This window comes from Pseudomonas sp. NCHU5216 (assembly GCF_052156495.1).
In the GTDB taxonomy this organism is placed as follows: domain Bacteria; phylum Pseudomonadota; class Gammaproteobacteria; order Pseudomonadales; family Pseudomonadaceae; genus Aquipseudomonas.
The window spans coordinates 1-55,029 of sequence record NZ_JBQLIX010000015.1 but is presented as its reverse complement, the minus strand read 5'-3'; the positions used below and the strand labels follow the sequence as shown (position 1 = coordinate 55,029).

Genomic DNA, 55,029 nt, shown 5'->3' with positions numbered 1-55,029 from the left:
CAAGAGCCTGCTGATCACCCTGATCGACATGCCGTTCTCGGTGTCGCCGGTGGTCGCCGGTCTGATCTACGTGCTGCTGTTCGGCTCGCAGAGTTTTCTCGCCCCGTATCTGGACTCGCAGAACCTGCAGATCGTCTACGCCGTGCCCGGCATCGTGTTGGCGACCATCTTCGTCACCTTTCCCTTCGTCGCCCGCGAGCTGATCCCGCTGATGGAGCAGCAGGGCAGCACCGAGGAAGAAGCGGCGCGTCTGCTCGGCGCCAATGGCTGGCAGATGTTCTGGCATGTCACGCTGCCTAACGTAAAATGGGCGCTGATTTACGGCGTGGTGCTGTGCACCGCCCGTGCGATGGGCGAATTCGGCGCAGTTTCGGTGGTTTCCGGGCATATCCGTGGTTACACCAACACCCTGCCGCTGCATATCGAGATTCTCTACAACGAGTACAACATCGTTGCTGCCTTCAGCGTCGCGATTCTGCTGCTCGTCATGGCCCTGGTGGTATTGCTGCTTCGCCAATGGAGCGAAGCGCGTCTGAACCGCCAGTTGCAAGCCGATCGAGAAGACTGACAGCCGTGAGGCCCGGCCCACGGAACCACCAGGAATAAGCCATGAGTATCGAAGTCAAAGGCGTCAACAAGCAGTTCGGCCAGTTCAAGGCGCTGAACGAGATCAACCTGAGCATCCAGAGCGGCGAGCTGGTCGCCCTGCTCGGCCCGTCCGGCTGCGGCAAGACCACCCTGCTGCGCATCATCGCCGGCCTGGAAACCCCGGACAGCGGCAGCATCGGCTTCCACGGCGAGGACGTGTCCGAGCATGACGTGCGTGATCGCAACGTTGGCTTCGTATTCCAGCACTACGCGCTGTTCCGCCACATGACGGTATTCGACAACGTCGCCTTTGGCCTGCGCATGAAGCCCAAGCGCGAACGCCCGAGCGAAACGCAGATCGCCGAAAAAGTGCATGAGCTGCTCAACCTGGTGCAGCTCGACTGGCTCGGCGACCGTTACCCGGAGCAGCTCTCCGGCGGCCAGCGCCAGCGTATCGCCCTGGCCCGCGCCCTGGCGGTGGAACCCAAGGTGCTGCTGCTCGACGAACCCTTCGGCGCCCTGGATGCCAAGGTGCGCAAGGAGCTGCGCCGCTGGTTGGCGCGCCTGCATGAAGAGGTGCACCTGACCAGCGTGTTCGTCACCCACGACCAGGAAGAGGCCATGGAAGTGGCCGACCGCATCGTGGTGATGAACAAAGGCGTAATCGAACAGATCGGCTCACCGGCGGAAGTCTACGAATACCCGGCAAGCGATTTTGTCTACCACTTCCTCGGCGACGCCAACCGCCTCTACGTCGGCGGCGACCACCATGTGCTGTTCCGCCCGCACGAGGTCGACCTGGCCAGCGAACCGAGTCCAGGGCACAAGGCCGGCGAAGTGCGCGACATCCGCCTGCTCGGCGCCATCACCCGCATCACGCTGAAGGTGGAAGGCCAGGAGGAACTGATCGAAGCCGAGGTGGCCAAGGATCACGTCAGCCTGGACAAGCTCGAGCGTGGCACCACGCTGTACTTCAAGCCCAAGGGCGGCAAACCGGTGAGTACCCAGGCCTGAGAGCGAATTCACGATCTGCTGCACGTCGGCGTTACTGCCCGCCTTGCTGGGCATAGCCGCCGGTCAGTGGCTGCGCAAGCGCATCAGCGCGGAGCGCTTCAAACGCTGGTCCTTCATCGGCCTGCTGCTGCTCGGCGCCAACCTGGCGCTGTGCGGGTTGTTCTGAAACCCAGCCACCGTTCTCAAGCGCCTGCCTATGGAAAACAGTTAAGCAGCGTCGAATTCCGACGAAATCACTCTTTCGGGTCATGCTCCGTAGCGCCTGGCGCAGTAATCTTGAGGCCGCGTTGTCAACGCATGCCCCATGCATACCTGCTCAAAACAATAACAAGGAGCACCCCGGATGCGCTGTAAAGCACTGTTGCGCCATGCTTTCCTCTGGTCGCTCGGCCTGATCACCAGTCTCGTCCCTTTTTCCTTCGCCGAAGCCATCAGCCCAGTACAACAGCTACAGGTTCAAGCCAGCCGCGCCACCAGCAGCCTGCTGCTGTTGCGTGGCGAAGGTTTCCAGAAGGTGCATCTGCAGCGCCTGGAAAAGGATCTCCATGCCCTCGCCGCTGTGATGCAGGCGCAGCCGGGCAACGCCGAACTGCAACAAGCCCATCAGGCTTTGGTCACTCAGCTACGCAACGGCGTGAGTTATGGCCCGGGTGAGGAGCAGGTGCCCTGGCGCTACCCGGAAGACCTGGGCCGCTCGCTACGCGACTTCCTCGTCACTGCCCGCACGCTGCCTGGGGCCGAAGCCGATGACAGCGAGCTGGCAGCCGAGGTCGAATACCTCGGCGTGCAGTACCTGGCGCGCGCCTACATGGGTAACTTCGAGATCGCTCTCGAACATCCGGAAACCTACCTGGGGCAGGACGAACGCCTGCTGCTGCCGGCCATCGATGCGCAACTGCAGCCGCTGGACGACAAGGCCGACCCGCAGATAGCCAAGCTCAAGATGCGCTGGGGCTATCTGCGCACCGCCCTCGCCGACATGAATAGCAAGAGCAACGCCCTGGTCAGCGTTTCCGGCCGGCCCTTCGCACCGATCACGGTGGATCGCCATACCCGCGCGCTGAGCACGCAGTGGATGGCGATGTACCCCTGAAGCCCCGGTTCAGGCCAGGGCCTTCTTCTCGCGGATGCAGGTGGGGCCGGCGATCTCTACCACGGCGTGTTCGACCTCCTTGCGCAGGCCGAGCAGGAAGGCGGCTTCGGCGACGACGAACAAGGGGCCGATGATCAGCCCCATCACATCGTCGACGAATGCCGGCTTGCGTCCTTCGTAATAATGGCCGACGAACTGGATGATCCAGCCGATGATGAACAGGCCGAGCCCCGCCAACAGCCAGACTGCCGTACTGGCCACCGCCAGCTTGGCGGCGCACCACAGGCAGAGCAGCAACAAGGCGCTCATGACCAGGCCGAAACGGCGATCCAGGCGCAGGTAGAACACGGCAGCCGCCAACGCCGCCAGGGTCGCCGGTGCCAGCCACAGGCCGGCCAGGGCGAAGCCGGGTCGCGACAGCAGCACGGCCACGGCCAGCACTATCATGGGAATGCCGATGAAGTGGCTGACGATATTGCGGCGGTCACGGTGATAGGCCGCATACTGGGCCAGATGTTCTACGAGGGTTTTCATTGTTATCGTCCTCAGCAGTGATACAGGCCTGGGCATAATCCCTCTGCCCGGCACCGCCCCTCTGTCAGCTAGCCGACAATGCCGTTACCGCAGGAGCCACGATGCCCGCCCCGCCCCCCCACCTCACCCGCCTGCTGCAGGGGCACTGGTTCGCCGCACTGCCCCAGTCGTTGCGCGACGAACTGCTGGCTATGGCCCAGGTGCAGCGCCTGGACGCCGGGCAACGACTGTTTCGTCGTGGCGACAGACCCAGCGGCCTGTATGCGGTGGTGGAGGGGGCGGTACGCATCGGCGCTGTCAGCGAGAACGGCAAGGAAGCGCTGCTGACCCTGATCGAGCCGCCCTACTGGTTCGGCGAGATCTCCCTGTTCGACGGCCTGCCGCGCACCCACGATGCTTTCGCCGAAAGCGCCAGCACTCTGCTGCTGCTGCCCCAGGCCGAACTGCTCGCCCTGCTCGAACGCCAGCCGCAACACTGGCGCGACTTCGCCCTGCTGATGAGCCACAAGTTGCGCCTGGCCTTCCTCGCCCTGGAAGACATGAGCCTGCTGCCGGCAGCGCCACGCCTGGCGCGACGCTTGCTGCTGATGGCCGAGAACTACGGCGAGGGTGAGCCGCGCCGGGTACTGCATCTGGCCCAGGAGCAGTTGGCCCTGATGCTGTCGCTGTCGCGCCAGACCACCAACCAGATACTCAAGGATCTGGAGGCGCAAGGCATCGTGCACCTGACCTACGGCGAGATCGAGATACTCGACCTGCAGCGCCTGCGCCAGGCCGCCTGCTGAACTGCTGGCGCCCTGCCACTGTCGAATTTCAATCTTTTTCCTGAGGATTCACCGCTTCGATGAGCGAAAGCCAGCACACGCCCTTGCCCGATGTCCTCGCCGGCCCGCTGTTGCGTCGCCTGGAGCCCGGACGTCTGGTGCTGTGGCTGGTGGCCAGTCGGGAGCTGCCGCTGCAACTGTGCCTGCAGCCCGAAGGCGAAGCAGACCGCATCCTGAAGCTCGACGCCCATTGCCAGTACCTGCCATTGGGCCGACACGCCGTATTGCACCTGATCGACCTGGCGCTGGAACAGGCGCTGCCGCAGGACGTGCGCATCGCCTATGACCTGCAGATCGTCGAGAACGGTAGCCAACGCGGTCTGATCGACTGGGCGCCGCATCTGCTGCATGAGGGGCGCGAACGAGCCGATTTCGTCCTGCGCTCGCGGATCGACCAGTTGCTCCATGGCTCCTGCCGCAAGCCTCATCACGCTGCCGACGACGGCCTGCTCTGCGCCGACCGTCTGCTGGCCGAACCACATGAAGCCACGCAGCGTCCAGCACTGCTCTTGATGAGCGGCGACCAGGTGTACGTGGATGATGTCGCCGGGCCGATGCTCTGCGCCATCCACCAGTTGATCGCCCGCCTCGGCCTGTTCGATGAGTGGCTCGAAGGCGCCGTGGTCGAGGACAGCCAGGCGCTCTACGCCACGCCAGTGGGCTACTACCAACGCGCCGACCTGCTGCCAGCCCTGAAGAGCAACCAGACCCTGCGTGATCGCTTCTTCGGCGGGGTGGAAAAGCCCATCTTCACCAGCAGCAACGCCGACAATCATCTGGTGACCTTCGCCGAGATGATCGCCATGTACCTGCTGGCCTGGTCGCCCGTGCCCTGGACACTGATCGAGGAAAACCAGCCGACGTTGAACGCCGAGCGCCAGCAGCGTTATGCCGACGAACGCCAGCGCATCGACGCCTTCCGCCAGAGCCTCGGCCAGGCCGCCCGCGTATTCGCCCACCTGCCGACGCTGATGATCTTCGACGATCACGATGTCACCGACGACTGGAACCTCTCGGCACGCTGGGAGCAGACCGCTTACGGTCACCCCTTCTCCAAGCGCATCATCGGCAACGCCCTGCTCGCCTACCTGCTGTGCCAGGGCTGGGGCAACCACCCGGACGCCTTCGAGCAATCCTTGCAGGCCTGTCGCAGACTGCTGACCGAGCGCCAGGACAACCACCTCGAGGCCAAGGCGCAGGACGCGCTGATCGACCAGTTGCTGCAATTCGAGCACTGGCATTACGTGCTGCCAACCACCCCGGCGCTGCTGGTGCTGGACACCCGCACCCGCCGCTGGCGCAGCGAAAGCCGGCTGTCACGGCCATCGGGGCTGATGGACTGGGAAGCACTGTGCGAATTCCAGCAGGCACTGCTCGACCACCCCAGTTGCATCATCGTCTCGCCGGCGCCGATGTTCGGGGTCAAATTGATCGAAGGCATCCAGAAGCTGTTCACCCTGGCCGGCCATCCATTGCTGGTGGATGCCGAGAACTGGATGGCCCACCGTGGTGCAGCCAGCGTGATGATGAACATCTTCCGCCATTCGCGCACGCCGGGTGACTTCGTGATTCTCTCCGGTGACGTGCACTATTCCTTCGTCTACCGCGTGAGCATCCGCCACAAGCGCGCCAGCCCGACCATCTGGCAGATCACCAGCAGCGGCATCAAGAACGAGTTTCCGCACAGGTTGCTGGACTGGTTCGACCGCCTCAACCGCTGGCTCTACGCCCCCTGGTCACCGCTGAACTGGCTGACCAAACGGCGGCGTATGCGCGTCGCCCCCTTGATCCCCGACCGCAGCCGCTCGGGGGAGCGCCTGTGGAACGGCGCCGGCCTGGGTCAGGTGTTCTTCGATGAACAGGGCCGGCCCATGCGCATCGTCCAGCTCAATGCCGATGGCTCGCCGCCCGTTACGTTCGTATCCGAACGCGAGACACCGCAGACCCAGCAGGTGAGCACCAGCCGTTAGCCACGGGGCGCGTAGGCGAAGACGTCAGCGCGCATCTGGTGGGCGTCCATGCCGGCCTCGACCAGTGCGTCGAGCGTGGCATAGACCATGGCCGGTGAGCCGCTGGCGTAGACGTGCAGCGCCTTGAGGTCGGGGAAGTCTTCGCGCACCGCCTCGTGCAGCAGGCCACAACGACCCTGCCAGCCACACTGGTCGCTGACCACCTGGTGCAGGTGCAGATTGTCCAATTGCTGCCACTCGGCCCAGTGCGGCAACTGGTAGAAATCCTCGGGCCGGCGCGCGCCCCAGTACAGGTGCACCGGATGGGCGAAGCCGGCGGCGCGGCAGTGCTCGATCAGGCTGTGCATCTGGCCCATGCCGGTGCCAGCGGCGATCAGCACCAGCGGGCCATCCGGCAGCTCGGCCAGGTGGGTGTCGCCATAAGGCATCTGCACCCGGGCCATGCCAGTGCTGCGCAGGTGCTCCAGCAAGGCGATGCTGCTGTCCTCGCGGGCGAGGATATGCAGTTCCAGCTCACGCCCGGCATGGGGCGCCGAGGCCAGGGAGAAGGCCGCCATCTCACCATCCGGGCGCAACAGCAGCAGGTATTGCCCGGCATGGTAACGCGGCGCCTTGCCGGCCGGGGCGCGCAGGCGCACACGGAACACGTCGCCGCCCACGTCCTGGCATTCGACCACCTGGCAACTCAGCTCACGCACTGGCAACTCGCCGGGTGCCAGCACGCCGTCCCAGTGCAGCACGCAGTCCTCCAGCGGCTCGGCCAGGCAGGTGAACAGCTCGCCATGATCCAGTTCCACACCGTTCTGCCGCACACGCCCCTCCACCAACAAGGCGGCGCAGATATGGCAGTTGCCGTTGCGACAGCTCTGCGGGCACTCGTAGCCCAGGCGCCGGGCGCCATCGAGGATGCGCTCGCTCGGCTGCAAGACGAGGGTGATGCCAGAGGGTTGCAGGGTAACTCTCAAACTCGCGCTCTCTCGTTGGTACGTTGCGTTGCTTTTGTAGGTGCGAGCAGGGCTCGCTCCTACGCGCAGACTCAGATTCCCAGGCTGGCCCATAGCTCGTCGACGCGCGCCACCACGGCCGGATCCTTCTCGATGGCACGGCCCCATTCGCGGGTGGTTTCGCCCGGCCACTTGTGCGTGGCGTCCAGGCCCATCTTCGAGCCCAGGCCGGAGACGGGCGAGGCGAAGTCGAGGTAGTCGATCGGCGTGTTGTCGATCATCACCGTATCGCGTTTGGGATCCATGCGTGTGGTAATCGCCCAGATCACGTCGTTCCAGTCCCGTGCGTTGATATCGTCGTCGGTGACGATAACGAACTTGGTGTACATGAACTGTCGCAGGAACGACCACACCCCGAGCATGACGCGCTTGGCGTGACCGGGGTACTGCTTCTTCATGGTCACCACCGCCATGCGGTAGGAACAGCCTTCCGGCGGCAGGTAGAAGTCGGTGATCTCGGGGAACTGCTTCTGCAGGATCGGCACGAACACTTCGTTCAGCGCCACACCGAGAATCGCCGGCTCATCTGGCGGCCGGCCAGTGTAGGTGCTGTGGTAGATGGGGTCGCGGCGACGGGTGATGCGCTCGACGGTGAACACCGGGAAGGTGTCCACTTCGTTGTAGTAGCCGGTATGGTCGCCGTAGGGGCCTTCCGGCGCGGTTTCGCCGGGATGGATCACCCCTTCGAGCACGATCTCGGCGCTGGCCGGTACCTGCAGCTCGCTGCCACGCGCCTTGATCAGCTCGGTGCGATGGCCACGCAAGAGGCCGGCGAAGGCGTACTCGGAGAGGGTATCGGGCACCGGGGTGACGGCGCCGAGGATGGTGGCCGGGTCGGCGCCCAGCGCGACGCACACAGGATAGGGCCTGTCCGGGTACTTCTGGCACCAGTCGCGGAAGTCCAGCGCACCGCCACGGTGGCTGAGCCAGCGCATGATCACCTTGTTGCGGCCGATCACCTGCTGGCGGTAGATACCGAGGTTCTGCCGCTCCTTGTTCGGCCCCTTGGTAATGGTCAGGCCCCAGGTGATCAGCGGCGCCACGTCGCCCGGCCAGCAGTGCTGGATCGGCAGCTTGCCCAGGTCGACGTCGTCGCCCTCCTCGACCACTTCATGGCAGGGCGCGTCCTTGACCACCTTGGGCGCCATGGAAATCACCTTCTTGAAGATCGGCAGCTTGCTCCAGGCATCCTTGAGGCCCTTGGGCGGCTCCGGCTCCTTGAGGAAGGCCAGCAGCTTGCCGATTTCACGCAGCTCGGAGACGTCCTCCGCGCCCATGCCCAGGGCCACGCGCTTGGGCGTGCCGAACAGGTTGCCGAGCACCGGCACGTCGAACCCCGTGGGCTTGTCGAACAGTAGCGCCGGGCCACCCTTGCGCAGGGTGCGGTCGCAGATTTCGGTCATTTCCAGAATGGGCGAAATCGGGGTCTGGATACGCTTGAGTTCGCCGCGCTTTTCCAGTTCACGGATGAAGTCGCGCAGGTCGCGATACTGCATGCAGGAGCCTCGTGTCGGACAGGCTTGAGTGACCGCAAAGTTTAGCGCCGAAGTGGGGCTTTCAGAAGGCTTGAAAGCCTTCAGATACGACAAGGCCGGGTTTCCCCGGCCTTGTGGCAGTGCAATCGGATCGTAGCGAGCGGAGGTCAGGCAAGGCGCAACGACCAACGGGAGTAACAGCCAAAGGCTGGCCCGAAGGGTGAGCGCCAGCGAATCAAACAGGCGAGAGAGCGGAGTGTACGACTGTACATGAGCATCTCGAGTCTGTTTTTAACGCAGCATCACCTTCGCGCAGTAGATCCTCTTATTTGCGCTTCATCGACAGGAAGAACTCGTCGTTGGTCTTGGTCGCTTTCAGCTTGTCGATGAGGAATTCGATGGCGGCGATTTCGTCCATCGGGTGCAGCAGCTTGCGCAGGATCCACATGCGCGACAGCTCTTCCTCGCCGGTCAGCAGCTCTTCGCGACGGGTGCCGGACTTGTTGATGTTGATGGCCGGGAACACACGCTTCTCGGAAACACGGCGATCGAGGATCAGCTCCATATTGCCGGTGCCCTTGAATTCCTCGTAGATCACTTCGTCCATCTTCGAGCCGGTTTCGATCAGCGCGGTGGCGAGGATGGTCAGGCTGCCGCCTTCCTCGATGTTGCGCGCAGCACCGAAGAAGCGCTTGGGCTTCTCCAGGGCATGGGCGTCGACACCACCGGTGAGCACCTTGCCGGAGCTGGGGATCACGGTGTTGTAGGCACGCGCCAGACGGGTGATGGAGTCGAGCAGGATGACCACGTCCTTCTTGTGCTCGACCAGGCGCTTGGCCTTCTCGATCACCATTTCGGCGACCTGCACGTGGCGGGTCGGCGGCTCGTCGAAGGTGGAGGCGACCACTTCGCCGCGCACGGTGCGCTGCATCTCGGTCACTTCTTCCGGGCGCTCGTCGATCAGCAGGACGATCAGATGGCACTCGGGGTTGTTGCGGGTGATGTTCGAGGCGATGTTCTGCAGCATGATGGTCTTGCCCGCTTTCGGCGGAGCGACGATCAGGCCGCGCTGGCCCTTGCCGATCGGCGAACAGAGGTCGATCACGCGGCCGGTGATGTCCTCGGTGGAGCCGTTACCGGCTTCCATGGTCAGGCGCTGATTAGGGAACAGCGGCGTGAGGTTCTCGAACAGGATCTTGTTCTTGGCGTTTTCCGGGCGGTCGAAGTTGATGCTGTCGACCTTGAGCAGGGCGAAGTAACGCTCGCCTTCCTTCGGCGGGCGGATCTTGCCGACGATGGTGTCACCGGTACGCAGGTTGAAACGGCGGATCTGGCTGGGCGAGACGTAGATGTCGTCCGGGCCGGCCAGGTAGGAGGAGTCGGCGGAGCGGAGGAAGCCGAAACCGTCCTGGAGAATCTCCAGCACACCGTCGCCGCCGATCTCTTCGCCGCCCTTGGCGTGCTTTTTCAGCAGGGCGAAGATGATGTCCTGCTTGCGCGAACGGGCCATGTTTTCCAGGCCCATCTGTTCGGCCATGTCCAGCAGTTCGGCAATCGGTTTTTGCTTGAGTTCGGTCAGATTCATAGGAATGACGTAATCATTTAAGAGAGGAAAGAAGCTGTTAGCTTGAGAGGCCGCGCCGCAGGAAGGCGACAGGATCGCGAACGAATTCGTATTGGAATGAATCTGCGACGGCATGCAGAGGGCTGCCGGGAGATGGCAGCGAGGCCGAATGTAACACCGTGAAAAAACAGCGTCTAGCCCGAAAAACGAAAAAGCCCCGAGAAATACGGGGCCTGCAAAAGGCTACGCAGGGTGGGTGGCGCTTTTCCATCCCCCCCTTGCCACGCCATGGTGGATCGATGAAGCGTGATCCACCCTAGCGCTTACGACTCAGATGTTGCTGTCGAGGAAGGCCGCCAGTTGCGACTTGGACAGGGCGCCGACCTTGGTGGCCTCGACGTTGCCGTTCTTGAACAGCATCAGGGTGGGGATGCCACGCACGCCGTACTTGGGCGGAGTTTCCTGGTTCTCGTCGATGTTCAGCTTGCAGATCTTCAGCTTGCCCTGGTAGTCCTTGGCGATCTCGTCGAGCACCGGCGCGATCATCTTGCACGGGCCACACCACTCGGCCCAGTAGTCGACCAGAACCGGACCTTCAGCCTGGATGACGTCCTGATCGAAGCTGGCATCGCTGACGTTGGTGATGAATTCACTCATTGGAAATCTCCGTATATTCGGAAGCAAAAAATTGCCGGGAGAAATTTTTGACGTCGCTTGCGACGGCCCGAAGGTTAGCTGCCAACGATGGCAGGTAACCAAAAGTGGCGACATCATAGCCCGGCTTGCCTGACACCGAAAGGCACTGGCGATTGAGCCGCCCAATAGTTTCAATCACCCAGCGTGATGAAAGCGATACCCGTGCGCAACGCCGCCGCACGAATGTGCTGCTGCATGGCCTTTTGCGCCGAGCCGGCGGCATGCCGCGCCAGGGCCTTGAGGATCTTGCGGTGCTCCTGCCAGGTTTCCATGGCCCGCTCCGGGCGGATGAACGGCAGCTTCTGGCTTTCCAGAAAGATGTCCGCGCTGGAGGTGACCAGGGCGAACATCGCCTGATTGCCACTGGCCGCCAGAATGCGCTGGTGGAACTCGAAATCCAGCCGCGTGGCCTGCTCGAAATCCTCGGCGCGCAGTTCGCGACGCATCTGCTCGACATTGTCTTCGAGCAGATCCAGCTCCTCGGCTGTCAGGGTGCCGGCGGCCAGGCCACAGGCGAAGCCCTCCAGAGCAAAGCGCAACTGGAAAGTATCGGCCGCCGACACCTGTGCGGCGAAGGGCCAGACGAAGCCCGCACCGGCCTCCACCTTGGGCGCCTGCTGGACGAACACACCCTTGCCGGCCTGCACGCTGATCAGCCCCAGGGCGCTGAGCGACGACAACGCCTCGCGCAAGGAGGCGCGACTCACACCCAGGCGCTCGGCCAGATCACGCTGCGACGGCAGCGCATCGCCAGGGCGATAGCCACCCTCCTCGATCAGGCGGCGGATCGCCTGCAGGGCATATTCGGGTACCGCGCGGGGAGCAGAAGCATGCATGGCTGTTCGGGCCGGTCAGTCCAGTGGTGCCGCCTTTGTAAGGCCTGAAGCCCATGCCAGGCAAGCGATGCGCCCTTATGGATCGGCGCAGGCATGTCGTGCACCAAGATGACCCAGAAAGGCATCTGACCGATCAATCAATTTTGCCAACTGTTCAGACCAGTAAGACCTTGTTTCTACGCATACGCATCGACAGAACCCTCATTTTCGTTGGACTTGGCACAGGCGATGCAATGCCTCCGCCAAACCGAAAAGCTGAATTTTCAGTTCATACCTGGGGAGATCGACATGCGCAAAATCCACCGCACCCTGCTGGGCACCCTGTTCGCCGCACTGGCCTTCGGCGCCAGCACCGTTCACGCCGATGCCCTCGAAGACATCGGCAAGGCCGGCGTATTGAAAGTCGCCGTACCGCAGGATTTTCCGCCTTTCGGCTCGGTCGGCCCGGATCTCAAGCCGCGCGGCCTGGATATCGACACCGCGCAACTGCTGGCCGACAAGCTGGCGGTAAAGCTGGAGCTGACGCCGGTCAACAGCACCAACCGCATCCCCTTCCTCACCACCGGCAAGGTGGATCTGGTGATCTCCAGCCTCGGCAAGAACCCCGAGCGTGAAGCGGTGATCGACTTCTCCGCGCCCTACGCCCCGTTCTACCTCGGCGTGTTCGGCCCGGAGGACGCCAGCATCGCTAGCCTCGATGACCTGGCCGGCAAGACCATCAGCGTCACCCGTGGCTCGATCGAGGACATCGAACTGAGCAAGGTCGCCCCGCAAGGCGCCACCATCAAGCGCTTCGAGGACAACAACTCGACCATCGCCGCCTACCTGTCCGGCCAGGTCGATCTGATCGCCAGCGGCAACGTGGTAATGGTGGCCATCTCCGAGAAGAACCCCAAGCGTATGCCGAGCCTGAAACTCAAGCTCAAGGATTCGCCGGTGTACGTCGGCGTGAACAAGGATCAGGCCGCCCTGCTGGCCAAGGTCAATGCCATCATCGCCGCCGCCAAGGCCGACGGCAGCCTCGACGCGATCAGCCAGAAGTGGTTGAAGCAACCGCTGCCGGCCGACCTCTGAGCCGCGCGGGGATCTGAGCCATGGCGTACCAGTTCGACTTCGCCGCCGTCCTGCAGCACAGCGACCTGCTGCTGCAGGGTGCGGCCTTCACCCTCGGCCTGACGGCGATCGGCACCCTGCTGGGGGTCGGTCTCGGCATCGTCGGGGCGATACTGCGCGCCTGGCGCATCCGCCCGTTCGACCGCATCTTCGGTGTCTACGTGGAGCTGATCCGCAACACGCCGTTCATCGTCCAGTTGTTCTTCATCTTCTTCGGCCTGCCCTCGCTCGGCGTGCGCCTGGGCGAGTGGGAGGCCGCCGCGCTGGCCATGGTGATCAACCTCGGCGCCTATTCCACGGAGATCATCCGTGCCGGCATCCAGGCCATCCCCCATGGCCAGCTCGAAGCGGCCTCGGCACTGGCCATGAACCGCTTCGAGATCTTCCGCCACGTGGTATTGCGCCCGGCGCTGGGCAAGGTATGGCCGGCGCTGTCGAGCCAGATCATCATCGTCATGCTCGGTTCGGCGGTGTGCTCGCAGATTTCCACCGAGGAGCTGTCGTTCGCCGCCAACTTCATCCAGTCGCGCAATTTCCGCGCTTTCGAGACCTACCTGATCACCACCGCGCTGTATCTGCTCATGGCCATCCTCATTCGTCAGTTGCTGGCCTGGGTCGGCCGTCGCTTCATCATGGGAGCCCGTTGATGGACTTCACCCTCTGGGACATCCTGCGCAACCTGCTCACCGGCCTGCAATGGACCTTGCTGCTGTCGCTGGTGGCCTTCGTCTGTGGCGGCATCGCCGGGCTGCTGGTGCTGCTGGCTCGCCTGTCGCCACTGTCGGCGCCACGCATTCTCGCCCGCGGCTATATCGAACTGTTCCAGGGCACGCCGCTTTTGATGCAACTGTTTCTGGTGTTCTTCGGCATCGCCCTGCTCGGCGTCGACGTGTCGCCCTGGCTGGCTGCGGCCACGGCGCTGACCCTGTTCACCAGCGCCTTTCTCGCCGAAATCTGGCGCGGCTGCGTCGAGTCGATCAGTCGCGGTCAGTGGGAGGCCGCCGAAAGCCTGGCCATGAGCCGCCTGGAAACCCTGCACCACGTCGTGCTGCCACAGGCATTGCGCATCGCCGTGGCGCCCACCGTCGGCTTCTCCGTGCAGGTGGTCAAGGGCACCGCAGTGACCTCGATCATCGGCTTCACCGAGCTGACCAAGACCGGCAGCATGCTGGCCAACGCCACCTTCGAGCCGTTCATGGTCTACGGCTTCGTCGCCCTCGGTTACTTCCTGCTCTGCTACCCGCTCTCGCTCGCTGCATACCGCCTGGAAAGGAGGCTGAATGTCACTGCTTAACGTCACCGCCCTGCACAAGCACTACGGCGACAACCACGTGCTCAAGGGCATCGACCTCAAGGTGGAGGAAGGCGAAGTGGTCGCCATCATCGGCCGCAGCGGCTCGGGCAAGAGCACCTTCCTGCGCACCCTCAACGGCCTGGAATCGATCGACGAAGGCGTGATCGAAGTGGACGGCGAATACATCGACGCTGCCCGCGCCGACCTGCGCAGCCTGCGGCAGAAGGTCGGCATGGTGTTCCAGCAGTTCAACCTGTTCCCGCACCTGACCGTTGGCGAGAACGTCATGCTGGCACCGCAGGTGGTGAAGAAGACGCCACGCAGCGAGGCCGAGAAGATCGCCCGGCAGATGCTCGACCGCGTCGGCCTGAGCGAAAAGTTCGACGCCTATCCCGAACGCCTGTCCGGCGGCCAGCAGCAGCGCGTGGCCATCGCCCGCGCCCTGGCCATGTCACCCAAGGTGCTGCTGTGCGACGAGATCACCTCGGCGCTCGACCCGGAGTTGGTCAACGAGGTACTGGCGGTGGTCAAGCAACTGGCCAGCGAGGGCATGACTCTGATCATGGTCACCCACGAGATGCGCTTCGCCCGCGAAGTCGGCGACAAGCTGGTGTTCATGCATCAGGGCAAGGTGCACGAGATCGGCGATCCCAAGGAACTGTTCGCCGCCCCGCAAACCGAAGAGCTGCGCAACTTCATAGGCTCGGTGAACCTGTGAACGCGCTGACGCCCCTACCGCTGCGCATCGAGGCCTTGACCCGCGAAGCCTTCGCCCCCTTCGGCGAGGTGATCGAAACGGCAGGCGCCAAGGCCTTTCCGATCAACGCCGGTACCACCACGCGCTACCACGACCTGGCGCAGGTGGAGCTGGCCGGCGAGGCGCCACGCCCCCTGGTGAACATCTTCGAGGGCAAGGCCTGGCACGCGCCCATCACCATCGCCATGCTCGAACGCCACCCGCTGGGCAGCCAGGCCTTCTACCCGGTGGATGGCAGCCGCATGCTGATCGTCGTCGCCCCGCCCGGCGAGCTGGACGAGTCGCAGATCCGCGCCTTCATCAGCGCACCGGATCAGGGCGTCAACTACGCCCGTGGCACCTGGCACCACCCGCTGCTGTGCCTGGAATACCCCGGCCGCTTCCTCGTGGTCGACCGTGGCGGCGCAGGAAACAACTGCGACGAGCAGGTGCTGAAGCAGCCCCTTCAAGCACTGAACCTCGGGTAATCACAGGTCTAGACCAGATTCCTGCGACATCCGAATGCGTTGGCTCATGCGCTCAGTCGTGGCAGGATGGCGCCGTTATCGAACGAGATGCCGTCATCATGCCCCAAGCCCCCGCCGAGAATTTCCCTCTGATCGCCGCCATCGACCTGGGCTCGAACAGTTTTCATATGGTGCTGGCCAAGGCCGACAACCATGAGATTCGTATCCTCGAACGCCTCGGCGACAAGGTACAACTGGCTGCCGGCCTGGACGATGAGCGTCAGCTCAGCGAGGAAGCCATGCAGCGCGGCCTGGACTGCCTGCGCCGTTTCGCCCAGTTCACCAACAGCCTGCCGGAAGGCGCGGTGCGCATCGTCGGCACCAACGCCCTGCGCGAAGCGCGCAACCGCGCCGAGTTCATCCGCCGCGCCGAGGAGATTCTCGGCCACCAGGTCGAGGTGATTTCCGGGCGTGAGGAAGCACGCCTGATCTACCTGGGCGTGTCCCACAGCATTGCCGATACTCCCGGCAAGCGCCTGGTGGCCGACATTGGCGGCGGCAGCACCGAGTTCATCATCGGCCAGCGCTTCGAGCCGCTGCTGCGCGAGAGCCTGCAGATGGGCTGCGTGAGCTTCACTCAGCGCTATTTCAAGGACGGCAAGATCACCCCGGCACGCTATGCCCAGGCCTACACCGCCGCCCGCCTGGAACTCATGGGCATCGAGCAGGGCCTGCGCCGTCTCGGCTGGGAAGATGCCGTGGGCGCCTCCGGCACCATCAAGGCCATCGGCCTGGCGATCAAGGCGGCCGGCCTGGGCAATGGCGAGGTCACGGTCGAGGGCCTGGCCTGGCTCAAGCGCAAGCTGTTCAAGCTGGGCGAGGTGGAGAAGATCGAGCTGGACGGCATCAAGCCGGATCGCCGCAGCATCTTCCCCGCCGGCCTGGCGATTCTCGAAGCCATCTTCGATGCCTGCGAAATCCAGCGCATGAGCCATTCCGAAGGCGCCCTGCGCGAAGGTGTGCTCTATGATCTGCTCGGCCGTCATCAGCACGAGGACGTGCGCGAGCGCACCCTGGCGGCCTTCATGGAGCGCTATCACGTCGACGTGGATCAGGCCGCACGGGTCGAGGCCAAGGCGCTCTCGGCACTGGACAAGGTAGCCGCCGACTGGAGCCTGAACGACGACTGGCACCGCGAGCTGCTGAGCTGGGGCGCCAAGGTGCACGAGGTAGGCCTGGACATTGCCCACTACCAGTACCACAAGCACGGCGCCTACCTGATCGAACACTCCGACCTGGCCGGTTTCTCCCGCCAGGATCAGCAGATGCTCGCGCTGCTGGTGCGCGGCCACCGGCGCAATATCCCCAAGGACAAGTTCGCCGAGTTCGGCGAGGAAGGCGTGAAGCTGATGCGCCTGTGCGTACTGCTGCGCTTCGCCATCCTGTTCCACCACATCCGGGGCACCCAGGACATGCCGCAGGTGCAGTTCAAGGCAACGGAAAATGGCCTGGAGATTCGCTTCCCCGAAGGCTGGCTGGCAGCCAACCCGCTGACCCAGGCGGACTTCGAGGCCGAGGCGGAGTGGCTCAAGCGCATCGACCTGACGCTGAGCGTGTGCTGATCACCTTCTGAGTCAGAATCAGTCCCCGTAGGGTGCGCCGCGCGCACCGGGACTCGGGCAGTAAGCGCAGGACGGAGGAAACCCGCCGCCCGCCGTTATCAGCAAGCGATGCCGCGCGGGTTGGTGAGCGATCGAGCATTGGCGCAGGAAGATGTGCGCCTTCAAAGAGCCACAGCACGCGGCCTTTCACACCCTCTCCCGCCCTTCGGGCACCCCGCTCCGCGCCCCGGCCTGATCGCCAGCGATCAGGCGCTCATCGGCGCAGGAAGCAGTGCTTTCAAAAAGGCGCGTCTTCGCCCCGCAAGCGGGAGAAGGGCTATGGCACCTCTATGCCCTCTCCCGGCCTACGGCCACCCTCTCCCGCAAGCGGGAGAGGGTCATCAGAAGGCTGCTCGCAGCCGCTTTTATCGTGTCACCAGCACTGGCGCGGTGAGCTTTTCCATCAGGCTGCCCTGGGCATTGCGCGAGTTCTGGTTGCCGGTGGGTTGCTGGCGCACGTAGCGGCCGTCGGACTGCAGCACCCAGGCCTGGGTGTTGTCGGTCAGGTAGGCCTCCAGCTCCTTCTTGACGCGAGTGATGAGCTTCTTGCCTTCCACCGGGAAGCAGGTCTCCACGCGCTTGTCGAGGTTACGCTCCATCCAGTCGGCACTGGACAGGTAGACCAGCTCGTCACCGCCATTGAGGAAGTAGTAGACCCGCGTGTGTTCGAGGAAGCGGCCGATGATCGAGCGCACCTGGATATTGTGCGACACCCCCGGCACCCCAGGACGCAGGCAGCACATGCCACGCACCACCAGTTCGATCTTCACCCCGGTCTGGCTGGCCTTGTACAGCGCGCGGATCACCTTGGGGTCGGTCAGCGAGTTGAACTTGGCGATGATGTGCGCCGGCTTGCCTTCGGCCGCAGCGGCGGTTTCCTTGGCGATCAGGTCGAGCAGGGTCTTCTTCAGGGTGAAGGGCGCGTGCAGCAGCTTCTTCATGCGCAGGGTCTTGCCCATGCCGATGAGCTGACTGAACAGCTTAGCCACGTCCTCGCCCAATGCCACGTCGGCGGTGAGCAGGCTGTAGTCGGTATACAGGCGGGCGTTGCCGGCGTGGTAGTTGCCGGTGCCGAGGTGGGCGTAGCGGCGAATCTCGCCGTTCTCGCGGCGCAGAATCAGCATCATCTTGGAGTGGGTCTTGAGCCCCACCACCCCGTAGATCACCACGGCACCGGCGGCCTGCAGGCGGCTGGCCAGAGCCAGGTTGGATTCCTCGTCGAAGCGCGCACGCAGCTCGATCACCGCGGTGACTTCCTTGCCGTTACGCGCCGCTTCCACCAGGGCGTCGACGATCTCCGAGTTGGCCCCGGAGCGGTACAGGGTCTGTTTGATCGCCAGGACGTGCGGATCCTTGGCGGCCTGGCGCAGCAGGTCGACCACCGGAGTGAAGGACTCGAAGGGGTGCAGCAGGAGGATGTCCTGCTTGCTGACCACGCTGAAGATGTTCTCGGCGTTCTGCAGCGGCTTGGGGATCACCGGGGTGAACGGCGTGTACTGCAGTTCAGGATGACTGTCGAGACCGGTGATGGAGAACAGGCGGGTCAGGTTGACCGGGCCGTTGACCTGGTACAGCTCGTTCTCGGTCAGGCCGAACTGCTTGAGCAGGTGGTCGCTCAGGTGTTTCGGACAGGTGTCGACCACCTCCAGACGCACCGCATCGCCATAGCGCCGCGAGAACAGTTCGCCACGCAGAGCGCGGGCCAGGTCTTCGACATCCTCGGCGTCCACCGACAGATCGGCGTTACGGGTCAGGCGGAACTGGTAGCAGCCCTTGACCTTCATGCCGGGGAACAGGTCGTCGGCATGGGCGTGGATCATCGACGACAGGAAGATGAAGTTGTCACCCGGGCCACCCACTTCCTCCGGCACGCGGATCACCCGCGGCAGCAAGCGCGGCGCCGGGATGATGGCCAGCCCCGAGTCACGGCCGAAGGCATCGACGCCTTCCAGCTCGACGATGAAGTTCAGGCTCTTGTTCACCAGCAGCGGGAAGGGGTGAGTCGGGTCGAGACCGATGGGGGTGATGATCGGCGCGATCTCGTCACGGAAGTAACGCCGTACCCAGGTCTTGAGCTTGGTCGTCCAGTAACGCCGGCGGATAAAGGTGATGCCCTGCTTGGCCAGCGCCGGGAACAGGGTGTCGTTGAGGATGGCGTACTGGCGCTCCACCTGCTCGTGGACGATCTCGCTGATGCGCGCCAGCGCCTGGTTCGGCTGCAGGCCGTCGGCGCCGGCCTGCTCGCGGGCGAAGTTGATCTGCTTCTTCAGGCCGGCGACGCGGATCTCGAAGAACTCGTCGAGGTTGCTGGAAAAGATCAGCAGGAACTTCAGGCGTTCCAGCAAGGGGTAGGACTCATCCAGCGCCTGCTCCAGCACGCGGATGTTGAACTGCAGTTGCGACAGCTCGCGGTGGATGTACAGGCTGCTGTCATCCAGGCCAGGCACGGGTGGCGGCGGCGGGGTTTCCACCACGGGTGGTTCGGCGACCACCTCCACGGGAGCCGGGTTGTTGCTGTCGAGTGCTTCGCTGTTGAGTCCTTCGGTATTCATCGGTTGGGTTCCGGTTCCTGAGGGCGTCATCGCCCCTGTTGTAACAGTTCTGCCGCACGCACGGCGAAATAGGTGAGGATGCCATCGGCACCGGCACGTTTGAAGGCGGTGAGCGACTCGAGGATCACCGCCTCGCTCAGCCAGCCGTTGCCGATGGCGGCCATGTGCATGGCGTATTCGCCACTGACCTGATAGGCGAAGGTGGGCACCTTGTAGGCCTCCTTCACGCGCCAGACGATGTCCAGGTAGGGCATGCCCGGTTTGACCATGACCATGTCGGCGCCTTCGGCGAGGTCGGCGGCCACTTCATGCAGCGCCTCGTCGCCATTGGCCGGGTCCATCTGATAGGTGTTCTTGCTGCCCTTGCCGAGATTGGCGGCCGAGCCGACGGCATCGCGGAACGGGCCGTAGTAGGCGCTGGCGTACTTGGCCGAGTAGGCCATGATGCGCACGTTGACGTGATCGGCCAGTTCCAGGGCCTCGCGGATGGCCTGGATGCGCCCGTCCATCATGTCCGATGGTGCCACTACCTGAGCACCGGCCTCGGCATGGGACAGCGCCTGCTTGACCAGGGCATCGACGGTGATGTCGTTCTGCACGTAGCCGTCTTCGTCGAGGATGCCGTCCTGACCGTGGGTGGTGAAGGGGTCGAGGGCCACATCGCTGATCACCCCCAATTCGGGGAATTTCGCCCGCAGCGCACGGATCGCGCGCTGGGCGATGCCGTCCGGGTTCCAGGCCTCACTGCCATCAAGGGATTTCTTCTCCAGCGGCGTGACCGGGAACAGCGCCAGCGCCGGAATGCCCAGCTCCACCCAGTGCTCGGCTTCCTTGAGCAGCAGGTCGATGGACAGGCGCTCCACGCCCGGCATCGACGGCACGCTCTCGCGGCGATTGTCGCCGTCGAGGACGAAGACCGGCAGGATCAGGTCGTCGACGCTCAGGCGGTTCTCGCGCACCAGGCGGCGGGAAAACTCATCGCGACGGTTGCGACGCAGGCGAGTGGCGGGGAACAGGCGGTTGGCGGGGGTAACACTCACGGCAGACTCCAGAGCCCGCAGCAGCGGGCCAGTGTGACAGGTTATAGACCCTGTTCACGATTTCGCGAGCTAGCACTAGGCAGGACGCAACGACCAACGCAAGGCACAGCCAGAGGCTGGCGCGAAGGACGAGCGTCAGCGAATCGGACGGCGGAGCCCTGACACAGGAGCATTCCAGCCTGTCCTTGACGCAGCAGGGCCGACGCGCAGCAGATCGTGAATAGGTTCTACGAGCATTATGACCATTTGATGACGATCGAATGACCGCATGCGACGGCGCGTCGCACGGGCAGTGGCCCATTGTTACACGTCACGCCACCTTCCGGGCTCTTCGCGGTCGGAGTAGTCTGCATCACCCCCTCCATGAGCGCAGCACATGCTACATGACCTGATACAGCAGTTCGGTTACCCGGCGCTGGTACTTGGCACCTTTCTCGAGGGCGAGGTCTCGTTGCTGCTGGCCGCTTACATGGCCGTGCGCGACCTGCTGGACATTCAATGGGTAGCGCTGTGCGCCTTCCTCGGCGCCTTCGCCAGCGATCAGCTCTGGTACTACCTGGGGCGTCGCCATGGCCGCGCCCTGCTGGCGCGCAAGCCTCGCTGGCAGCCGCTGGGCGACCGTGCCAGCGCGTTGATCCAGCGCTACCCGGATCTGTGGGTGCTGTCCTTTCGCTTTCTCTATGGCCTGCGCACGGTGATGCCGCTGACCATCGGCCTGTCCGGCTATTCCTGGCGCCGCTACCTGCTGCTCGACGCCATCGGCGCGGGCGCCTGGGCTGGCGGCATCAGCCTGCTGGCCTACAACCTGGGCAACGCCATGGGCGGCCTGCTCGAAGAGCTGCATCACTATCAGATTCTGCTGCTGGCGGCCGTGGCGCTGCTGCTCGCCCTGGCCTGGCTATACCGATGGCGTCAGCGCCGGCGCGGCTGAACGACGCGCCAGCCAGATACCAAACAGACTGGCCAGGCTGTAGACGGCCAGCCAGCCCCAGGCAGTGACATCCGGCGTCAGCATGGCCAGACGCTCGGCCAGCCACAAGGCTGGCAGGTTGAGCGCCAGGCGCAGCCATTCCAGACGCAGCGCCCAGCCACGGTTCTCCAACCAGACGCCCATGCTGTAAAGGCCCAGGGCAATCCAGGCACAGCCCAGCAGCGCGGCGCTCAGCGATAGCGCGTCACCTTGGCCCAGCAGCCAGACGCCGGCCAGCAGGTAGCAGGCGAACTGCAGCAGGGCGTAAACCTGCGCGCCAATGCCCAGCGGCACCTCGTACTTGCGGAACTGGCCGAGGTCGGGCTTGGCCTGCGGATAACGCGCCGCCACGTCGGCCGGTCGCCAGCCGGTGGGCATGAACCAGATGCGCAACCGATCCCACCAGGACTGGGCTCGCCGCGCGTCGTGCCAGAGCCCGGCATACACCTGCAGATTGGCCCACAGCGGGTTCCAGCTGGCCAATGGCACGGTCACCCCGAACACCACCGGATGCTCGTCCAGCTCCTCCTGGAAGGTGCCGAACAGACGATCCCAGACAATGAACACTCCGCCGTAATTGCGATCCATGTAGATAGGATTCTGCGCATGATGCACCCGGTGGTTCGAGGGCGTGATGAACAGCCACTCGAACCAGCCCAGCTTGGGGATATGGCGGGTATGCACCCAGAACTGATAGAGCAGGTTCAGCGCCGCCACCGAGACGAACACCAGCGGCGGCACACCAAGCACGGCCAGCGGCAGGTAGAACAGCCAACTGAAGAGAAAGCCGGTGCTGGTCTGGCGCAAAGCGGTGGAGAGGTTGTAGTCCTCGCTCTGGTGGTGCACCACATGGGCGGCCCAGAGCACGTTGCGCTCGTGACCCAGGCGATGGTTCCAGTAGTAGCAGAAGTCGTAGAGGACGAAGGCGACGAGCCACACCCACAGGCTGTTTTCGGCGAGCGGGAACAGCGCCAGGTGTTCCCAGGCGAAGGCGTAGGTGAGCAGGCCCACCACCTTGGTCAACAGCCCCGTGGCCTGGGACAGCACGCCGGCGCCGAGGCTGCTCAGGGCGTCGGCCAGGCGATAGGTACGCAGGCCGCGCAGGCGGTCGGCCAGCAGCTCCAGGGCGATGAGCAGAAAGAAGAAAGGCACTGCATAGAGGATGTAATTCATGACTGCGCCACGTTGTTGTACTTGTGCCGGGATTGGGCTGATATTCATCCTATGCGACCTGCCGTGCGGGTTCGCGTCACCAGGTGACAGTACAAGTGGCATTTGGCGACAGCGCACCCTTTGACTGACAACCAGCGCGCCTGCATCGGGCGCGCGATCTTCAGGAGTTCGACCATGAGCAAGAAAGTGGCAGTGATTCTGTCCGGCTGCGGCGTCTACGATGGCGCCGAGATCCACGAAAGCGTGATCACCCTGCTGCGCCTCGATCAGCGTGGCGCCCAGGTGCAATGCTTCGCCCCCAACGTGGCGCAGTTGCACGTGGTCGATCACTACAGCGGCGACGAGATGGACGAGACACGCAACGTGCTGGTGGAATCGGCGCGCATTGCCCGTGGCAACATCAAGGACGTCAAGGAACTGCATGTCGCCGACTTCGACGCGTTGATCCTGCCGGGCGGCTTCGGCGTGGCGAAGAACCTCTCCGACTTTGCCACCCATGGCGCCGGTTGCAGCGTGCAGCCCGACGTACTGGCCGCCTGCAAGGCCTTCGTCGACGCCGGCAAGGCGGTCGGCCTGATCTGCATTGCCCCGGCGCTGGCGGCGAAGATCTTCGGTGCCGGCGTGGTCTGCACCATCGGCAATGACCACGACACCGCAGCCGCCATGACCCAGATGGGTGCCGAGCACCATGAGTGTGCCGTGGACGAGATCGTCGAAGACACAGCGCGCAAGCTGGTCACCACCCCAGCCTATATGCTCGCCCAGTCCATCGCCGAGGCTGCGTCGGGCATCAACAAGCTGGTCGACCGCGTGCTGGAACTGGCCCACCACTGAATGGACCAGGCAGCGCATTGGTCGTAGCAGCGGGTTGATCCGCGCAAGGCTCTGGCTCGATGCCCGAGAAGATCGCGGATGAACTCGCTTCTCCCCCGCGACGAACCGCATACGCCGATCCGGCCATTGGCCAGGGCACTCCGGCAGTGCCTCTGGCCAAAGCTGCCGGGCTGCGGCAGCGTGCAAGGGAGCGTTCGCGGAGCCACGACCATGCCCCATGCCTTCACCCTCGATGCCGATCTGCAACAGGCGGTGATCGCCTTCTTCCAGCGCATTCCCTTCAACCGGTTGCTCGGCATCGAGATCGAGGGCCTGAGCGAAGAGCAGGTGTGCATGCGCCTGCCGATGAAACCGGAGCTGATCGGCAACTTCGTTCACGGCATCCTGCATGGCGGAGTGATCTCGTCGCTGCTGGATGTCTGCGGCGGCGCCATGGCCCTGATCGGCGCGTTCGCCAACCACCAGCACCTGCCGCCAGCGGAGCGCATGAGCAAGCTGTCCAAGCTGGGCACCATCGACCTGCGCATCGACTACCTGCGCCCCGGCCGTGGCCAGACCTTCATCGCCACCGCCATGCCGCTGCGTGCCGGCAACAAGGTGGCGGTGATCCGCATGGAGCTGCACAACGACGAAGGCGTGCTGGTTGCCGTGGGCACCGGCACCTATCTGTGTGGCTAGCGACTCCCGAATTTCATGCGAGAGCGTAGGGCGGACCGGGACGCCGGCCGCTCGTAGCGCCAGCGAACAGTCCGCCGGGCCATGACGAGTCCTGCACCACGACTCACGCCCAAAACTCCCGCCAACTGGCATCTGTAGGCGCCTACCTGCGTGGCTGAGATGGGTCTGTAGGAGCGAGCTCTGCTCGCGAAGCGCTTACCCCGCAAGATTCGCGAGCAGAGCTCGCCCCTACGGTTCGTCTTGCCCCAGGGGCAATCAGTGGCCTAGCGACTCAACCGCGTCAGGATCCGATCCAGGGCATTGGCGAAGGCCTGGCGATCCTTTTCCGCATACGGCGCCTGACCACCGCCGACCTGCCCCTGCTCACGCAGATCGGTGAACAGGTTGCGCACCGCCAGACGCTCGCCCATGTTGCGCTCGTCGAATTCGCGGCCGCGTGGATCCAGCGCCGCCACGCCCTTCTTCACCAGGCGGTCGGCCAACGGCACATCGCTGCAGATCACCAGCTCGCCAGGCATGGCATGTTCGACCAGATGATCGTCCGCCGCATCCGGGCCGCTCGGTACCACCACCAGTTTCACGCAGGCGAAGTTGGGCCGGGCGACGGCCTGACCAGCCACCAGCACCACCTCGAAACCCCGTTTGAGGGCGAACTTGACCACCTGATCCCGCGCCGCCCGAGGACAGGCGTCGGCATCTATCCATACGCGCATGGAGCACCTTCGACCAGAAAACCAGTGGCCAGTATGCCAGCTCAGGCGCTGTAGAACGGCTGGCAGCGCTCGCGCACGGCGCGCGACAGGTTGTCCTCGCTCAGCTCGATCAGATCCAGCTCGACTTCATCCGGCAGCAGCTCGGCCACCTGGGCAGCCAGACGCCGCTGACCCTGTACGTCAGCACCGGAAACCGCCAGCAGCAGCCGCGGCTGCGGGCCGATGGCCGGATCGCGCAAGGCGGCCAGGTAGGCTTGCCGAACCTTGAGCTGGGCACAGGCACTGGCCAGCGCCCGCTCCAGGGTGGGGTGACGCAGGGGAGCGACCGCCAGATCAGGGCTGTCGGCGTAGTGAGTGGAGGAAATCGTGGAGGACATGCGGGCACTCGGCAGAAGAATTGGAATCAGCCTAAGCGCTATCAGACAAGTTGTCGCGGAGCCGGTTCACGCTCTTTTGCGACGATAGTCCCAAAACCCAGCGCCTTGCCAGCGGGGCGAATTCACGAGCTGCGAATTCGCCCCAGCGGAACCTTCCCTCAGTCAGCCCTGGGCGATCAGACGACGCCGCTCGTTCAGGCGGCTACGCCCATAGAGCAGCGCGATACCCAACAGTGCCAGGCCCTGGGCCGAGAGGCTCCAGGCATCGGCATGAATGCCCAGCCAATCGAAGTCGAAGAACGGCACCGGCCGTGTACCCAGCACGCCAGCCTCCTGCAAGGCGGCCACGCCATGGCCGGCGAACACCACCGAGAGCACGCACAGCAGCACGGCATTGGCACCGAAGAAGGTGGCCAGCGGCAGCTTGCGCGAGCCGCGCAGGATCACCCAGGCCAGGCCGAGCAGCGCCACCAGTGCAGCGCCGGCACCGGCCAGCACTGCGCCGTGTCCGGCTGGGCCGGCCTGCAGCCAGAGGGTTTCGTAGAACAGGATGACCTCGAACAGCTCGCGGTACACCGAGAAGAACGCCAGCACGGCGAAGCCGAAGCGACCACCGCCGCCGACCAGGCTGCTCTTGATGTAGTCCTGCCAGGCAGCGGCATGACGACGATCGTGCATCCACACCCCGACCCACAGCAGCACCACGCTGGCGAACAGCGCGGTCACGCCTTCGAGCAATTCGCGCTGCGCGCCGCTGACATCGATGACGTAGGCCGCCACCGCCCAGGTAGCGACCCCGGCCAGCAACGCCAGGCCCCAACCGATGTGCACGCTGCGCACCGCCTGCTGCTGCCCGGTGTTGCGCAGGAAGGCGAGAATCGCTGCCAGCACCAGAATGGCTTCCAGCCCCTCACGCAGCAGGATCAGCAGGCTGGAGAAGAAGCTCAGCGAGGCGTTCATCGCACCGCCTTCGAGCAGGGCCGCCGACTTGTCCAGCTGCACCCGCGCCAGCTCCAGCGCCTGGGCGGCCTGAGCGACACTGGCACCGTCCTGGATGGCCTGGCGGTAGGCCATCAGCGCCTTCTCGGTGGTCTTGCGCTGTGCCGCATCGAGGTTGTCCAGCGCCCCTTCGACCAGCTCGAAGCCTTCCAGATAGGCGCCGACAGACAGGTCGTAGGCTTGCTCGACATGACCGTCACGGTAGGCCTGCAGGCTGCGTTCGAGGGTACTGCGCGTGTGTCCGATCAACTGCTGCGGGCCACGCTGCTGCACGGTCGGGTGGGCACGCTGAGCCCGGAAAGCCGCGACATCGCCACCGGCTGCGGCAATCTCCGCCGGCGTGCGCCCGGCCAGATCGGCCATGTCGAACGCTTTCTTGCCCTGCGCCGGGGCGGCGCTGAAACCGGCGATATAGGCGGCCAGGTCCCAACGTTGGCGATCATCCAACTGGTCGGCGAAGGACGGCATGTCGGTGCCTTCGATACCCAGGCCCAGGGTGTTGTAGAGGTCGTACAGGCTCAGCCGATCCATCCGCGCGGCATCGCGCAGGTTGGAGGGCGGCGGCTCCAGGCCGATACCAGCCGGGCCATCGCCGGCGCCGCTATCGCCATGGCACACCGAGCAATGCTGGGCATAGAGCGGCGCGCCGCGTTCGGGGTCGGGGGTGATGGCCGGCGTCTGCGCCACCTGATACAGCTCGGCCAGGCGCGCGCTGAGCTTGCGTGCCTGCTGGGCCACCTGCTCGCCCGGCTGATGCTGCTGCACCGCCTGCTGCAGCGCGGCGATGCCCTGTTCCAGCTCGCCGCGCTCGGCCTTGGCCGGCAATCCAGCCACCAGGCCTTGCAGCACGCCGAGAAACTCCAGTTGCTCGCGGTATTCGCCCGCGTCGAGCACCTGACCGTCGGCCACCGTGGCCGGGTAGTCGGCGCCGATATAACCGAGCAGGTGCAGGGCCTGGGCGGCTGCATCGGGCGACTCGGCCTGAACGGAGAAACTGCTGAATGCCAGGATGGAAAGCAACAGGCAGGGCAACAGGGAAAGATAACGACTCATCAATGCATTCCGAAACGCGAATGGATGGCATTAAATTGTTGCCGGCCTGCCCTGCGCAGACAAGAAAAATCTGAAATATTTGGTAACAGGCTGCCCGCTCGCTCCGAAAGGATCGAGCAAGCGCGGGTGCGTCAGACGGCGGCGCGCTTGACCGTTGCCAGCAGGCCGGCCGCTGCTGCGAAGAGGGCGGCGAAGCTGCGATTCATCATCCGTTGCTGACGCGGCGTGCGCAGCGCCCGCAGTACACGCGAGGCGAGGCCGGTATAGCCCGCCATGACGATCAGGTCGACGACGATCATGGTCACGCCCATCACCAGATACTGCGCCAGCAGCGGTGCATGGGGATCGAGGAACTGCGGCAGTACGGCGAGCATGAAGACGATGGCCTTGGGATTGCTGGCATTGACCAGGAAGCCACGCAGCACCAGTGTCAGCGGCCGGCCGATGGGGCGCTCGGTGGTACCGGCATCCAGCTCGCTGGGCAAGGCGGCCCATTGTTTGTAGGCGAGAAACAGCAGATAGACCACACCGAACCACTTGATCACGCTGAAGGCCAAAGCCGAGGTGGCGAGAATGGCGCCCACGCCAGCGGCGACGATGGCGATTTGCAGGGCCAGGCCCAGTTGCAGGCCCAGGGCATTCCAGTAGCCACGCCAGAAGCCATACTGCAGACCGGCAGACATCGAAGCCACGGCACCGGCGCCCGGCGACAGGCTGATGACCCAACAAGCGACGAAGAAGGCGAGCCAGGTTTCCATGGCCATGATGCAGTACCTCTGGGAGCTGAAGCGGTAGACGAGCGCTACAGCCTACTCCTGCCGCCGCACTCAGCGCCAGCGTCGTACCGACTTCTGGAAGAACAGGCTGTTGGGTACCTGCAACAAGGCCCCGGCGCCCTCTTCGCTGACGTCCTGCAGGGTGGTGTAGAAGAGGTTGATGGCGATGACTCGGCCCTTCACGCCGGGCTTGTCGGCACTCTCGATGACTTCCACGGTATCGCCCATGCGAAACGGCCCCATGGTAAAGATCAGCAGCGCGCAGAACATGTTCGACAGCACGCTCCAGATGGCGAAGAAGGCCACCGCGGCGACGGCGGTGAAGCCGGTCAGCGCCGTCCACAGTACCGTTGCCGACACCCCCAGGCGCTCCAGCACCATGAGCAGGGCGCTGCCCATGATCAGCCAGCGCACCAGACCACGCAGCGGCAGCAGCACCTCCTGCGGCAGCAGACTGTAGCGCTCGCCGAGGCGGCTGATGGCGCGGGTCAGGATGCGCTGCGCCAGCCAGGCCAAGAGGATGATCAACAGCACCTGGCCGGTACGAATCAGCGGCTCGCGCCAGGTGGCGAGCCAGTGCAGCAGATCCGCTTGCTCGATCATTCGGCTTCCTCCAACTGTTGCTGCAGCGCCTCCAGGGTTTCCAGCGCCAGCAGCCAGGCTTCCTCCAGTTCGGCTTCACGCGCCTTGAGCTGTGTCTGTTCGGCCAGGCGCTGGCGCAGTTCGTCCTTGCGCGCGGACTCGTACAGGCCACTATCGCCCAACTGGGTTTCCACGGCGGCGAGCTTTTCCTGCACCTTGCCCAGCTCCTGTTCGAGCTTGTCGGCCTGCTTCTTGTGCGGCGCCAGTTGCTGGCGCAGCGCGGCAGCAGCCTGGCGCTGGGCGCGCTTGTCGGTCTTCTCGGCACTTCCAACAGGAGCGCTGACCGGCTGCTGGCGGGCACGGAAGTCGATCAACCAGCGTGCGTAGTCATCCAGGTCGCCCTCGAACGGCTGGATGCGCCCATCGGCCACCAGCAGAAACTCGTCGGTGGTGCTCTTGAGCAGGTGACGGTCGTGGGAGACCACCAGCACCGCGCCGGCGAATTCCTGCAGCGCCAGGGTCAGGGCCAGGCGCATTTCCAGGTCGAGGTGGTTGGTCGGCTCGTCGAGCAGCAACAGGTTGGGCTTCTGCCAGGCGATCAACGCCAGGGCCAGGCGCGCCTTCTCGCCACCGGAGAAATTCAGTACCGGCTCGTCGCAGCGATCGCCACGGAAATCGAAACCGCCGATGAAATCGCGCAAGGTCTGCTCGCGCTCGCTCGGTGCCAGGCGCTGCAGGTGCAACAGCGGGCTGGCCTTGGGGTCGAGGGCATCGAGCTGATGCTGGGCGAAGTAGCCGATGGCCAGGTTCTCGCCACGAGCCAGTTCACCGCCCAGCACGGCGAGATCGCCGGCCAGGGTCTTGATCAGGGTCGATTTACCCGCACCGTTGGGGCCGAGCAGGCCGATGCGCGCGCCGGGCGCCAGGCTCAGCTTGACCTTCTCCAGCACAACCTTGTCGCCGTAGCCCAGGCGCGCCTCGGACAGATTGAGCAGCGGGCTGGAGACCTTGTCCGCCTCGCGGAAGACGAAATCGAAGGGCGAGTCGACATGGGCCGGAGCCAGCTCTTCCAGGCGCTCCAGCGCCTTGATCCGACTCTGCGCCTGGCGCGCCTTGGTCGCCTTGGCCTTGAAGCGGCGAATGAAGTCTTCCATGTGCGCGCGCTGCGCCTGCTGCTTCTCGTAAGCCTGCTGCTGCTGCGCCAGGCGTTCGGCGCGGGTGCGCTCGAAGGCCGAGTAACCGCCACGGTAGAGGGTCAGCTTCTGCTGTTCCAGGTGTGCCACGTGGTCGACCACGGCATCGAGGAAATCGCGGTCGTGGGAAATCAGCAGCAGGGTGCCGGGGTAACCCTTGAGCCACTCCTCGAGCCAGAGGATGGCGTCGAGGTCGAGGTGGTTGGTCGGCTCGTCGAGCAGCAGCAGCTCGGACGGGCACATCAGCGCCTGCGCCAGGTTCAGGCGCATGCGCCAGCCACCGGAGAAATCGCCGACGCGCCTGTCCATCTGCTCGCTGGTGAAACCCAGGCCGGCCAGCAGCTTACGCGCTCGCGAGTCGGCGCTGTAGCCCTGGGCGTTGTCCAGTTCGTTGTGCAGGCGGGCGATGGCGCTGCCGTCATGGGCGGCCTCGGCCTTGGCCAGTTCGGCCTGGATGGCGCGCAGGTGCACGTCGCCGTCGAGCACGTAGTCCACCGCCAGGCGTTCGAGGTTGTCCACCTCCTGGCGCATGTGGGCGATACGCCAGTCCGGCGGTAGCTGGCAGTCGCCGGCATCGGGGCCGAGCTCGCCGCGCAGCAGGGCGAACAGGCTGGATTTGCCGGCGCCATTGGCACCGATCAGGCCGACCTTCTGGCCGGCGTGCAGGGTCAGCTCGGCGCCTTCGAGCAGGCGTTGCGGACCACGCTGTAGAGTGAGGTTCTGGAGTCGGATCATAATGGCGGCGGAGTCTAGCAAATCGCCCTGGAGGCCGCGTGCAGGATCTGTGGAATTTCGCACTCGAACTCTACGCCAGACCCGGCGTGGAACAGGCCTGCCTGCAATTGCAGGAAACAGGCAGCGACGTCTGCCTGCTGCTTGCCGGCGCCTGGTTGCAGAAGCGCGGCGTGCGCTGCCTGGACGAGCGCCTGGCAGCATTGCGCGAGTTGGCCGGCCCCTTGCAGCGCGACGTGGTCGCCCCGCTGCGGCAACTACGTCACCAATGGCGAACCGCCGCCCGTGAGGATGCCGAGCTGGCCGCCCTGCGCGAACAGGTCAAGAGACTGGAATTGCAGGCCGAACGGGTGCTGCTCGAACGCTTGCAGGCGCTGGCAGAGAAATGGCCCGAAGAGGCAGGCGAAGACGATTGGCTCGCGCGCCTGACTGGGGAAAGCAGCGCCGCGCTGCAGATAGTACGCGGCGCTGCAGGCTCGCCTTAGGACGCGCTGGGGGTATTCGCAGCAGCGGCTCCGTTGTCAGCGGCAGGCGCCACGGGCGCGGCCGGTGCAGCGGCGGGCTTGGCGGCAGCAGGCTTGGCCGGGGCTTTCTTCACGGGCGCTTTCGCAGCGACCGGCTTCTTCGCCGTGGCTGGCTTGGCAGCGGTTGCCGGCTTGGCCGCCGCGGGTTTGGCAGCGGCCGGTTTGGCGGTTGCCGGTTTGGCAGCAGGCTTGCTGGCAGCCGGTTTGGCGGCTGGCTTGTTGGCGGCTGGCTTGGCTGCCGCGGTTTTGCTGGCGGCCGGTTTAGCCGGGGCCTTGGCTACCGCCGGCTTGCTCGCGGCTGGTTTAGCGGCTGGCTTGCTCGCTACCGGCTTGGCAGGTGCTTTGGCCGGGGCCGGTTTGGCGGCGGCCTTCGGCGCTGCTGGCCGGGCGGCAGGCTTGCGGGCAGCCGGGGTCTTGGCAGCAGCAGGCTTCTTCGCCGCAGCCGGTTTGGCTGCCGACGCGTCACGCGCTTCGAGCGCCTTGCCGGCAGCTTCCTTCACCTTGCCCACGCCCTGAGCCAGCTTCAGGCTTTCCTGGGCGTCACGCTTGAGCTCGGCGATATAGGCACGGGTCTCGCTCTGACGCACCTTGAGGGTGTCGAGCAGCTCTTCGAGCTCGGCAACTGCATCCTTGGCCTTGGCTTGCGCCTTGGCTTTGCCGGCCACGGCGGCATCCTGCAACTTGCCGCGTGCCTTGTGCAGTTTTTCCTGGGCCTTGCCGCGCTGCTTCTCGAGCTTGGCGAGGAGTTTCTCGGCATCGATCAGGGCTTTCGAGCAGGCATTTTCCAGGTGATCGAGCAAGCTACCGGACAGCTGATGAAGCAGGTGCAAAGGGGTGCTGATGGACTTCTTCTTGGCCGACATGACGCGCCTCCGAGCGGATGTAGAAGCGCCCATACTAGACTCAGGCGTTCGCCCCTGCCATAGGCCTTTTCTTCCCGACAGGGCATCGGGCTGCATCCGGCGCTGGCATAATCACCGCAACCGGATTGGAGACCCTGTCATGAGCCGCGCCCTAGCCGCCGCATTTTGCCTGTGCATCAGCCCACTCGCATTCGCCACGCCACAAGACGACCTGGCCTACAGCCTGGGTGCCCGCCTGGGTGAACGCCTGCGCGAGGAGGTGCCGGATCTGGCGCTGCCGCAGCTAATCGAAGGCCTGCGCCAGGCTTACGCGGGCCAGCCACTAAGGCTGGACGAAGCGCGCATAGAACGACTGCTGGCAGAACATGAAGCGCGCATGGCGCAAGACCCGCAGCGCCATGCCAAGGCCCAGCAGGACGAGCAGCGCTTCCTCGCCGAGGAGCGCGCCAAACCGGGTGTACGGGTATTGGAGGGGGGCGTGCTGGTCAGCGAAGTACGGCCCGGCAGCGGCGCCAAGCCGACGGCACGTAGCCGTGTGCAGGTGCGTTACAGCGGCCAGCTAGCCGACGGCAGCCTGTTCGACGAAAGCCAGACACCGCAGTGGTTCAGGCTCGACAGCCTGATCGCCGGCTGGCGCAGCGCCCTGCTGCAGATGCCGGTCGGCGCGCACTGGCGCCTGGTGGTGCCATCGGCTCAGGCCTATGGGGAAGAAGGCGCGGGGGATCTGATACCGCCCTATTCGCCGCTGGTTTTCGACCTGGAACTGCTCGGCGTGGCCAACTGAGCCACTCCGACGAGCCTCAGGCCAGTGCCGCGGCCTGTTGCTGATGCGAGGTATGCAGCACCTCGATCAGGCAGTCTTCCAGCTCGAAACGCTCGTGCAGCAGGGGCCCCAGACGCTGCAACTCGGTCAGCAGCTCGCCGGTACCCTCACCACCGCTGCCATCGCAGCGATCATTGAAAGCCAGCGCGACTTCGGTGATGGCTTCGATACGGGGGTAGATCTGCTTGGCCAGCTCCAGGCCGCGTCGATCATTGAAGGCCTTGGCCTCGCTGGTGAGCTGCTCGTAGACCTCGAAATGCCCCGCCGAGACATAGTCGACCAGCAATTCACAGAAGCCGTGCAGGCGCTCTGCGCTGACAGCCGAACTCGGCGGCGTGTCGACCAGGCCCTTGTAGGCCTTTACCAGTTCATGGCGCTCATGCAGCCAGCGGTCGATCAACTGGTGCACACCTCCCCAGCGCTCCTGGGCGTTGCGGCAACTTTCAAGCATGGTGAGCCTCACTTCCCTTATCGCGAATGCCTGTCGTACGCCCGTTCCCGAGACGCTTTGTCTGTCGGCAAATGGCATTGAGGGGAGCGACGCAACGAGGCGCCGCTCCTGCGGTACACGCGTGCCAGATTATGCCCGCAAAGTGACAGCCTTCAAGGCGCCCCGGGAGAAAAATTCATACGCCCGTTTGACTCAAGCCCGGGCTCAGCTACGGCGCAACGACTGAAACAGGGCAAACCCCAGCATGCCGATGAAACCCAGCAGGCTCCACTCCGGGATGCTCATGCCGAACAGTGTCCAGTTGACCTCGGCGCAGTCGGCCGTACCGCGGAAAACCTTGCTGACGATCTCCTGCAGGGGGAAGGCCTCGATCATGTACTCGAGCCCCGGCAGGCAAGCCTCCAGTTGCTCCGGTGGCACGCTCTGCAGCCAGATCTGCCGACCAGCCGTGGCGGCCCCGGCGAGGGCGAAGAACAGCGCCAGCAGCGCATACACGCGCTGCCCGAAACGCCCAGGGCCATGTAGCGCCGCCACCAGGCACACCAGGCCGAAGGCGATCACGCAGATGCGCTGGACGATGCATAGCGGGCAAGGCTCGAGCCCCACCACATGCTCCAGATACAGAGCCGCTGCCATGAGCAGTACGCAACCGAGAAACGCCAGGAAGAACAGAGGACGCGGACTGGCCAAGTGCATGGTGACTCCGAAGAGGAAAATCGAGCGCGTACGGTAGAGGAAAGCATGGGCGCCTTTCAAGGCGCCCATGCAGAGTAGACCACTGCTCGTCAGGCGATAGTAGCGTTCCGTCCGTTAGCCCGCCGCAGCTCGTGGCTGTGGCAGGTTGGGCAAGCCATGGTGAAGCAGGTCATGGCTTTCCAGCAGCAGTTGATTGCTGCGCTCCACGTCACCGAGCTGCGCCAGCAGGCGTGCCAGCTCGGCGCAAGTTTCCGGATGGCGCTGCAGACGCAGGCTGCTCTCGAAATAATCGCGCGCCTTGCCCCACAACTGGTTCTGCAGGCACAGCCGGCCGAGGGTCAGTTGCAGCGCGGCATCGTCCGGGTGCTGTTTCAGCCAGCCCTCGGCGTATTCCAGTTGGCGCGCCGGATCGCTGCCGCGCAACACCCCGTAGAAACGCGCCAGGCGGCTGTCGTAACTGCGTTTGAGCGCGCTACGCAGCACCTGCTCGGCCTCCTCCTGGGCACCGAGACGGCGCAGTTGCTCGACGTAGGTGGCGATCAGTTCCGGGTCATGACGCAGGCCAGCGGAGAGCTGGTTCCAGGCCTGGGTCAGCGGCTGCAGCGCGGTTTCGCCCTGCTCCAGCCCCTGCTCGCCAACCTGAGCCAGGCGCCCACGCCAGGTTTCGCGCTCCAGCTCGTCCAGTTCGGCGGCCGGCAGCGCCTTCTCCTTGCGCAGCTCCGGCAGCAGGCTCAGCAGCGCCGACCAGTCCTGGCGCTGCAGGTACAGGCGCTGTAACTGACGCAGCACCAGGTGGTGCCCCGGGTGTCGCTCGCGCATGGCCTGCAGGGTTTCCAGCGCGGCATCGCTGTCACCACGGTTGCGCTGCAGCTCGGCGTGGGTCAGGGCAATCGCCAGCTCGGCACGAGGCTGCTCGTGCAGGGCCTTTTCCAGCAGTGCGTCGCTCTGCTCGTGCTGGCCGAGCTTGCCGGCTGCCCGCGCCGCGCCGAGGTAATACATCAGCGGCTGGCTGGAGGCCTCGGCAGCGCGGCTCAGTTGCCGTTGCGCGCGCGCCCAGCGCCCTTCGGCCAGATCCAGCATGCCTTGCTCGGAGGCCAGGCGAGCGCGCCGCTCACGGTGCAGGCGCGACCAGGGATTGGCCAGGCGCGTGGAGTTGAGCAACAGGCGCAGCAGCGCCTTGGTCAGGTAGTAGAGCAGCACCACCACCAGCAGGAGGCCGAGGAAGGCCCACAGGCTGGACTGGTAGCGGAAGCCCTTGTAGGCGAACAGCACGTAGCCAGGGTCGGCCTCGATGGCCAGGCTGAGCAGATAGAGCGCCGCGCCAACGGCGAGCAGAACGAGCAGCCAGAGCAGGCGTTTCATTGCACCTCCCCGGCCGCTGCGGCCCCCTGCCGACGCTGGGCGTGCTTGCGTTGCAGATAGGCTTGCAGCGCATCGACCGATTCGCTCAGATCCGGCACCTTGACCTCGACGGGGGCGTCGGCCAGTTCGGTGAAGCGCTGAAGCAGGGCACGGCTGTCGGGATTGTCCAGGTTGAAGTGGGCGTCGAGGATCTCCTCGGCCTGCTTCAGCGCCTGCCGGTACACCCCGCTCTGCCCATGCAGCGCGGCCCATTGCGCCTGCTCCAGGGCCAGCGACAGGCTCAGGCGCACCTGCGCCAGGCTCTGCCCGGAGAGCAGCGGGCGCACGTTGCGGTCGGCGTCGAACTCGATGCGGAAGTAGTCGGAGAGTTTTTTCAGCCACTCGCTCCACCAGGCACTGCCATTGTCTTCGGCGGCCAGATCGGAGAGCACGTCGCCCTGCCCTTCCAGGGTCGGCGCCAGCGGATTGAGGGTGGCCGCCTGCTCACGCAGGGCAGCCAGTTGCAGGAACAGGCCGACCCGATCCGGGCGCTGCGTGGTACGCAGGGCTTCCAGGCTACGGCTGAGCTGTTCACGAGCGGCGAAGGCAGCCGGGTCGTTCTGATCCCGCAGGATGTCATCGGCGGTCTGCACCAGCGTCTCGGCACTGTCGACGTCCTGCAGGGCGCTCAGACGCAGGGTGGCCAGGCGCAGCAGGTGCTCGGCCTCGTCCAGGCGCCAGTCCTGACGACTGCCATCGAGCACGGACTCCAGGCGCTGACTGAGACGCTGCTGATCGCTCTGCAGGTTGGCCAGCAGGCGCCGACGCTCGTCCAACTCGCTGGCACTGGGCAGCTCGGCCAGGCGCGCGTCGAGGCGCTGGGCCACCTTGCCCACCTGTTGCTCGCTATCGTCGGCCATGCGTTGCAGCGCTTGCGCCTGCTGTTGCTCCAGCCCCTGCATCTGTTGCAGTTGCCAGAGGCTCCAACCACCGGCAGCCGCTCCGCCCAGACCGATCAGCAAGGCCAGGGCCGCGAGCCCCGTGCCACCACTGCGTGGCGCCTTCACCGGCGGTTTGCTGGACGTGTTCACGGCTGCGCTGGCCGAGGTTTCATCTTGTTGTTTCGGGGTGGCTGCTTCGCTCACGTATCCATCCTTCTAGAGGGTGGCAGCCGGAAACTGCTCCAAAGCTGCCTGCAAGGCCGCGGCACTGGCACCGCGACAGTCCACAACGATTTCTGCACCCGCACGGCGCGCTTGCTCTGCGACACGCGGGCTGGGTACGAACAAGGGTAGCCGAGCCAGCCTCGGCCAGTCGCCCCCGGCAAGCTGCTGGAGATGTTCGAGCCCCTGCCCACTGCTGACCATCAGGGCGTTCAGGCGTTCCGCCAGCACACAGCGCATCAGCTCACCTGCGGGGTATGAAGGCAGCGTGCGCCGGTAAAGTGGCAGATAGTCGACCGTGACGCCTTGGCCGCGCAAGCGCTCGGCGAGAAATTCTCGGCCACCTTCGCCACGCAGGATCAGCACCTGCGGTGCCTCGGCGGTGGCGATGGCCTGCTGCAAGGCCGGTAGTTCCAGCAGCGCTTCGCTGTCATCACCGCTGGCGGGGAAATGCACCTGCAGCCCCTGCTCGGCGAGCACGCCAGCGGTGGCCGCGCCAACGCTGAACCAGGCGGGCGTCGTCGGCGCTTGCGGCCAGTAGCGCGCGAGCCATTGCAGGCTCATGCGGGCCGCCGGCTTGCTGACCACGATCGCCGCACAATAGCGCTGCAGGCCGGCGAAGGTTGCGTGCTGCTCGGCGCTTTCGGGCAGCGCCTCGATGGCCAGCAGGGGCAGGCAATGGCTGGCGATGCCCTGCGCGGCCAGCGTCTGCGCCAGCGCCGCGCACTCCTCGGCGGGGCGGGTCAGCAGCAGGCGCCAGGCGCTCACGGGTGGCCGGCCTCGCCGTATACCGCCTTGAGAATGTCTTCTGCCCCCTGCGCCAGCAGCGCCTCGGCCACACGCACGCCAAGTGCCTCGGCATCGCCGCTGGCAGCACGCTCTTCGGCGCGCAGCAGCAAGCCACCGTCCGGTTGGCCAACCAGGCCACGCAGCCAGAGCTGGTCGTCTTCGAGCAGGGCATAGCAGGCGATGGGCACCTGGCAGCCGCCATTGAGGCGCTTGTTCAGCGCCCGCTCGGCGGTGACGCGCAGGGCGGTTTCGCGGTGGTGCAGCGGCGCCAGCAGGGCCTGCACGTCGCTGTCGGCGCTACGACACTCGATGCCCACGGCGCCCTGGCCACCGGCCGGCAGGCTGTCCTCGGCGCTGATCGAGGAGCGAATGCGCTCCTCGAAGCCCAGACGGATCAGCCCGGCAGCGGCGAGAATGATGGCGTCGTATTCGCCGGCATCGAGCTTGGCCAGACGGGTGTTGACGTTGCCGCGCAGGAAACGAATCTGCAGATCGGGCCGGCGCGCCAGCAGTTGCGCCTGACGACGCAGGCTGGAGGTGCCGACCACGCTGCCGGCCGGCAGCGCATCGAGGCTGTCATGGGTGTTGGAGACGAAGGCATCGCGCGGGTCTTCACGCTCGCAGATGCAGTAAAGACCCAGGCCTTCGGGGAAGTCCATGGGCACGTCCTTCATCGAATGCACGGCGATGTCGGCCTCGTTCTCCAGCAGCGCGGTTTCCAGCTCCTTGACGAACAGCCCCTTGCCGCCGATCTTCGCCAGCGGCGCGTCGAGCAGCTTGTCGCCGCGGCTGACCATGGGCACCAGACTGACCTTCAGACCGGGATGAGCCTGTTCCAGACGGGCTTTGACGTATTCGGCCTGCCAAAGGGCCAGGGCGCTCTTGCGGGTGGCGATGCGGATTTCGCGGGGCATGGGGCAATTCCAGAAAACGGATTGCCGCCATGATAGCAAGCTCCAATACCGATTGGCCGCTCCCTCCAAGCTCCAAGCGCCGCACCCAGCTTTTACTTGCCGCTTGCAGCTTGAGGCTTGAGGCTTGAGGCTTGAGGCTTGAGGCTTGTAGCTACCCTATAGGTTCTGCATCAGCTTGCGCACGCCGGCCACATGGCGCCGGCTCACCACCAGGGCGTCGCCGCCGAGGCCCTTGAGGTAGAGCTGAAAATGCCCCAGCGGAGTGCGTTGCAGGCGCTCGATGCGCTCGCGGGCCACCAGAGCGTTGCGGTGGATACGCACGAAACGCTCGCCGAATTCGTCTTCCAGCGACTTGAGCGGCTCGTCCAGCAGCACTTCGCCGCCCTCGTGACGCAGGGTCACGTATTTGTGATCGGCGATGAAGTAGACCACCTGATCCAGCGGGATCAGCTCGATGCCCTTGCGCGTGCGGGCGCTGATATGGCTTCGGGGGCCAACGCCACTTTCTGCTGCCGGGCGGGTCAGGGCCGCCAGTTGCACGCGGTTGGGACGCTCGGCCTTCTTCAACGCCTCGCGCAGGTTTTCGGCACGCACTGGCTTGACCAGGTAGCCGACCGCACTGACCTGGAAGGCTTCCAGGGCGAATTCATCGTGGGCGGTGCAGAAGATCACTGCCGGCGGCGCCTCGCGCTCGCAAAGCTTGGCGGCCACCTGCAGCCCGTCCAGCCCGGGCATGCGGATGTCCAGCAGCACGACATCCGGTTTCAGGCTGTCGATCAGGGTAAGGGCCTCCTCGCCATTGCTGGCGGCAGGCTCCAATACTCGGTAACCCTCGAGCTCGCCGACCATGCGGCTGAGGCGCTCGCGGGCAAGGGGTTCATCATCGACTATCAGGACATTCATATTGCTCTGGCTTCCTGCGTGAGTCTCGCACAAGGATAGCGTAGACAGCTGTAATGACGGCCGTCACGACGCTCCACGCTGAGACTGGCGCGCGGCCCGAAAAGTGCCGTCAAACGCGCGTCGATGTTGCTCAGCGCTTGGCGCGTACCCCGCGACGGGTGCTGCTCGCCACGCTCTTCATACGGATTGCTGACACACAAACTGAACACACCGTCCTGGTAATCCGCCTCGATGCGCACCAGGCCACCCGCTATGCGTGGCTGGATGCCGTAGATCAAGGCGTTTTCCAAAAGAGGTTGCAAGGTGAGCTGAGGAATCGGCAGATCCTCGGGCACATTATCGACCTCCCATTGCAACTGTAGCCGTTCGCCGAGCCTGTAGTGCTCGATCGATAGATAACGTTTGGCCAATTCGAGTTCCTCCCGCCAGGACACCAGCGTGCCCGGCCTGGCCAGACTGGCACGAAACAGATCGGACAGATCCAGTACCGCCTGCTCGGCCTTGACGGGGTCGACCGCCACCAGACTGGCGATGCTGTTGAGGCTGTTGAACAGGAAATGCGGGCGGATCCGCGCCTGCAACGACTCGATGCGCGCGCGCAACTCGGCCTGCTCCTGCTTGCGCCATTGGCTCTGCAGATAGAAGTAGCGTAGCAGCAGTGCCGACATGATCAGGCTGATCAATGCATGACGCAGGTAAAGTCGCGTTTCACCACTGCGCGGCAAGGGCCCGCCAAGGTCGTAGTAATCGGCGACGGCGGTGCAGCCCAAGGTCAGCAGTACCACCAGCAGGCAGCACAGCACGCCGGCCAGGGCCGGACGCAAGCGCGCCAGCAAGGGCCGCAGGCGGCACAGCAACGCCGCCGACAGCAGCACGATCCACTGCACGAACAGCGAGGTCAGCGCCAGGCGCACCCAATCGAAGTTCGGCACCATGGGTTCGGCCAGCACCAGCACCAGTACCAGCAGCTCGGCCAGCAGCACCATGCTCAGCAGCGCCTCGGGCTGGCACAGTTCGGGCACGAAGAAGTCATCCACTGGCGAAGGCTTGGGATGGTTGACGTGGGTTTGGCTAGACATGGCAGCAGTTTCCGTGGCGCTTCGCACGGCGGCAAGCCAGAGCGACCCGAGCAAGGCAAATAAAGCACCGAAATGCAGACCAGGCGACAAATTCATGCACTCGCCTGGCCTGCGCCACCTGCAACCGCATGGGCTTATCTGATCGGCAGCGGGTCATACCCCTGTTATCATCGCTGCACTTTTTCCGTCATGCAGGCCCCCATGGTCTGCCCGATCCAGAGCCCTAACCATGAGCAGCGAAAAAACCAACCAATCCTGGGGCGGCCGCTTCAGCGAGCCCGTCGACGCCTTCGTCGCCCGTTTCACCGCCTCGGTCGAATTCGACAAGCGCCTCTATCGCCACGACATCATGGGCTCCATCGCCCACGCCAGCATGCTGGCCAAGGTCGGCGTGCTGACGGAGGCCGAACGTGACGCCATCATCGACGGCCTCAAGCAGATTCAGGGCGAGATCGAAGCCGGCCAGTTCGACTGGCGCGTCGACCTGGAAGACGTGCACATGAACATCGAAGCGCGCCTGACCGACCGCATCGGCGTCACCGGCAAGAAGCTGCACACCGGCCGCTCGCGCAACGACCAGGTGGCCACCGACATCCGCCTGTGGCTGCGTGACGAGATCGACCTGATCCTGGCGGAAATCACCCGCCTGCAGCAGGGCCTGCTGGGCCTGGCCGAAGCCGAAGCGGACACCATCATGCCCGGCTTCACCCACCTGCAGACCGCCCAGCCGGTGACCTTCGGCCACCATCTGCTGGCCTGGTTCGAGATGCTCTCGCGCGATTACGAGCGCCTGGTCGACTGCCGCAAGCGCACCAACCGCATGCCATTGGGCAGCGCCGCGCTGGCCGGCACCACCTACCCGATCCAGCGTGAAATCACCGCCGAACTGCTGGGTTTCGACGCCGTGGGCGGCAACTCGCTGGACGGCGTGTCGGATCGCGACTTCGCCATCGAATTCTGCGCCGCCGCGTCGCTGGCGATGATGCACCTGTCGCGCTTCTCCGAAGAGCTGGTGCTGTGGACATCCGCGCAGTTCCAGTTCATCGACCTGCCGGATCGCTTTTGCACCGGCAGCTCGATCATGCCGCAGAAGAAGAACCCCGACGTGCCCGAGCTAGTGCGCGGCAAGACCGGTCGCGTGTTCGGCGCCCTGACCGGCCTGCTGACCCTGATGAAGGGCCAGCCACTGGCCTACAACAAGGACAACCAGGAAGACAAGGAGCCGCTGTTCGACGCCGCCGATACCCTGCGTGACAGCCTCCGCGCCTTCGCCGACATGGTGCCGGCGATCAAGCCCAAGCGCGAGATCATGCGCGAGGCAGCCCTGCGCGGTTTTTCCACTGCCACCGACCTGGCCGACTACCTGGTGCGCAAGGGCCTGCCCTTCCGCGACTGCCACGAAATCGTCGGCCATGCGGTGAAATACGGCGTGCAGAGCGGCAAGGATCTGGCCGAGATGAGCCTGGACGAACTGCGTCAGTTCAGCGATCAGATCGCTGACGATGTGTTCGCCGTACTGACCCTGGAAGGCTCGGTGGGTGCCCGCGACCATATCGGCGGTACCGCACCGAATCAGGTGCGCGCGGCCGTGGCGCGTGGTCGCGAGCTGCTGGCCAGTCGCTGAGCCAAGCCCTGGGAAAGGACGCCCATGTTCGAACTGCTGCTACGCGGCCTGGGGTTTCTGGCCGGGATGATCGCCGAGATCGTCCTGGCCTACCTCTTCTAAGGCATCGGCTGGCTGGCCTTGCGCCTGCTGACGCTGGGCCGCTACCCAGGCCTGCCACTGCGCGTGGATGACCCGATGGGCTCACGCACGGCCTGGGTCGCAGCGTTCGGTTTCTTTTGCCTCGTGGGCTCGCCACTGATCTGGCTGACCCTCAACCAAGGCTGATTTACAACGAGATATGCCATGCCCCTGACCATCCGCCCCGCTACCCCTGACGATGCCGAGCTGATCCTGCGCTTCATCACCGATCTGGCCATCTACGAGAAGGCCGAGCACGAGGTGAAGACCGACGCCGCCGGTATCCGCGACAGCCTGTTCGCCGAAGGCAGCACCGCCCACGGCCTGATCTGCGAGCGCGACGGCCAGGCCATCGGCTATGCGGTGTACTTCTTCAACTACTCCACCTGGCTGGGTAAGCACGGCCTGTATCTGGAAGACCTCTACGTCAGCCCCGAAGCACGCGGCCTGGGCGCCGGCAAGGCGCTGCTGCGCCACCTGGCGCAACTGGCCGTGGCCCGCGATTGTGGCCGTTTCGAGTGGTCGGTGCTGGACTGGAACACCCCGGCCATCGACTTCTACGAATCCTTCGGTGCCCGCCCGCAGAGCGAGTGGACCACCTATCGCCTGACCGGCCAGGCCCTGCTGGACTTCGCCGCCGGCACAGCATGAGGAACCACAGATGAGCGAGCACGACGACAACGACGAAGATTTCGCCCTGGCCACCCTGGTTCAGGCCATCGAGAACCAACTGGAAAGCGGCGAGCCAGCCGCTGCCAAGGCGGTGTACAACAAGCTGAGCCTGGTGGGCTACGAACGCGAGGAGATCCTCGAGCTCATGGCCCTGGTGCTGGCCCACGAGGTCGACGCCATGCTGCGTGAGGATCGCCCCTTCGACAGCACCTGGTACGAACAGGCCCTGCGTGCCCTACCCGAGCTGCCAGAGGAAAACTGAAGCGGGTTTGACCCATGGCAATGGGCGTAGCGGCCAATAGACTGCTAGGGTCATCTCTGTCTTTTGCCGTTCAAGGTGCCTGTGCAATGCTGCACCGACGCTTCCGATTCGTCGCAGGGCTGGCGCTGGCATTGGGTTTGCCGTTCGCCCACACGGCCGTGGCCGATAGCCTGCGCATCGGCGCCGAGGACGACTGGTACCCCTACACCGCCTGGCGCAACGACCGCATCGAGGGCATGTCGGCCGATATCGTGCGCGCGGCCTTCGCCGCCACCGATACCGCGCTGGAACTGACGCCCTATCCCTACTCACGCTGCATGGAGCTGGCCCGCAATGGCTTCCTGGTGGCGTGCTTCAACACCACGCCCGATACCTATATCCGCGACCACTTCCTGCTGCCCGAGCACATGCTGTTCAGCGACGACATACAGCTCTGGGGGCCTGCCGGCTCGGCACTGATCGACGACCTCGAAGCGCTCAAAGGCAAGCGTGTCGCGGTGACCATCGGCTATACCTATGGCGAGTACTTCGACAGTTACCCCGGCATCCGGCGTATTCCGGTAAGGCGCGACCTCAACGGCTTTCTCATGCTGCAGCACCGCCGCGTCGATTACGTCATCGCCTTTCGCGGCACGACCGAAGCGCTGCTGCGCGAACATCCGGAGCTGGCCGGGCAGTTCGTCCCCCTGGCCCGGGTATATCGCCCGGAACTCTATTTGAGCTTCTCCCGCCACCACCCGCAGGCGCCTGAGCTGCTGCGACGTTTCGATGAAGGCATGCTCCAGATCAGGCGTGACGGCACCTATCAGCGCATCCTCGAAACCTGGCAGACACGCACCGGGCAGAGCACGGTTCTAGGCTCTACACTGCAACAACGCCATAACGACAAGACGGAGTCACCATGAAGTCCTTCACTGCTGAGCTGATCGATGAGCTGGAAATCCTCGCCCTGTACAACCTGGACAACCATCAGGAGGGGCTCAAGGTACACAACAACGCCTCCTTCAAGGCGCAAGGCGCCATCACCCGGCTCTACGAAAAAGGCCTGGTGAGCCAGGCCGATGGCGGTTACCTCACCAGCCTGGGCATCGATGCCGCCGAACACGCACAAGCCGTATTGACCATACTCGCCAAGCGTCAGGCCACGCCCGCCTGAGCGAAAACGCCCGCCGGCTGCCCCGAGCGTCCGGCAACGGCGGGCAATCTGCGTCACGGAGACTGCCCTGGCGAGCACGCCGCTGATAGGCTTGCACCACCCGCCAGTAGAGTTCGAGCATGACGCGCAGCCAGGAAATCCGCCCCGATATCGACGACGGCATCGATCGCAAGGTGCTGGCGCAACTGCGCGCACGCTTTCTGCAGATCAATCAGGGCCGCCTGCAACGCGCCACCCAGGCCCTGTCGACACGCCAGCAACTGGTGCTCAAGCTGCTGCCGCTGCTGTTGCACGTCAACCATCCACTGCTACCGGGCTACGTCTCGGCCAGCACCCCGGCGGGGCTCAGCGGCTTCGAGCCGGACGATGCCAGCCTGGCCGAAGTGCAGCGCCTGACCCGCTCCTTCAGTTACAAACCGCGCCGTGGCCAGGGCGCCGCACCGCTGCATGGCCTGTTCCTGATGGGCAGCCTGGGTACCGTGGCACAGGCCGAGCAGAGCGACATGGATCTGTGGCTGTGCCATGCCGCGAATCTGGGCGAACAGGCGCTGAAGGAGCTGCGCAAGAAATGCGACCAACTGGAAAGCTGGGCCGCTGGCCAGGGCGCCGAGGTGCATGTCTTTCTCATCGAACCCCTGCGTTTTGCCCGCGGCATGCGCGACACCCAGCTCACCTCCGATGACTGCGGCACCACCCAGCACTACCTGCTGCTCGACGAGTTCTATCGCACCGCCATCTGGCTCGGCGGGCGCACGCCGATCTGGTGGCTGGTGCCGGTGTACGAGGAAAACCGCTACGAAGACTATTGCCGCACCCTGCTGAGCAAGCGCTTCGTACGCGAGGACGACGTGCTCGACCTCGGCCACCTGGCGCAGATTCCCCCACAGGAATTCCTCGGCGCCGGCATGTGGCAGCTCTACAAGGGCATCGAATCGCCGTACAAGTCCGCGCTCAAACTGCTGCTCACCGAGGTCTACGCCAGCGAGCACCCCAAGGTCGAGTGCCTGGCGCTGCGCTTCAAGCAGGCGGTGTTCGAGGGGCGTCTGGATCTGGACGAGCTCGACCCCTATATCGTCGTCTACCGGCGCCTGGAGGAATACCTCAGCGCCCGAGGCGATCAGGAACGCCTGGAGCTGATCCGCCGCTGCCTGTACCTCAAGGTGAACAAGAAGATCAGCCGCCCGCCGACCCGTGGCCGACCCAAGAGCTGGCAGCGCCTGCTGCTCGAACGCCTGACCGCCGAGTGGGGCTGGCAGGCGCGCCAGCTCAACCTGCTCGACAGCCGCAGCCAGTGGAAGGTTCGCCAGGTGGCTGCCGAGCGGCGCCTGCTGGTCAACGAGCTGACCTACAGCTATCGCTTCCTCACCCAGTTCGCCCGCAGTGCCCAGGTCGGCAGCAGCCTGAGCAACCGCGACCTCAACGTGCTCGGCCGACGCCTGTATGCGGCCTTCGAGCGCAAGGCCGGCAAGGTGGAGTTCATCAACCCCGGCATCGCCCCGGATCTGGCCGAGGACACCCTCACCCTGGTGCAGCGCCCCAGCAGCGAGACACCTGGCGACTACCAGTGGGAGCTGTTCAGCGGCAGCCTGGGCGCGCAGGAATGGCCGGACTTCGCCCCGATCAAGCGCGCCCGCGAGCTGATCGAACTGCTCGCCTGGTGCCACCGCAACGGCGTGATCGACGCCAGCACTCGGCTCTCGTTGCACCCCGGCAGCAGCGACCTGAGCGACTTCGAGCTGGCCAACCTGATCACCAGCCTGCAGCAGATGTTCGCCCTGCCCCTGCCCCAGGTGGAAGAAACGGCGCTGCTGCGCAGCAGCACACCGAGCCGGATTCTGCTGCTGGTGAACGTTGGCCTCGACCCGCTCAAGCAGCACAGCCAGATGAACCTGCACATGACCAGCGGGCGCACCGATGCCCTGGGTTACTCGGGTGTGCGCGAGAACCTGGTGCTGACCCTGGATCAAGTCAGCCTCAACAGTTGGAACGAGCTGCAGGTGGCGCGTTACGACGGCGAGGATGCCCTGCTCGATTGCCTCAGCGACCTGCTCAACGGCCTGCCGCCCGCAGGCCCATACCCCGAGGTGCAGGTACGCTGCTACTGCCGCAACCGCGCCCCGGCCATCGCCAGCCGGGTCGAGGAACTGTTGCGCGACCTGCTCGACAACTACACCACTGGCAAGGCCTCGCGCTACCTGCTGCAGGTGCGCCAGCATTATCACGTACTGCAACTGACCCCAGGCCAGGTCAGCCATACCGCCTTGGGCGACCTGCCGGCGCTACTCGAGCATCTGGGTGCCGAACAGGCGCTGTTCAGCCCACTGAGTCTCGACCGCTACGCCCTGGAAGGCAGTGACCTGGCGCTGATCCTGCCCCTGGGCAAGCCGCAGACCATTCAGGTGTTCTACCGCCTCAACGAGCAGAGCAGCGAGGCCGAGCTGACCGTGCTCGACGAGCACAACGCCCTGTGGCGTCGGCGCCTACCGTACCGCGACGAGCAAAGCCTGCTCACCCCGCTGCAACGCTTCCTGCAATCGCTGCTGTACCGGCGCAACGCGCAGCTACCACTGGACGATCTGAGCAGCGATATGCCGCTGGAAGTGCTCTACCACCAGTTGCTACCGGATGCGCCACTGCGCGCTCAGAGCGTGGAACGCCGGGTCGCGCCACAGGCGCCGATCAGCCACCCCTTCTATGACGTGCAAGCCATCGTCGAGCCGGGGGACGGACGCCAGCGTCACGTCACCCTGTACTGCAACCACCGCGAATTCTCCGAACTGGAATACGGCCGCGACCTCTACCGCGCCGTGGCCCAGCACATCCTCGCCCAGCGCGCCGGCGGCGAGCGCTACCCCTGCTACATCACTGACCTGGATCTGTCCGCCGTGCTCGCCGAGCAACAGGCGCAGACGGTGCACTACCTGCGCTACAAGAGCGAACTGGAGGATGCCCTGAACGCGGCGCTGCAGCAGGCCTAGCAGGCCGTTGGAAAACCACCTGCTAGCCGCGCATCGGCGCTTCGGGGTGCATCAGGGCGTAGAGGTAGCAACCACTCATGCTGTGGTTGTCGGCGACACCGCCATAGCTGGCGGTGAAGGTCACCGGCAGACCGAGATGCTGATACCACCAACGATCGCTGTCGGCGGGCGGCACCTCGGGCACCAGATCGCTGTCGTTGACCAGGCGGTAAGTGGGCACCGCCAGGGCATTGTAGTAGCTGGCGAAGGCCGGCGAGGCCAGGCGTGGGCTGGCGAAGTTGTAATGCTGCAACGGCAGGAAAGGCCAACGTCGGCGCAGATCCGGCACCGCCAGGCTGCTCAGGGCACTGCCCAGGCTGTGGGCGCAGGCCCAGAGCTGCGCCTGTGGCTGCAGATCCTCCAGCGCCAGCAGGGCCTGATCGCGCAGCGAGGTATAGAGCTTGAGGAAACCGTCGTGCACCAGGCCGGCGCTGCCCTGCCAGGGATAGTCGCGCTGATCCAGATCCAGGTCGTCGAGCCAGTCCTGCACCGACTCGGTACCACGGAACACCAGATAGCAGTCGCCCTGAGGGTCACGCGCGGCGAAGCCGAAGGGTTCCGACTCGTTGAGCAGATGCCACTCGCTGAGGATGCTCCAGATCGGCGCGGAAAACTGCCAACCGGGGCGCTGCGGCGGCTGCCAGTGAAAGTGCTCGGCCACGCGCGGGCGTTGCTGCTTCAGCCATTGCGCGTACTGGTCGTAGGCGTCGAGCACCAGCTCGGCACAAAGCAGGCCGCGCGGCTGCGAGTAGCTGGGTGGAAAGTACAGAGGGAGACTGGGCATGGCAGAGCTTCCTTGCTGATCATTGAAATCTCACTCTAGCAGACTGTCGAAAAACTACCTGCGTTGTCTGCCCGTCGTTAAAAACAGCCTCGCGTGCGAGCCCAGTCAAAATGCTCATTTACAGTCGAGCGCGACTCCGAGCGTTTTTCGGCTGTTTTTGCGGGGCCGCCATCGGTATAGGTCAGCCTGCCTCGCCTACGTTTTTCAACGGTCTGCTAGCCCAGCCTTGATGCCCCTGCACTCAACGGTCGTATTCGCCCGCCGCTTCCGGCTGATATTCCACTTCCAGCAGCGTCAGTTTGAGTTGCTTGCCGCTCGGCACCGGCCAGTCGATGTGCTGGCCAACGGACAAGCCGAGCAAGGCGCTGCCCACTGGCGCGAGAATGCTGACCTTGCCCTCGCCACCGGCATCCTGCGGGTAGACCAGGGTCAGGTGGTAGTCCTTGCCGCTGCTTTCCTCGCGGCAGTGCACCCGCGAGTTCATGGTCACCACGCCAGCAGGGATCTCGTCATGCCCGACCACCTGCGCGCGTGCCAGCTCTTTCTCCAGCGCCTCGGCGCCAGGGCCGAAATCCTCCAGGGAGTCCAGCAGGCGCTCCAGGCGCTGCAGGTCGAGACGAGTGATGGTGATGGCGGGTGCGCTGTTCATGATGCCGGGCAGACTCCTTATGTGTGGCTCAGAAAAGCAAAACCCCGCCCGAAGGCGGGGTTTTGCAACGTTTTGTCGACCCTAACACAGCCAGCCGAATAAACAAGACCAGCAGGTCAGCTCGGCGCTTTGCGCGCCCTCAGGCGCGCTTCGGCAGCCTCACAGATCTGCCGGCGGCGCTGCGCATCGGCAGCGCCCCAGTCGAGAATCTCCTGCATGCTGCGGCCACAACCCAGGCAGATGTCCTGCTCGTCCAGGCAGCACTTGCGCTGGCAGGGCGAGGCCGGTGCCGCGCTATCAGAGTTCATCGAACTCCAGTTCGACGCCTGCCTGCTCGGTCACGAAGCGTACGAGCATTTCCCCCAGCAGTTCGTCACTGCTGTCGCAGACCCAGCGCTGCTCGTCCTCGTCGTAGTCGTAGTGGAAGCCGCCAGAACGCGCCGCCACCCAGAGCTGGCGGATCGGCACCTGGCGGCTGAAGATCAGTTGCGTGCCGTTGTCGAAGCGCACGGTCAGCACGCCGCCGCTGTTCTCCAGGTCGACGTCCAGATCACTGTCGTCGAAGATGTCCTCCACCGCTTGCTGGGTGGCATCGACCAGATCGTGGAAGCGGGCTTCGCTCAGGCTCATCGGGGTGTCCTCACAAGGTGCAGCGACTGCAGAAAAATGGGTGAACGCTACCCGGCACTCAGCCGGGCAGGTGGCGACGGTACTCGCCCGGGCTCCTTCCCGTCCAGCGACGAAAGGCCCGCAACAGCGAAGCTGGCTCGCTGAAACCCACCCTCAAGGCGATGTCCTCCAGCGCCAGCGAGGTCTCGCGCAAGTAGTGCAGCGTCAGCAACTGGCGGGTCTCGTCGACGAACTGGTTGAACGACACCCCCGCTTCGCCCAGACGCCGCTGCAGGGTGCGTGGGCTCAGCGCCAGAGCCTCGGCGATGGCATGCAGTTCCGGGCGCTGCTCGGCGAGTTGTGCCAGCAGAATCCGTCGCGCCCGTTCCAGCAGGCTAGCACCCTGACGCAATTCGCCCAGCAGACGATCAGCGTAGGCGTCGAGCATGCCGCTGACCTGCGCGTCGGCCTGGCCCAGCGCCACGCTCAACAGGCGTTTGGGAAAGATCAGGGCGTTGTCGGGCTGCTCGAACAGCACCGGGCAGCGGAAGATGCGCTGGTGTTCGCGGGTATCGGCTGGTGCCGCATGCTGGAAGCGCACCTGCACCGGGGCGATGTCCAGGCCGCTGATCCAGCGCCCGAAGCTGACCCAGCCGGCCAGGGTCTCCTCGCTCAACTGCCGTTGCTGCTGCGCCAACAGCGGTTGCCAGCTATGGGCGACCAGGGCCTCGCCGCCTTCGCCAGTCGGCTCGTCGTCCAGCCCGACCTGCCCCAGGCTGCCCACCAGCGCGGCATAGCGCGCCTGACGGTGCAGGGCATCGGCCAGGGTCGCACAACTCATCAGCAGATGGCCGAGCACGCCGTAGTCACCCGGCCTCACGGCTTCACCCAGGTGCAGCCCCAGGCAATCGTCGCCGGTCAGGCGCACACCCTCCTCCAGCAGACGCAGGTAGGCACTGGCGGCCATGCGCGGCGGGTGCTGGCCGAGCAGTTCGCGGGGCAAGCGGGCGCGGGCGAGCAGCATCACCGGCTCCACGCCCTGGCGCTGCAGGTAGGCGATCAGGCCTTGCAGATAGGCGGCCGAAACCGAGCCGGCCAGTAGCACAGGGTGTTCCATCAGCTCTCCTCGATCACTGTCTGCATGCCGTGCCGCTTCGGCCAGCCCGCGCCGGACGGGCGCTGGGCGCATAGGCAAGGTGGCGGGGGGTCGGTATACTCCAGCGCAATTCACGCTTTTTTCAAGGACTGTCCCATGAAGCGACTGACCCTCGCGCTCCTCGCCGTTGTCTGCCTGGTGGCCGGCTGCGGCCAGAAAGGCCCGCTGTACATGCCGGGCGACGAAAAAGCCGGCAACAGCCGAGACCGTTTCGAACTCTGACAGGAGCTGCCCCATGGAAGCCTTCAACTACCGCGACGGTGAGCTGTTCGCGGAAGGCGTTGCCTTGTCTGCGCTGGCCCAGCGCTTCGGCACGCCCACCTATGTCTATTCCCGCGCCCATATCGAGGGGCAATACCGGGCCTATGCCGATGCCCTGGCCGGCATGCCACACCTGGTCTGCTTTGCGGTCAAGGCCAACTCCAACATCGGCGTGCTGAACGTGCTGGCACGTCTGGGTGCCGGTTTCGACATCGTTTCCAGCGGTGAGCTGGAGCGCGTGCTGGCTGCCGGTGGCGAGCCGAGCCGCATCGTCTTCTCCGGCGTCGGCAAGAGCCGCGATGACATGCGCCGCGCCCTGGAAGTCGGCGTGCACTGCTTCAACGTCGAGTCCAGCGTCGAGCTGGAGCGCCTGCAGAAAGTCGCCGCCGAACTGGGCGTCAAGGCCCCCGTGTCGCTGCGGGTCAACCCGGACGTGGACGCCGGCACCCACCCGTACATTTCCACCGGCCTCAAGGAAAACAAGTTCGGCATCGATATCGAGCAGGCCGAGGCGGTCTACGCCCGCGCCGCCGAGCTGCCGAACCTGGACGTGATCGGCGTCGACTGCCATATCGGCTCGCAGCTGACCACCCTCGAGCCCTTCCTCGACGCGCTGGATCGCCTGTTGCTGCTGGTCGACAAGCTGGCCGCGCGCGGCATCCGCATCAAGCATCTGGATCTCGGTGGCGGTCTCGGCGTGCAGTACCGCGACGAGCAGCCGCCGCTGGCCGGCGACTACATCGCCGCCGTGCGCAAGCGTCTGCAAGGCCGTGACCTGTCGCTGGTGTTCGAGCCGGGGCGCTTCATCGTCGCCAACGCCGGTGTGCTGCTGACCCAGGTGGAGTACCTCAAGCACACCGAGCACAAGGACTTCGCCGTGATCGACGCGGCGATGAACGACCTGATCCGCCCGGCCCTGTATCAGGCCTGGATGGACGTGTCGCCGGTGCAACCGCGTGAAGGCCAGGCGCGCAACTACGATCTGGTCGGGCCGATCTGCGAAACCGGCGACTTCCTGGCCAAGAATCGCCAGTTGGTGCTGGAAGAAGGTGACCTGCTGGCCGTGCGCTCGGCGGGGGCCTACGGCTTCGTCATGAGTTCCAACTACAACACCCGTGGCCGCGCCGCCGAGGTGCTGGTCGATGGCGAGCAGGCCTTCGAGGTGCGCCGTCGCGAAACCGTTCAAGAGCTCTACGCCGGCGAAAGCCTGCTGCCAGGCTGAGGGTAAAGCCATGCTATTGCGCTTTACCAAGATGCACGGCCTGGGCAACGACTTCATGGTCCTCGACCTGATCAGTCAGCATGCCCACGTGCAGCCCAAGCACGCCAAGCAGTGGGGCGACCGCCACACTGGCGTGGGCTTCGATCAGTTGCTGATCGTCGAACCGCCGAGCCACCCGGACGTCGACTTCCGCTACCGCATCTTCAACGCCGACGGTTCGGAAGTGGAGCAATGCGGCAACGGCGCGCGCTGCTTCGCCCGCTTCGTGCTGGACAAGCGCCTGACCACCAAGAAGGTCATTCGCGTCGAGACCAAGAGCGGCATCATCGAGCTGCGCGTGCAGAACGATGGCCAGGTCTGCGTCAACATGGGCGCGCCGCGCCTGCAGCCGGATCAGGTGCCGTTCCAGGCCGAACAGGCCGCGCTGAGTTATCGCGTCGAGGTGGACGGCCAGAGCGTCGAGCTGGCCGCGCTGTCGATGGGCAACCCGCACGCCGTGCTGCGCGTCGACAGCGTCGACAACGCCCCGGTGCACGAACTGGGCCCGAAGCTGGAACACCACCCGCGCTTCCCGCAGCGGGTCAATGTCGGCTTTCTTCAGGTGCTCGATCGCAAGCACGCGCGCCTGCGCGTATGGGAGCGCGGCGCCGGGGAAACCCAGGCCTGCGGCACCGGCGCCTGCGCCGCAGCGGTCGCAGCGATTCGCCAGGGCTGGATGGATTCGCCCGTGCAACTGGAACTGCCAGGCGGCAAACTGTCCATCGAATGGGCAGGCGAAGGTCAGCCGGTTATGATGACCGGGCCAGCCGCCCGCGTGTACGAAGGACAGGTTCGCTTATGACCGACCAGCAGGATTCGCCCAAACCGCTCGACTCGGAAACGGTCGCGGCCTATCTGCGCCTGCATCCGGAGTTCTTCATCGACCATGAAGAGCTGATTCCCGAACTGCGCATTCCGCATCAGCCCGGCAATGCCGTGTCGCTGGTGGAGCGCCAGGTCAAGCTGCTGCGTGAGCGCAACATCGAGATGCGCCATCGCCTCGGCCAGTTGATGGACGTGGCCCGCGACAACGACCGCCTGTTCGACAAGACCCGCCGCCTGGTGCTCGACCTGCTCGATGCCGGCAGCCTGGAAGAGGTGGTCGGCGTGGTCGAGGACAGCCTGCGCCACGAATTCCAGGTGCCCTTCGTCGGCCTGATCCTGTTCAGCGACAACAAGCTGCCGGTCGGCCGCTCGGTCAGCTCGGCCGAAGCTCATCAGCAGATCGGCGGCCTGCTCAGCGGCGGCAAGACCGTCTGCGGCGTGCTGCGCCCGCACGAGCTGGAATTCCTGTTCGGCAAGGACGAAGCCGCGCAGGTCGGCTCGGCAGCCGTGGTTGGCCTCAACCACCAGGGCCTGCATGGCGTGCTGGCTATCGGCAGTGCCGACCCACAGCACTACAAGAGCTCGCTGGGCACCCTGTTCCTCGGCTACATCGCCGAAGTGCTGGCGCGCGTCCTGCCGGGCTTCGCCACACCGCTGCGGTCGGTACGTTAGAAGCAGCTACGAGCTGCAAGCCCCAAGCCGCAAGAACAGGCAGACCGAACGCTTTTACCTGGAGCTTGAAGCTTGAAGCTTGCCGCTGATCTGGACGCCTACCTCGAACACCTGCGCCGCGAGCGTCAGGTGTCGACGCACACCCTCGACGGCTATCGCCGTGATCTGGGCAAGGTGCAAGCGTTCTGCGAGGCCGAAGGCCTGAACGAGTGGAGCGAGCTGGATACCCGCAACCTGCGCCGCCTGGTCGCCCGCCTGCATCAGCAGGGCCTGTCCAGCCGCAGCCTGGCGCGCCTGCTTTCGGCCACCCGCGGCCTGTACCAGTACCTGCTGCGTGAAGGCCTGTGCCGTCACGACCCGGCCACCGGCCTGAGCCCGCCGAAACGCGAGCGCCGTCTGCCGCGCACCCTGGATGCCGACCGCAGCGCGCAACTGCTCGACGGCGCCGTGGAGGACGACTTCATCGCCCGCCGCGATCAGGCCATGCTCGAACTCTTCTACTCCTCCGGCCTGCGCCTGTCGGAGCTGGTCGGGCTCGATCTCGATGGCCTCGACCTGGCCGCCGGCCTGGTGCGCGTGCGCGGCAAGGGCAATAAGGTGCGCGAATTGCCAGTCGGCAGGATGGCACGCCAGGCCCTGGAACACTGGCTGCCACTGCGCAAGCTGGCCAACCCCAGCGATGGCGCGGTGTTCATCAGCCAGCAAGGTCGGCGCCTGGGCGCGCGTGCGGTGCAATTGCGCGTGCGCCAGGCTGGCGTGCGTGAACTGGGCCAGCACCTGCATCCGCACATGCTACGGCACAGCTTCGCCAGCCATATGCTGGAGTCCTCGCAGGATCTGCGCGCCGTGCAGGAGCTGCTAGGCCACGCCGACATCGCCACCACACAGATCTATACCCACCTCGACTTTCAGCACCTGGCCAAGGTCTATGACCAGGCCCATCCACGCGCCAAGCGCAAAGGCGGTAGCGAATGAGCATCGAATTGATCACCTTCGACCTCGACGACACCCTGTGGGACGTCACCCCGGTCATGCAGGACGCCGAAGCCGCCCTGCGCAACTGGCTGGCACTGCATGCAACACGCCTGGGCGCGGTGCCCATCGAACACCTGTGGGCCGTGCGCAGCCGTTTGCTCGAGGCCGAGCCACTGCTCAAGCACCGCTTGAGCGAGCTACGCCGGCGCATTCTCTTCCATGCCCTGGAAGACGCTGGCTACCCAGCGGACGAAGCGCAGACCCTGGCCGAGGCCGGTTTTCAGGTATTTCTCACTGCACGCCATCAGGTCGAGCTGTTCAGCGAAGTGCATCCCACCCTGGAAGCACTGGCCGAACGTTTCATGCTGGGGGTGATCACCAATGGCAATGCTGATGTGCGGCGTCTGGGGCTGTCCGAGTACTTCCAGTTCGCCCTCTGCGCCGAAGAGCTGGGCATCGGCAAGCCCGATCCGAAACCCTTCCGCGAAGCCCTCAGCCGTGCGGGCGGCGTGGCGGCCGAGCGTGCCGTGCATATCGGCGACCACCCCAGCGACGACATCGCCGGCGCCCAGGCGGCTGGGATGCGCGCCATCTGGTTCAACCCGCAGGGGCTGACCTGGGATGGCCATGGCACGCCGGATGCGCAGATCAGCAGCCTGGCCGAACTGCCGGGGCTGCTGGATAGCTGGCTGCGCTAACCCTCATCCGGGGAAGCCATAGCAAGGCTTTTGCACTTTAGGGGGAAATGCTGGTTGATACCGGACTGGCAAGTTTGTGTGTGAGTTTCGGTGTTCAAGCTACTTATCGGCGTCCTGCTGAAAGCTCCCGTTTCGCCCCCCGGCGACCTTCTTTTGTCAAACGCCACAAAAGAAGGCAAAAAGGCTTGGCCCCGCCATCCG

At 65.0% G+C, this 55,029-nt stretch carries 57 protein-coding genes and 1 pseudogene (1 of these 58 only partly in view); 29 read left to right on the top strand and 29 right to left on the bottom strand.

Annotation, left to right across the window (positions count from 1 at the left end):
- The 4 genes and pseudogenes from cysW to ACSVIK_RS12815 form a co-directional block, all read left to right on the top strand.
- Window positions 1-568: the 3' portion of a sulfate ABC transporter permease subunit CysW gene (gene cysW, locus ACSVIK_RS12830; protein ID WP_442444695.1), read on the top strand. It extends 299 nt beyond the left edge of the window; the window shows 568 of its 867 coding nt (coding positions 300-867); its start codon lies beyond the left edge, outside the window; its stop codon occupies window positions 566-568.
- A gap of 41 nt (window positions 569-609) precedes the next feature.
- Window positions 610-1,602, top strand: coding sequence for a sulfate/molybdate ABC transporter ATP-binding protein (locus ACSVIK_RS12825; RefSeq protein WP_442444694.1), 993 nt, complete (start codon window positions 610-612; stop codon window positions 1,600-1,602).
- Window positions 1,603-1,630: 28 nt separating this feature from the next.
- Window positions 1,631-1,768, top strand: a pseudogene (locus ACSVIK_RS12820) (sulfite exporter TauE/SafE family protein); the annotation flags it as partial.
- Window positions 1,769-1,945: 177 nt separating this feature from the next.
- The gene (locus ACSVIK_RS12815) at window positions 1,946-2,695 is read left to right on the top strand and encodes a hypothetical protein (RefSeq protein ID WP_442444693.1); all 750 of its coding nucleotides are present in this window, start codon (window positions 1,946-1,948) and stop codon (window positions 2,693-2,695) included.
- 9 nt (window positions 2,696-2,704) lie between these two features.
- Here the strand turns inward: ACSVIK_RS12815 and ACSVIK_RS12810 are convergent, their stop codons facing one another.
- Entirely contained in the window at window positions 2,705-3,229 is a 525-nt protein-coding gene (locus tag ACSVIK_RS12810; RefSeq protein ID WP_442444692.1) for an Mpo1 family 2-hydroxy fatty acid dioxygenase, read from the bottom strand.
- A 101-nt stretch (window positions 3,230-3,330) separates the two neighbouring features.
- Here ACSVIK_RS12810 and ACSVIK_RS12805 point away from each other — a divergent pair, with 101 nt between their 5' ends.
- Entirely contained in the window at window positions 3,331-4,014 is a 684-nt protein-coding gene (locus ACSVIK_RS12805) for a Crp/Fnr family transcriptional regulator (protein ID WP_442444691.1), read from the top strand.
- Between the two features lie 59 nt (window positions 4,015-4,073).
- Complete coding sequence (locus ACSVIK_RS12800) at window positions 4,074-6,023, top strand: alkaline phosphatase family protein (RefSeq protein ID WP_442444690.1); 1,950 nt, start codon at window positions 4,074-4,076, stop codon at window positions 6,021-6,023.
- Here ACSVIK_RS12800 and ACSVIK_RS12795 read toward each other — a convergent pair.
- The 5 genes from ACSVIK_RS12795 to ACSVIK_RS12775 form a co-directional block, all read right to left on the bottom strand.
- The gene (locus ACSVIK_RS12795; RefSeq protein WP_442444689.1) at window positions 6,020-6,988 is read right to left on the bottom strand and encodes a CDP-6-deoxy-delta-3,4-glucoseen reductase; all 969 of its coding nucleotides are present in this window, start codon (window positions 6,986-6,988) and stop codon (window positions 6,020-6,022) included. The two genes, ACSVIK_RS12800 and ACSVIK_RS12795, sit on opposite strands and share 4 nt — an antisense overlap.
- 71 nt (window positions 6,989-7,059) lie before the next feature.
- The gene (ubiD, locus tag ACSVIK_RS12790; protein WP_442444688.1) at window positions 7,060-8,523 is read right to left on the bottom strand and encodes a 4-hydroxy-3-polyprenylbenzoate decarboxylase; all 1,464 of its coding nucleotides are present in this window, start codon (window positions 8,521-8,523) and stop codon (window positions 7,060-7,062) included.
- Between the two features lie 304 nt (window positions 8,524-8,827).
- A complete protein-coding gene (gene rho / locus ACSVIK_RS12785) occupies window positions 8,828-10,087 on the bottom strand; it encodes a transcription termination factor Rho (RefSeq protein ID WP_442444687.1) in 1,260 nt (419 codons plus the stop codon).
- A gap of 309 nt (window positions 10,088-10,396) precedes the next feature.
- On the bottom strand, window positions 10,397-10,723 hold the full coding sequence (gene trxA, locus ACSVIK_RS12780; RefSeq protein WP_004373332.1) for a thioredoxin TrxA: 327 nt from the start codon (window positions 10,721-10,723) through the stop codon (window positions 10,397-10,399).
- A 170-nt stretch (window positions 10,724-10,893) separates the two neighbouring features.
- Window positions 10,894-11,598, bottom strand: coding sequence for a FadR/GntR family transcriptional regulator (locus ACSVIK_RS12775; RefSeq protein WP_442444686.1), 705 nt, complete (start codon window positions 11,596-11,598; stop codon window positions 10,894-10,896).
- A gap of 288 nt (window positions 11,599-11,886) precedes the next feature.
- Here ACSVIK_RS12775 and ACSVIK_RS12770 point away from each other — a divergent pair, with 288 nt between their 5' ends.
- The 6 genes from ACSVIK_RS12770 (at window position 11,887) to ppx (ending at window position 16,830) form a co-directional block, all read left to right on the top strand.
- Entirely contained in the window at window positions 11,887-12,672 is a 786-nt protein-coding gene (locus ACSVIK_RS12770) for a transporter substrate-binding domain-containing protein (protein ID WP_442444685.1), read from the top strand.
- A 20-nt stretch (window positions 12,673-12,692) separates the two neighbouring features.
- Window positions 12,693-13,358: an amino acid ABC transporter permease gene (locus ACSVIK_RS12765; RefSeq protein ID WP_442444684.1), complete on the top strand. Its 666-nt coding sequence runs from the start codon at window positions 12,693-12,695 to the stop codon at window positions 13,356-13,358.
- On the top strand, window positions 13,355-14,005 hold the full coding sequence (locus ACSVIK_RS12760; protein ID WP_442444683.1) for an amino acid ABC transporter permease: 651 nt from the start codon (window positions 13,355-13,357) through the stop codon (window positions 14,003-14,005). The genes ACSVIK_RS12765 and ACSVIK_RS12760 overlap by 4 nt, the downstream gene beginning before the upstream one ends.
- Window positions 13,992-14,723 (top strand): amino acid ABC transporter ATP-binding protein, encoded by a 732-nt coding sequence (locus tag ACSVIK_RS12755; RefSeq protein WP_442444682.1) that lies wholly within the window; start codon window positions 13,992-13,994, stop codon window positions 14,721-14,723. The genes ACSVIK_RS12760 and ACSVIK_RS12755 overlap by 14 nt, the downstream gene beginning before the upstream one ends.
- Window positions 14,720-15,229: an ureidoglycolate lyase gene (locus ACSVIK_RS12750; protein WP_442444681.1), complete on the top strand. Its 510-nt coding sequence runs from the start codon at window positions 14,720-14,722 to the stop codon at window positions 15,227-15,229. The genes ACSVIK_RS12755 and ACSVIK_RS12750 overlap by 4 nt, the downstream gene beginning before the upstream one ends.
- 98 nt (window positions 15,230-15,327) lie before the next feature.
- A complete protein-coding gene (gene ppx, locus ACSVIK_RS12745) occupies window positions 15,328-16,830 on the top strand; it encodes an exopolyphosphatase (RefSeq protein WP_442444680.1) in 1,503 nt (500 codons plus the stop codon).
- A 404-nt stretch (window positions 16,831-17,234) separates the two neighbouring features.
- Here ppx and ppk1 read toward each other — a convergent pair whose 3' ends face one another.
- Both ppk1 and hemB read right to left on the bottom strand, forming a co-directional pair.
- Window positions 17,235-19,421 carry a polyphosphate kinase 1 gene (ppk1, locus tag ACSVIK_RS12740; protein WP_442444679.1) on the bottom strand — a complete coding sequence of 729 codons (2,187 nt, stop codon included), beginning with the start codon at window positions 19,419-19,421 and terminating at the stop codon, window positions 17,235-17,237.
- A 26-nt stretch (window positions 19,422-19,447) separates the two neighbouring features.
- The gene (gene hemB / locus ACSVIK_RS12735) at window positions 19,448-20,461 is read right to left on the bottom strand and encodes a porphobilinogen synthase (protein ID WP_442444678.1); all 1,014 of its coding nucleotides are present in this window, start codon (window positions 20,459-20,461) and stop codon (window positions 19,448-19,450) included.
- Window positions 20,462-20,837: 376 nt separating this feature from the next.
- Between hemB and ACSVIK_RS12730 the strand changes: the two genes are divergently transcribed.
- Entirely contained in the window at window positions 20,838-21,392 is a 555-nt protein-coding gene (locus ACSVIK_RS12730; RefSeq protein WP_442444677.1) for a DedA family protein, read from the top strand.
- On the opposite strand, the gene ACSVIK_RS12725 is transcribed toward ACSVIK_RS12730, so the two are convergent.
- The gene (locus ACSVIK_RS12725; protein ID WP_442444676.1) at window positions 21,360-22,604 is read right to left on the bottom strand and encodes a sterol desaturase family protein; all 1,245 of its coding nucleotides are present in this window, start codon (window positions 22,602-22,604) and stop codon (window positions 21,360-21,362) included. The genes ACSVIK_RS12730 and ACSVIK_RS12725 overlap by 33 nt on opposite strands.
- A 174-nt stretch (window positions 22,605-22,778) precedes the next feature.
- On the opposite strand from ACSVIK_RS12725, the gene elbB reads away from it, so the two are divergent.
- Window positions 22,779-23,438 carry an isoprenoid biosynthesis glyoxalase ElbB gene (gene elbB / locus ACSVIK_RS12720; RefSeq protein ID WP_442444675.1) on the top strand — a complete coding sequence of 220 codons (660 nt, stop codon included), beginning with the start codon at window positions 22,779-22,781 and terminating at the stop codon, window positions 23,436-23,438.
- A gap of 210 nt (window positions 23,439-23,648) precedes the next feature.
- Window positions 23,649-24,116, top strand: a complete 468-nt coding sequence (locus tag ACSVIK_RS12715) for a thioesterase family protein (RefSeq protein ID WP_442444674.1) — start codon at window positions 23,649-23,651, stop codon at window positions 24,114-24,116.
- Between the two features lie 263 nt (window positions 24,117-24,379).
- Here ACSVIK_RS12715 and ACSVIK_RS12710 read toward each other — a convergent pair whose 3' ends face one another.
- From ACSVIK_RS12710 to ACSVIK_RS12685, 6 genes are all read right to left on the bottom strand, one after another.
- Window positions 24,380-24,829 (bottom strand): YaiI/YqxD family protein, encoded by a 450-nt coding sequence (locus ACSVIK_RS12710; protein ID WP_442444673.1) that lies wholly within the window; start codon window positions 24,827-24,829, stop codon window positions 24,380-24,382.
- 41 nt (window positions 24,830-24,870) lie between these two features.
- Window positions 24,871-25,206: an enhanced serine sensitivity protein SseB C-terminal domain-containing protein gene (locus ACSVIK_RS12705; RefSeq protein ID WP_442444672.1), complete on the bottom strand. Its 336-nt coding sequence runs from the start codon at window positions 25,204-25,206 to the stop codon at window positions 24,871-24,873.
- Between the two features lie 162 nt (window positions 25,207-25,368).
- Entirely contained in the window at window positions 25,369-27,258 is a 1,890-nt protein-coding gene (locus tag ACSVIK_RS12700; protein WP_442444671.1) for an FTR1 family protein, read from the bottom strand.
- A gap of 131 nt (window positions 27,259-27,389) precedes the next feature.
- A complete protein-coding gene (locus ACSVIK_RS12695; protein WP_442444670.1) occupies window positions 27,390-28,022 on the bottom strand; it encodes a LysE family transporter in 633 nt (210 codons plus the stop codon).
- A 63-nt stretch (window positions 28,023-28,085) separates the two neighbouring features.
- Complete coding sequence (locus ACSVIK_RS12690; RefSeq protein WP_442444669.1) at window positions 28,086-28,637, bottom strand: mechanosensitive ion channel domain-containing protein; 552 nt, start codon at window positions 28,635-28,637, stop codon at window positions 28,086-28,088.
- Complete coding sequence (locus ACSVIK_RS12685; protein WP_442444668.1) at window positions 28,634-30,544, bottom strand: ATP-binding cassette domain-containing protein; 1,911 nt, start codon at window positions 30,542-30,544, stop codon at window positions 28,634-28,636. Before ACSVIK_RS12685 ends, ACSVIK_RS12690 begins: the two co-directional genes overlap by 4 nt.
- Window positions 30,545-30,582: 38 nt before the next feature.
- Here ACSVIK_RS12685 and ACSVIK_RS12680 point away from each other — a divergent pair, with 38 nt between their 5' ends.
- Window positions 30,583-31,026, top strand: coding sequence for a TIGR02444 family protein (locus tag ACSVIK_RS12680; protein WP_442444667.1), 444 nt, complete (start codon window positions 30,583-30,585; stop codon window positions 31,024-31,026).
- On the opposite strand, the gene ACSVIK_RS12675 is transcribed toward ACSVIK_RS12680, so the two are convergent.
- Window positions 31,023-31,928 carry an AlgP family protein gene (locus tag ACSVIK_RS12675; RefSeq protein ID WP_442444666.1) on the bottom strand — a complete coding sequence of 302 codons (906 nt, stop codon included), beginning with the start codon at window positions 31,926-31,928 and terminating at the stop codon, window positions 31,023-31,025. The two genes, ACSVIK_RS12680 and ACSVIK_RS12675, sit on opposite strands and share 4 nt — an antisense overlap.
- A 139-nt stretch (window positions 31,929-32,067) precedes the next feature.
- Between ACSVIK_RS12675 and ACSVIK_RS12670 the strand changes: the two genes are divergently transcribed.
- The gene (locus ACSVIK_RS12670; RefSeq protein ID WP_442444665.1) at window positions 32,068-32,712 is read left to right on the top strand and encodes an FKBP-type peptidyl-prolyl cis-trans isomerase; all 645 of its coding nucleotides are present in this window, start codon (window positions 32,068-32,070) and stop codon (window positions 32,710-32,712) included.
- A gap of 16 nt (window positions 32,713-32,728) precedes the next feature.
- Here the strand turns inward: ACSVIK_RS12670 and rsd are convergent, their stop codons facing one another.
- The 8 genes from rsd to ACSVIK_RS12630 all read right to left on the bottom strand — a co-directional run bounded on the left by rsd (window position 32,729) and on the right by ACSVIK_RS12630 (window position 40,087).
- The gene (gene rsd, locus ACSVIK_RS12665; protein WP_442444664.1) at window positions 32,729-33,202 is read right to left on the bottom strand and encodes a sigma D regulator; all 474 of its coding nucleotides are present in this window, start codon (window positions 33,200-33,202) and stop codon (window positions 32,729-32,731) included.
- Between the two features lie 204 nt (window positions 33,203-33,406).
- Complete coding sequence (locus ACSVIK_RS12660; protein WP_268180648.1) at window positions 33,407-33,898, bottom strand: disulfide bond formation protein B; 492 nt, start codon at window positions 33,896-33,898, stop codon at window positions 33,407-33,409.
- A 114-nt stretch (window positions 33,899-34,012) separates the two neighbouring features.
- Window positions 34,013-35,260 carry a heme biosynthesis HemY N-terminal domain-containing protein gene (locus tag ACSVIK_RS12655; RefSeq protein WP_442444663.1) on the bottom strand — a complete coding sequence of 416 codons (1,248 nt, stop codon included), beginning with the start codon at window positions 35,258-35,260 and terminating at the stop codon, window positions 34,013-34,015.
- A complete protein-coding gene (locus tag ACSVIK_RS12650) occupies window positions 35,257-36,384 on the bottom strand; it encodes a uroporphyrinogen-III C-methyltransferase (RefSeq protein ID WP_442444662.1) in 1,128 nt (375 codons plus the stop codon). The genes ACSVIK_RS12655 and ACSVIK_RS12650 overlap by 4 nt, the downstream gene beginning before the upstream one ends.
- Before the next feature lie 12 nt (window positions 36,385-36,396).
- The gene (locus ACSVIK_RS12645; protein ID WP_442444661.1) at window positions 36,397-37,170 is read right to left on the bottom strand and encodes a uroporphyrinogen-III synthase; all 774 of its coding nucleotides are present in this window, start codon (window positions 37,168-37,170) and stop codon (window positions 36,397-36,399) included.
- Window positions 37,167-38,105 carry a hydroxymethylbilane synthase gene (gene hemC / locus ACSVIK_RS12640; protein ID WP_442444660.1) on the bottom strand — a complete coding sequence of 313 codons (939 nt, stop codon included), beginning with the start codon at window positions 38,103-38,105 and terminating at the stop codon, window positions 37,167-37,169. The genes ACSVIK_RS12645 and hemC overlap by 4 nt, the downstream gene beginning before the upstream one ends.
- Window positions 38,106-38,261: 156 nt before the next feature.
- Entirely contained in the window at window positions 38,262-39,008 is a 747-nt protein-coding gene (locus ACSVIK_RS12635) for a LytR/AlgR family response regulator transcription factor (protein WP_442444659.1), read from the bottom strand.
- On the bottom strand, window positions 39,005-40,087 hold the full coding sequence (locus tag ACSVIK_RS12630; RefSeq protein ID WP_442444658.1) for a sensor histidine kinase: 1,083 nt from the start codon (window positions 40,085-40,087) through the stop codon (window positions 39,005-39,007). The genes ACSVIK_RS12635 and ACSVIK_RS12630 overlap by 4 nt, the downstream gene beginning before the upstream one ends.
- Before the next feature lie 229 nt (window positions 40,088-40,316).
- Between ACSVIK_RS12630 and argH the strand changes: the two genes are divergently transcribed.
- The 6 genes from argH (at window position 40,317) to ACSVIK_RS12600 (ending at window position 46,899) form a co-directional block, all read left to right on the top strand.
- Window positions 40,317-41,711 (top strand): argininosuccinate lyase, encoded by a 1,395-nt coding sequence (gene argH / locus ACSVIK_RS12625; RefSeq protein ID WP_442444657.1) that lies wholly within the window; start codon window positions 40,317-40,319, stop codon window positions 41,709-41,711.
- 285 nt (window positions 41,712-41,996) lie between these two features.
- Window positions 41,997-42,482 carry a GNAT family N-acetyltransferase gene (locus ACSVIK_RS12620; RefSeq protein WP_442444656.1) on the top strand — a complete coding sequence of 162 codons (486 nt, stop codon included), beginning with the start codon at window positions 41,997-41,999 and terminating at the stop codon, window positions 42,480-42,482.
- Between the two features lie 10 nt (window positions 42,483-42,492).
- Entirely contained in the window at window positions 42,493-42,765 is a 273-nt protein-coding gene (locus ACSVIK_RS12615) for a hypothetical protein (protein ID WP_442444655.1), read from the top strand.
- 86 nt (window positions 42,766-42,851) lie between these two features.
- Window positions 42,852-43,670, top strand: a complete 819-nt coding sequence (locus tag ACSVIK_RS12610) for a substrate-binding periplasmic protein (protein ID WP_442444654.1) — start codon at window positions 42,852-42,854, stop codon at window positions 43,668-43,670.
- Window positions 43,667-43,921 (top strand): TIGR02647 family protein, encoded by a 255-nt coding sequence (locus tag ACSVIK_RS12605; RefSeq protein ID WP_442444653.1) that lies wholly within the window; start codon window positions 43,667-43,669, stop codon window positions 43,919-43,921. The genes ACSVIK_RS12610 and ACSVIK_RS12605 overlap by 4 nt, the downstream gene beginning before the upstream one ends.
- A gap of 119 nt (window positions 43,922-44,040) precedes the next feature.
- Window positions 44,041-46,899, top strand: a complete 2,859-nt coding sequence (locus ACSVIK_RS12600; protein ID WP_442444652.1) for a class I adenylate cyclase — start codon at window positions 44,041-44,043, stop codon at window positions 46,897-46,899.
- A 22-nt stretch (window positions 46,900-46,921) separates the two neighbouring features.
- Here the strand turns inward: ACSVIK_RS12600 and ACSVIK_RS12595 are convergent, their stop codons facing one another.
- From ACSVIK_RS12595 to ACSVIK_RS12575, 5 genes are all read right to left on the bottom strand, one after another.
- Entirely contained in the window at window positions 46,922-47,722 is an 801-nt protein-coding gene (locus ACSVIK_RS12595; protein ID WP_442444651.1) for a lipase family protein, read from the bottom strand.
- Window positions 47,723-47,963: 241 nt separating this feature from the next.
- Window positions 47,964-48,371, bottom strand: a complete 408-nt coding sequence (rnk, locus tag ACSVIK_RS12590) for a nucleoside diphosphate kinase regulator (RefSeq protein ID WP_268180627.1) — start codon at window positions 48,369-48,371, stop codon at window positions 47,964-47,966.
- 116 nt (window positions 48,372-48,487) lie between these two features.
- Entirely contained in the window at window positions 48,488-48,679 is a 192-nt protein-coding gene (locus tag ACSVIK_RS12585; protein WP_442444650.1) for a DUF1289 domain-containing protein, read from the bottom strand.
- Window positions 48,669-49,001 carry an iron donor protein CyaY gene (gene cyaY / locus ACSVIK_RS12580; RefSeq protein WP_442444649.1) on the bottom strand — a complete coding sequence of 111 codons (333 nt, stop codon included), beginning with the start codon at window positions 48,999-49,001 and terminating at the stop codon, window positions 48,669-48,671. Before cyaY ends, ACSVIK_RS12585 begins: the two co-directional genes overlap by 11 nt.
- A gap of 58 nt (window positions 49,002-49,059) precedes the next feature.
- Entirely contained in the window at window positions 49,060-50,097 is a 1,038-nt protein-coding gene (locus ACSVIK_RS12575) for an AraC family transcriptional regulator (RefSeq protein ID WP_442444648.1), read from the bottom strand.
- A gap of 135 nt (window positions 50,098-50,232) precedes the next feature.
- Here ACSVIK_RS12575 and lptM point away from each other — a divergent pair, with 135 nt between their 5' ends.
- The 6 genes from lptM to ACSVIK_RS12545 all read left to right on the top strand — a co-directional run bounded on the left by lptM (window position 50,233) and on the right by ACSVIK_RS12545 (window position 54,828).
- Window positions 50,233-50,358 (top strand): LPS translocon maturation chaperone LptM, encoded by a 126-nt coding sequence (gene lptM, locus ACSVIK_RS12570; protein WP_268180623.1) that lies wholly within the window; start codon window positions 50,233-50,235, stop codon window positions 50,356-50,358.
- Window positions 50,359-50,371: 13 nt separating this feature from the next.
- Entirely contained in the window at window positions 50,372-51,619 is a 1,248-nt protein-coding gene (gene lysA, locus ACSVIK_RS12565) for a diaminopimelate decarboxylase (RefSeq protein ID WP_442444647.1), read from the top strand.
- A 10-nt stretch (window positions 51,620-51,629) separates the two neighbouring features.
- Window positions 51,630-52,460 (top strand): diaminopimelate epimerase, encoded by an 831-nt coding sequence (gene dapF / locus ACSVIK_RS12560; RefSeq protein ID WP_442444646.1) that lies wholly within the window; start codon window positions 51,630-51,632, stop codon window positions 52,458-52,460.
- Window positions 52,457-53,155, top strand: coding sequence for a DUF484 family protein (locus ACSVIK_RS12555; protein ID WP_442444645.1), 699 nt, complete (start codon window positions 52,457-52,459; stop codon window positions 53,153-53,155). The genes dapF and ACSVIK_RS12555 overlap by 4 nt, the downstream gene beginning before the upstream one ends.
- A gap of 72 nt (window positions 53,156-53,227) precedes the next feature.
- A complete protein-coding gene (xerC, locus tag ACSVIK_RS12550) occupies window positions 53,228-54,130 on the top strand; it encodes a tyrosine recombinase XerC (protein WP_442444644.1) in 903 nt (300 codons plus the stop codon).
- Entirely contained in the window at window positions 54,127-54,828 is a 702-nt protein-coding gene (locus ACSVIK_RS12545) for an HAD family hydrolase (protein WP_442444643.1), read from the top strand. The genes xerC and ACSVIK_RS12545 overlap by 4 nt, the downstream gene beginning before the upstream one ends.
- Window positions 54,829-55,029: the final 201 nt, after the last annotated feature.

Coding starts and splice junctions, on each gene's coding strand:
- ACSVIK_RS12770 (WP_442444685.1), top strand. CDS start 11,887: ATGCGCAAAATCCACCGCACCCTGCTGGGCACCCTGTTCGCCGCACTG.
- ACSVIK_RS12805 (WP_442444691.1), top strand. CDS start 3,331: ATGCCCGCCCCGCCCCCCCACCTCACCCGCCTGCTGCAGGGGCACTGG.
- rnk (WP_268180627.1), bottom strand. CDS start 48,371: ATGAACAGCGCACCCGCCATCACCATCACTCGTCTCGACCTGCAGCGC.
- ubiD (WP_442444688.1), bottom strand. CDS start 8,523: ATGCAGTATCGCGACCTGCGCGACTTCATCCGTGAACTGGAAAAGCGC.
- elbB (WP_442444675.1), top strand. CDS start 22,779: ATGAGCAAGAAAGTGGCAGTGATTCTGTCCGGCTGCGGCGTCTACGAT.
- ACSVIK_RS12695 (WP_442444670.1), bottom strand. CDS start 28,022: ATGGCCATGGAAACCTGGCTCGCCTTCTTCGTCGCTTGTTGGGTCATC.
- ACSVIK_RS12685 (WP_442444668.1), bottom strand. CDS start 30,544: ATGATCCGACTCCAGAACCTCACTCTACAGCGTGGTCCGCAACGCCTG.
- ACSVIK_RS12585 (WP_442444650.1), bottom strand. CDS start 48,679: ATGAACTCTGATAGCGCGGCACCGGCCTCGCCCTGCCAGCGCAAGTGC.
- lptM (WP_268180623.1), top strand. CDS start 50,233: ATGAAGCGACTGACCCTCGCGCTCCTCGCCGTTGTCTGCCTGGTGGCC.
- trxA (WP_004373332.1), bottom strand. CDS start 10,723: ATGAGTGAATTCATCACCAACGTCAGCGATGCCAGCTTCGATCAGGAC.
- ACSVIK_RS12545 (WP_442444643.1), top strand. CDS start 54,127: ATGAGCATCGAATTGATCACCTTCGACCTCGACGACACCCTGTGGGAC.
- ppx (WP_442444680.1), top strand. CDS start 15,328: ATGCCCCAAGCCCCCGCCGAGAATTTCCCTCTGATCGCCGCCATCGAC.
- ACSVIK_RS12705 (WP_442444672.1), bottom strand. CDS start 25,206: ATGTCCTCCACGATTTCCTCCACTCACTACGCCGACAGCCCTGATCTG.
- ACSVIK_RS12595 (WP_442444651.1), bottom strand. CDS start 47,722: ATGCCCAGTCTCCCTCTGTACTTTCCACCCAGCTACTCGCAGCCGCGC.
- ACSVIK_RS12620 (WP_442444656.1), top strand. CDS start 41,997: ATGCCCCTGACCATCCGCCCCGCTACCCCTGACGATGCCGAGCTGATC.
- ACSVIK_RS12670 (WP_442444665.1), top strand. CDS start 32,068: ATGAGCCGCGCCCTAGCCGCCGCATTTTGCCTGTGCATCAGCCCACTC.
- ACSVIK_RS12605 (WP_442444653.1), top strand. CDS start 43,667: ATGAAGTCCTTCACTGCTGAGCTGATCGATGAGCTGGAAATCCTCGCC.
- ACSVIK_RS12655 (WP_442444663.1), bottom strand. CDS start 35,260: ATGAAACGCCTGCTCTGGCTGCTCGTTCTGCTCGCCGTTGGCGCGGCG.
- ACSVIK_RS12775 (WP_442444686.1), bottom strand. CDS start 11,598: ATGCATGCTTCTGCTCCCCGCGCGGTACCCGAATATGCCCTGCAGGCG.
- ACSVIK_RS12710 (WP_442444673.1), bottom strand. CDS start 24,829: ATGCGCGTATGGATAGATGCCGACGCCTGTCCTCGGGCGGCGCGGGAT.
- ACSVIK_RS12690 (WP_442444669.1), bottom strand. CDS start 28,637: ATGATCGAGCAAGCGGATCTGCTGCACTGGCTCGCCACCTGGCGCGAG.
- ACSVIK_RS12660 (WP_268180648.1), bottom strand. CDS start 33,898: ATGCACTTGGCCAGTCCGCGTCCTCTGTTCTTCCTGGCGTTTCTCGGT.
- ACSVIK_RS12755 (WP_442444682.1), top strand. CDS start 13,992: ATGTCACTGCTTAACGTCACCGCCCTGCACAAGCACTACGGCGACAAC.
- rsd (WP_442444664.1), bottom strand. CDS start 33,202: ATGCTTGAAAGTTGCCGCAACGCCCAGGAGCGCTGGGGAGGTGTGCAC.
- ACSVIK_RS12810 (WP_442444692.1), bottom strand. CDS start 3,229: ATGAAAACCCTCGTAGAACATCTGGCCCAGTATGCGGCCTATCACCGT.
- ACSVIK_RS12700 (WP_442444671.1), bottom strand. CDS start 27,258: ATGAGTCGTTATCTTTCCCTGTTGCCCTGCCTGTTGCTTTCCATCCTG.
- ACSVIK_RS12825 (WP_442444694.1), top strand. CDS start 610: ATGAGTATCGAAGTCAAAGGCGTCAACAAGCAGTTCGGCCAGTTCAAG.
- ACSVIK_RS12675 (WP_442444666.1), bottom strand. CDS start 31,928: ATGTCGGCCAAGAAGAAGTCCATCAGCACCCCTTTGCACCTGCTTCAT.
- ACSVIK_RS12615 (WP_442444655.1), top strand. CDS start 42,493: ATGAGCGAGCACGACGACAACGACGAAGATTTCGCCCTGGCCACCCTG.
- ACSVIK_RS12630 (WP_442444658.1), bottom strand. CDS start 40,087: ATGTCTAGCCAAACCCACGTCAACCATCCCAAGCCTTCGCCAGTGGAT.
- ACSVIK_RS12730 (WP_442444677.1), top strand. CDS start 20,838: ATGCTACATGACCTGATACAGCAGTTCGGTTACCCGGCGCTGGTACTT.
- ACSVIK_RS12725 (WP_442444676.1), bottom strand. CDS start 22,604: ATGAATTACATCCTCTATGCAGTGCCTTTCTTCTTTCTGCTCATCGCC.
- ACSVIK_RS12600 (WP_442444652.1), top strand. CDS start 44,041: ATGACGCGCAGCCAGGAAATCCGCCCCGATATCGACGACGGCATCGAT.
- rho (WP_442444687.1), bottom strand. CDS start 10,087: ATGAATCTGACCGAACTCAAGCAAAAACCGATTGCCGAACTGCTGGAC.
- ppk1 (WP_442444679.1), bottom strand. CDS start 19,421: ATGAATACCGAAGGACTCAACAGCGAAGCACTCGACAGCAACAACCCG.
- ACSVIK_RS12765 (WP_442444684.1), top strand. CDS start 12,693: ATGGCGTACCAGTTCGACTTCGCCGCCGTCCTGCAGCACAGCGACCTG.
- dapF (WP_442444646.1), top strand. CDS start 51,630: ATGCTATTGCGCTTTACCAAGATGCACGGCCTGGGCAACGACTTCATG.
- cyaY (WP_442444649.1), bottom strand. CDS start 49,001: ATGAGCCTGAGCGAAGCCCGCTTCCACGATCTGGTCGATGCCACCCAG.
- ACSVIK_RS12555 (WP_442444645.1), top strand. CDS start 52,457: ATGACCGACCAGCAGGATTCGCCCAAACCGCTCGACTCGGAAACGGTC.
- lysA (WP_442444647.1), top strand. CDS start 50,372: ATGGAAGCCTTCAACTACCGCGACGGTGAGCTGTTCGCGGAAGGCGTT.
- ACSVIK_RS12610 (WP_442444654.1), top strand. CDS start 42,852: ATGCTGCACCGACGCTTCCGATTCGTCGCAGGGCTGGCGCTGGCATTG.
- ACSVIK_RS12815 (WP_442444693.1), top strand. CDS start 1,946: ATGCGCTGTAAAGCACTGTTGCGCCATGCTTTCCTCTGGTCGCTCGGC.
- ACSVIK_RS12575 (WP_442444648.1), bottom strand. CDS start 50,097: ATGGAACACCCTGTGCTACTGGCCGGCTCGGTTTCGGCCGCCTATCTG.
- argH (WP_442444657.1), top strand. CDS start 40,317: ATGAGCAGCGAAAAAACCAACCAATCCTGGGGCGGCCGCTTCAGCGAG.
- hemC (WP_442444660.1), bottom strand. CDS start 38,105: ATGCCCCGCGAAATCCGCATCGCCACCCGCAAGAGCGCCCTGGCCCTT.
- ACSVIK_RS12635 (WP_442444659.1), bottom strand. CDS start 39,008: ATGAATGTCCTGATAGTCGATGATGAACCCCTTGCCCGCGAGCGCCTC.
- ACSVIK_RS12800 (WP_442444690.1), top strand. CDS start 4,074: ATGAGCGAAAGCCAGCACACGCCCTTGCCCGATGTCCTCGCCGGCCCG.
- ACSVIK_RS12715 (WP_442444674.1), top strand. CDS start 23,649: ATGCCCCATGCCTTCACCCTCGATGCCGATCTGCAACAGGCGGTGATC.